The 57,432-nt window shown below is 67.1% G+C and carries 49 protein-coding genes (1 of these 49 only partly in view); 26 read left to right on the top strand and 23 right to left on the bottom strand.

Features of this window, described 5'->3' with window-relative positions; genetic code table 11:
* The 3 genes in view from betI to betA are tightly spaced (at most 32 nt apart) and all read left to right on the top strand, a layout consistent with a single transcriptional unit that may run on beyond the window.
* Positions 1–539: the 3' portion of a transcriptional regulator BetI gene (betI, locus tag VL15_RS04200; protein ID WP_048243403.1), read on the top strand. It extends 46 nt beyond the left edge of the window; only the last 539 of its 585 coding nucleotides appear in the window; its start codon lies off the left edge, out of view; the stop codon is at positions 537–539.
* A 32-nt stretch (positions 540–571) separates the two neighbouring features.
* A complete protein-coding gene (gene betB / locus VL15_RS04195) occupies positions 572–2,041 on the top strand; it encodes a betaine-aldehyde dehydrogenase (RefSeq protein WP_048243271.1) in 1,470 nt (489 codons plus the stop codon).
* A 23-nt stretch (positions 2,042–2,064) separates the two neighbouring features.
* Complete coding sequence (gene betA / locus VL15_RS04190) at positions 2,065–3,765, top strand: choline dehydrogenase (protein WP_048243270.1); 1,701 nt, start codon at positions 2,065–2,067, stop codon at positions 3,763–3,765.
* Between the two features lie 79 nt (positions 3,766–3,844).
* Here betA and VL15_RS04185 read toward each other — a convergent pair whose 3' ends face one another.
* The 9 genes from VL15_RS04185 to VL15_RS04145 form a co-directional block, all read right to left on the bottom strand.
* Positions 3,845–4,444, bottom strand: coding sequence for a dual specificity protein phosphatase family protein (locus tag VL15_RS04185; protein ID WP_053077580.1), 600 nt, complete (start codon positions 4,442–4,444; stop codon positions 3,845–3,847).
* Positions 4,445–4,457: 13 nt separating this feature from the next.
* Positions 4,458–4,955, bottom strand: a complete 498-nt coding sequence (locus VL15_RS04180) for a hypothetical protein (RefSeq protein WP_048243269.1) — start codon at positions 4,953–4,955, stop codon at positions 4,458–4,460.
* The gene (locus tag VL15_RS04175) at positions 4,952–6,094 is read right to left on the bottom strand and encodes an MGDG synthase family glycosyltransferase (protein ID WP_048243268.1); all 1,143 of its coding nucleotides are present in this window, start codon (positions 6,092–6,094) and stop codon (positions 4,952–4,954) included. Before VL15_RS04175 ends, VL15_RS04180 begins: the two co-directional genes overlap by 4 nt.
* A gap of 346 nt (positions 6,095–6,440) precedes the next feature.
* Positions 6,441–7,562: a hypothetical protein gene (locus VL15_RS04170; RefSeq protein WP_048243267.1), complete on the bottom strand. Its 1,122-nt coding sequence runs from the start codon at positions 7,560–7,562 to the stop codon at positions 6,441–6,443.
* Positions 7,563–7,794: 232 nt separating this feature from the next.
* Complete coding sequence (locus VL15_RS04165; RefSeq protein WP_048243266.1) at positions 7,795–8,298, bottom strand: hypothetical protein; 504 nt, start codon at positions 8,296–8,298, stop codon at positions 7,795–7,797.
* A gap of 121 nt (positions 8,299–8,419) precedes the next feature.
* A complete protein-coding gene (locus VL15_RS04160) occupies positions 8,420–9,244 on the bottom strand; it encodes an OmpW/AlkL family protein (RefSeq protein ID WP_048243265.1) in 825 nt (274 codons plus the stop codon).
* A 73-nt stretch (positions 9,245–9,317) separates the two neighbouring features.
* On the bottom strand, positions 9,318–10,571 hold the full coding sequence (locus VL15_RS04155; RefSeq protein WP_048243264.1) for a DUF2957 domain-containing protein: 1,254 nt from the start codon (positions 10,569–10,571) through the stop codon (positions 9,318–9,320).
* A 73-nt stretch (positions 10,572–10,644) separates the two neighbouring features.
* On the bottom strand, positions 10,645–12,258 hold the full coding sequence (locus VL15_RS04150; RefSeq protein ID WP_048243263.1) for a DUF2957 domain-containing protein: 1,614 nt from the start codon (positions 12,256–12,258) through the stop codon (positions 10,645–10,647).
* Positions 12,259–12,875: 617 nt separating this feature from the next.
* The gene (locus tag VL15_RS04145) at positions 12,876–13,172 is read right to left on the bottom strand and encodes a cupin domain-containing protein (RefSeq protein ID WP_048243262.1); all 297 of its coding nucleotides are present in this window, start codon (positions 13,170–13,172) and stop codon (positions 12,876–12,878) included.
* 434 nt (positions 13,173–13,606) lie between these two features.
* Between VL15_RS04145 and VL15_RS04140 the strand changes: the two genes are divergently transcribed.
* From VL15_RS04140 to VL15_RS04125, 4 genes are all read left to right on the top strand, one after another.
* The gene (locus VL15_RS04140) at positions 13,607–14,551 is read left to right on the top strand and encodes an ABC transporter ATP-binding protein (protein ID WP_048243261.1); all 945 of its coding nucleotides are present in this window, start codon (positions 13,607–13,609) and stop codon (positions 14,549–14,551) included.
* Positions 14,552–14,556: 5 nt separating this feature from the next.
* Positions 14,557–15,318 carry an ABC transporter permease gene (locus VL15_RS04135; protein WP_048243260.1) on the top strand — a complete coding sequence of 254 codons (762 nt, stop codon included), beginning with the start codon at positions 14,557–14,559 and terminating at the stop codon, positions 15,316–15,318.
* Between the two features lie 150 nt (positions 15,319–15,468).
* Positions 15,469–16,893, top strand: coding sequence for an MFS transporter (locus tag VL15_RS04130; RefSeq protein WP_048243259.1), 1,425 nt, complete (start codon positions 15,469–15,471; stop codon positions 16,891–16,893).
* A gap of 201 nt (positions 16,894–17,094) precedes the next feature.
* On the top strand, positions 17,095–17,796 hold the full coding sequence (locus VL15_RS04125; protein WP_048243258.1) for an MBL fold hydrolase: 702 nt from the start codon (positions 17,095–17,097) through the stop codon (positions 17,794–17,796).
* Positions 17,797–17,839: 43 nt separating this feature from the next.
* Here VL15_RS04125 and VL15_RS04120 read toward each other — a convergent pair whose 3' ends face one another.
* Positions 17,840–18,070, bottom strand: a complete 231-nt coding sequence (locus VL15_RS04120) for a hypothetical protein (protein ID WP_048243257.1) — start codon at positions 18,068–18,070, stop codon at positions 17,840–17,842.
* Between the two features lie 205 nt (positions 18,071–18,275).
* Between VL15_RS04120 and VL15_RS04115 the strand changes: the two genes are divergently transcribed.
* Together VL15_RS04115 and VL15_RS04110 are read left to right on the top strand one after the other, a co-directional pair.
* Positions 18,276–18,722: a YciI family protein gene (locus VL15_RS04115; RefSeq protein ID WP_048243256.1), complete on the top strand. Its 447-nt coding sequence runs from the start codon at positions 18,276–18,278 to the stop codon at positions 18,720–18,722.
* Positions 18,723–18,938: 216 nt separating this feature from the next.
* Positions 18,939–19,370 (top strand): YciI family protein, encoded by a 432-nt coding sequence (locus VL15_RS04110; protein WP_048243255.1) that lies wholly within the window; start codon positions 18,939–18,941, stop codon positions 19,368–19,370.
* Between the two features lie 63 nt (positions 19,371–19,433).
* On the opposite strand, the gene VL15_RS04105 is transcribed toward VL15_RS04110, so the two are convergent.
* The 3 genes from VL15_RS04105 to VL15_RS04095 all read right to left on the bottom strand — a co-directional run bounded on the left by VL15_RS04105 (position 19,434) and on the right by VL15_RS04095 (position 22,880).
* Positions 19,434–20,816, bottom strand: a complete 1,383-nt coding sequence (locus VL15_RS04105; protein WP_048243254.1) for an MFS transporter — start codon at positions 20,814–20,816, stop codon at positions 19,434–19,436.
* Between the two features lie 4 nt (positions 20,817–20,820).
* Positions 20,821–21,573 carry a hydrolase gene (locus VL15_RS04100; protein ID WP_080970714.1) on the bottom strand — a complete coding sequence of 251 codons (753 nt, stop codon included), beginning with the start codon at positions 21,571–21,573 and terminating at the stop codon, positions 20,821–20,823.
* Positions 21,574–21,740: 167 nt separating this feature from the next.
* Positions 21,741–22,880, bottom strand: coding sequence for a C45 family autoproteolytic acyltransferase/hydolase (locus VL15_RS04095; RefSeq protein WP_048243252.1), 1,140 nt, complete (start codon positions 22,878–22,880; stop codon positions 21,741–21,743).
* Between the two features lie 183 nt (positions 22,881–23,063).
* Here VL15_RS04095 and VL15_RS04090 point away from each other — a divergent pair, with 183 nt between their 5' ends.
* The 7 genes from VL15_RS04090 to VL15_RS04060 all read left to right on the top strand — a co-directional run bounded on the left by VL15_RS04090 (position 23,064) and on the right by VL15_RS04060 (position 29,036).
* Entirely contained in the window at positions 23,064–23,942 is an 879-nt protein-coding gene (locus VL15_RS04090) for a LysR substrate-binding domain-containing protein (RefSeq protein WP_048243251.1), read from the top strand.
* A 90-nt stretch (positions 23,943–24,032) separates the two neighbouring features.
* Positions 24,033–24,839, top strand: coding sequence for a DinB family protein (locus tag VL15_RS04085; RefSeq protein ID WP_048243250.1), 807 nt, complete (start codon positions 24,033–24,035; stop codon positions 24,837–24,839).
* The gene (locus VL15_RS04080; protein ID WP_048243249.1) at positions 24,836–25,564 is read left to right on the top strand and encodes an alpha/beta fold hydrolase; all 729 of its coding nucleotides are present in this window, start codon (positions 24,836–24,838) and stop codon (positions 25,562–25,564) included. Before VL15_RS04085 ends, VL15_RS04080 begins: the two co-directional genes overlap by 4 nt.
* Before the next feature lie 122 nt (positions 25,565–25,686).
* Positions 25,687–26,565, top strand: a complete 879-nt coding sequence (locus VL15_RS04075) for an alpha/beta hydrolase (protein WP_196319540.1) — start codon at positions 25,687–25,689, stop codon at positions 26,563–26,565.
* A 76-nt stretch (positions 26,566–26,641) separates the two neighbouring features.
* The gene (locus VL15_RS04070) at positions 26,642–27,535 is read left to right on the top strand and encodes a LysR family transcriptional regulator (RefSeq protein WP_048243247.1); all 894 of its coding nucleotides are present in this window, start codon (positions 26,642–26,644) and stop codon (positions 27,533–27,535) included.
* A 121-nt stretch (positions 27,536–27,656) separates the two neighbouring features.
* A complete protein-coding gene (locus tag VL15_RS04065) occupies positions 27,657–27,983 on the top strand; it encodes a carboxymuconolactone decarboxylase family protein (RefSeq protein ID WP_048243246.1) in 327 nt (108 codons plus the stop codon).
* Positions 27,984–28,028: 45 nt separating this feature from the next.
* Entirely contained in the window at positions 28,029–29,036 is a 1,008-nt protein-coding gene (locus tag VL15_RS04060) for an aldo/keto reductase (RefSeq protein ID WP_048243245.1), read from the top strand.
* A 97-nt stretch (positions 29,037–29,133) separates the two neighbouring features.
* Here VL15_RS04060 and VL15_RS04055 read toward each other — a convergent pair whose 3' ends face one another.
* Positions 29,134–29,364: a hypothetical protein gene (locus tag VL15_RS04055; protein ID WP_048243244.1), complete on the bottom strand. Its 231-nt coding sequence runs from the start codon at positions 29,362–29,364 to the stop codon at positions 29,134–29,136.
* A gap of 207 nt (positions 29,365–29,571) precedes the next feature.
* The gene (locus VL15_RS04050; protein WP_048243243.1) at positions 29,572–30,471 is read right to left on the bottom strand and encodes a hypothetical protein; all 900 of its coding nucleotides are present in this window, start codon (positions 30,469–30,471) and stop codon (positions 29,572–29,574) included.
* Positions 30,472–30,549: 78 nt separating this feature from the next.
* Here VL15_RS04050 and VL15_RS04045 point away from each other — a divergent pair, with 78 nt between their 5' ends.
* On the top strand, positions 30,550–30,888 hold the full coding sequence (locus VL15_RS04045; protein ID WP_011547066.1) for a helix-turn-helix domain-containing protein: 339 nt from the start codon (positions 30,550–30,552) through the stop codon (positions 30,886–30,888).
* Positions 30,889–31,929: 1,041 nt separating this feature from the next.
* On the top strand, positions 31,930–33,858 hold the full coding sequence (locus tag VL15_RS04040; RefSeq protein WP_048243242.1) for a S53 family peptidase: 1,929 nt from the start codon (positions 31,930–31,932) through the stop codon (positions 33,856–33,858).
* Between the two features lie 51 nt (positions 33,859–33,909).
* Here VL15_RS04040 and pbpC read toward each other — a convergent pair whose 3' ends face one another.
* Complete coding sequence (gene pbpC / locus VL15_RS04035) at positions 33,910–36,321, bottom strand: penicillin-binding protein 1C (RefSeq protein ID WP_053077579.1); 2,412 nt, start codon at positions 36,319–36,321, stop codon at positions 33,910–33,912.
* Between the two features lie 45 nt (positions 36,322–36,366).
* Positions 36,367–42,372, bottom strand: coding sequence for an alpha-2-macroglobulin family protein (locus tag VL15_RS04030; RefSeq protein WP_048243241.1), 6,006 nt, complete (start codon positions 42,370–42,372; stop codon positions 36,367–36,369).
* Positions 42,373–42,663: 291 nt separating this feature from the next.
* Here VL15_RS04030 and VL15_RS04025 point away from each other — a divergent pair, with 291 nt between their 5' ends.
* A complete protein-coding gene (locus VL15_RS04025; RefSeq protein WP_080970707.1) occupies positions 42,664–43,932 on the top strand; it encodes a lipoprotein-releasing ABC transporter permease subunit in 1,269 nt (422 codons plus the stop codon).
* A gap of 20 nt (positions 43,933–43,952) precedes the next feature.
* Here the strand turns inward: VL15_RS04025 and VL15_RS04020 are convergent, their stop codons facing one another.
* Both VL15_RS04020 and VL15_RS41705 read right to left on the bottom strand, forming a co-directional pair.
* The gene (locus tag VL15_RS04020; protein ID WP_048243239.1) at positions 43,953–44,762 is read right to left on the bottom strand and encodes a hypothetical protein; all 810 of its coding nucleotides are present in this window, start codon (positions 44,760–44,762) and stop codon (positions 43,953–43,955) included.
* Positions 44,763–45,104: 342 nt separating this feature from the next.
* On the bottom strand, positions 45,105–45,377 hold the full coding sequence (locus VL15_RS41705; protein WP_155420111.1) for a hypothetical protein: 273 nt from the start codon (positions 45,375–45,377) through the stop codon (positions 45,105–45,107).
* Here VL15_RS41705 and VL15_RS04015 point away from each other — a divergent pair.
* Positions 45,370–47,334, top strand: coding sequence for a Xaa-Pro dipeptidyl-peptidase (locus VL15_RS04015; protein WP_048243238.1), 1,965 nt, complete (start codon positions 45,370–45,372; stop codon positions 47,332–47,334). The two genes, VL15_RS41705 and VL15_RS04015, sit on opposite strands and share 8 nt — an antisense overlap.
* 100 nt (positions 47,335–47,434) lie before the next feature.
* Here VL15_RS04015 and VL15_RS04010 read toward each other — a convergent pair whose 3' ends face one another.
* Complete coding sequence (locus VL15_RS04010; protein WP_048243237.1) at positions 47,435–48,364, bottom strand: 2-hydroxyacid dehydrogenase; 930 nt, start codon at positions 48,362–48,364, stop codon at positions 47,435–47,437.
* Between the two features lie 164 nt (positions 48,365–48,528).
* Between VL15_RS04010 and VL15_RS04005 the strand changes: the two genes are divergently transcribed.
* The 5 genes from VL15_RS04005 to VL15_RS03985 all read left to right on the top strand — a co-directional run bounded on the left by VL15_RS04005 (position 48,529) and on the right by VL15_RS03985 (position 53,220).
* The gene (locus tag VL15_RS04005) at positions 48,529–49,452 is read left to right on the top strand and encodes an ABC transporter substrate-binding protein (protein WP_048243236.1); all 924 of its coding nucleotides are present in this window, start codon (positions 48,529–48,531) and stop codon (positions 49,450–49,452) included.
* A complete protein-coding gene (locus VL15_RS04000) occupies positions 49,449–50,627 on the top strand; it encodes an ABC transporter permease (protein WP_048243235.1) in 1,179 nt (392 codons plus the stop codon). The genes VL15_RS04005 and VL15_RS04000 overlap by 4 nt, the downstream gene beginning before the upstream one ends.
* A complete protein-coding gene (locus VL15_RS03995; protein WP_048243234.1) occupies positions 50,624–51,571 on the top strand; it encodes an ABC transporter ATP-binding protein in 948 nt (315 codons plus the stop codon). Before VL15_RS04000 ends, VL15_RS03995 begins: the two co-directional genes overlap by 4 nt.
* A complete protein-coding gene (locus VL15_RS03990; RefSeq protein WP_048243233.1) occupies positions 51,568–52,332 on the top strand; it encodes an ABC transporter permease in 765 nt (254 codons plus the stop codon). Before VL15_RS03995 ends, VL15_RS03990 begins: the two co-directional genes overlap by 4 nt.
* A gap of 219 nt (positions 52,333–52,551) precedes the next feature.
* Entirely contained in the window at positions 52,552–53,220 is a 669-nt protein-coding gene (locus VL15_RS03985; RefSeq protein ID WP_048243232.1) for a lytic transglycosylase domain-containing protein, read from the top strand.
* 24 nt (positions 53,221–53,244) lie between these two features.
* Here VL15_RS03985 and VL15_RS03980 read toward each other — a convergent pair whose 3' ends face one another.
* Positions 53,245–54,120: a LysR family transcriptional regulator gene (locus VL15_RS03980; protein WP_048243231.1), complete on the bottom strand. Its 876-nt coding sequence runs from the start codon at positions 54,118–54,120 to the stop codon at positions 53,245–53,247.
* 169 nt (positions 54,121–54,289) lie between these two features.
* Here VL15_RS03980 and VL15_RS03975 point away from each other — a divergent pair, with 169 nt between their 5' ends.
* A complete protein-coding gene (locus VL15_RS03975) occupies positions 54,290–55,363 on the top strand; it encodes an alkene reductase (protein ID WP_048243230.1) in 1,074 nt (357 codons plus the stop codon).
* 72 nt (positions 55,364–55,435) lie between these two features.
* Here the strand turns inward: VL15_RS03975 and VL15_RS03970 are convergent, their stop codons facing one another.
* Positions 55,436–56,788: a HipA domain-containing protein gene (locus VL15_RS03970; RefSeq protein ID WP_048243229.1), complete on the bottom strand. Its 1,353-nt coding sequence runs from the start codon at positions 56,786–56,788 to the stop codon at positions 55,436–55,438.
* Complete coding sequence (locus VL15_RS03965; protein WP_080970706.1) at positions 56,788–57,114, bottom strand: helix-turn-helix domain-containing protein; 327 nt, start codon at positions 57,112–57,114, stop codon at positions 56,788–56,790. The genes VL15_RS03970 and VL15_RS03965 overlap by 1 nt, the downstream gene beginning before the upstream one ends.
* Between the last annotated feature and the right edge of the window lie 318 nt (positions 57,115–57,432).

Raw genomic sequence — 57,432 nt, 5'->3', positions numbered from 1 at the left:
ACGCCACGCTGCGCTCGATCGACGAAGCGGGTCTGCCCGGCACGACGCTCGCATCGGTCGCGCAACGCGCGAACATCTCGACGGGCATCGTCAGCCACTACTTCGGCGACAAGGACGGCCTGCTCGAAGCGACGATGCGGCACGTGCTGCGCGACCTGTGGTCGGCCACCACGGCCCGTCGCGTGGCCGCGCGCAAGGACCCGCGCGCCCGGCTGCGCGCGATCGTCGCCGCGAACTTCGACGACACGCAGGTCAGCGCGCCCGTGATGAAGACGTGGCTCGCGTTCTGGTCGCAGAGCATGCACGACCCGATGCTCAAGCGCCTGCAGCACGTCAACACGCGGCGCCTCCATTCGAACCTGTGCGCCGAATTCGCGAAGGCCTTGCCGCGCACGAAAGCGCGGGAAGCCGCCAGCGGCCTCGCCGCGCTGATCGACGGCCTGTGGCTGCGCGGTGCGCTCGCCGGCGGCCCGATCGACACCCGGGCGGCGCTGAAGCTCGCCCACGATTACATCGACCTGCTGCTCGCGTCCGACTGACGCGGCACGCAATCGCCCTCCAGGAGATCCTCATGTCCGTATTCGGTTTGCAGCGCCTCTACATCGGCGGCGGTTACGTCGACGCCACGAGCGGCAAGACTTTCGACACCTTCGATCCCGCCACCGGCGAACTGCTCGCGCAGGTGCAGCAGGCGAGCGCGGCCGACGTCGACCGCGCGGTCGCGTCTGCCCGGGAAGGCCAGCGCGAATGGGCCGCGATGACCGCGATGCAGCGCTCGCGCATCCTGCGCCGCGCGGTCGACCTGCTGCGCGAGCGCAACGACGAACTCGCGGCGCTGGAAACGCGCGACACCGGCAAGCCGATCGGCGAGACGCTCGCGGTCGACATCGTCACCGGCGCGGACGTGATCGAGTACTACGCAGGCCTCGCGACCGCGATCGAAGGGCTGCAGGTGCCGCTGCGCGCCGATTCGTTCGTCTACACGCGCCGCGAACCGCTCGGCGTGTGCGCGGGCATCGGCGCATGGAACTACCCGATCCAGATCGCGTGCTGGAAGACGGCGCCCGCGCTCGCGGCCGGCAACGCGATGGTGTTCAAGCCGAGCGAAGTCACGCCGCTGACCGCGCTGAAACTCGCGGAAATCTATACGGAAGCCGGCGTGCCGGCCGGCGTGTTCAACGTCGTGCAGGGCGACGGCTCGGTCGGCGCGCTGCTCACCGGCCACCCGGACATCGCGAAGGTGTCGTTTACGGGCGGCGTCGAGACGGGCAAGAAGGTGATGTCGCTGGCCGGCGCGTCGTCGCTGAAGGAAGTGACGATGGAACTCGGCGGCAAGTCGCCGCTGATCGTGTTCGACGATGCGGACCTCGACCGCGCGGCCGACATCGCGGTGACCGCCAACTTCTTCAGCTCGGGCCAGGTCTGCACGAACGGCACGCGCGTGTTCGTGCACCGCTCGATCAAGGACGCGTTCACGCAGCGCGTGCTCGAACGCGTGAAGCGCATCCGCGTCGGCAAGCCGACCGATGCCGATACCAACTTCGGCCCGCTCGTGTCGGCCGCGCAGCTCGACAAGGTGCTCGGCTTCATCGAAAGCGGCAAGGCCGAAGGCGCAAAGCTGCTGGCCGGCGGCACGCGCCTGACCGATGGTCACTTCGGCAGCGGCCAGTACGTCGCGCCGACCGTGTTCGGCAACTGCCGCGACGACATGAAAATCGTCCGCGAGGAAATCTTCGGGCCGGTGATGAGCATCCTCGATTTCGAATCGGAGGACGAAGTGATTGCCCGCGCGAACGACACACACTACGGGCTCGCGGCCGGCGTCGTGACCGAGAACCTGTCGCGCGCGCACCGCACGATCCATCGCCTCGAAGCCGGCATCTGCTGGATCAACACGTGGGGCGAATCGCCGGCCGAGATGCCGGTTGGCGGATACAAGCAATCCGGTGTCGGACGCGAGAACGGCATCACGACGCTTGAGCACTACACTCGAATCAAGTCGGTGCAGGTCGAGCTCGGCCGCTACAACCCGGTGTTTTGAGTCTTAAGGGAGGAGAACCCGTCATGACGACACGCGAATACGACTACATCATCTGCGGCGCCGGTTCCGCGGGCAACGTGCTCGCAACGCGCCTGACGGAAGATCCGGACGTGACGGTGCTGCTGCTCGAAGCGGGCGGCCCCGACTACCGCTTCGACTTCCGCACGCAGATGCCGGCGGCGCTGGCCTATCCGCTGCAAGGCCGCCGCTACAACTGGGCGTACGAGACCGACCCCGAGCCGCACATGGACAACCGCCGGATGGAATGCGGCCGCGGCAAGGGGCTCGGCGGCTCGTCGCTGATCAACGGGATGTGCTACATCCGCGGCAACGCGCTCGACTACGACAACTGGTCGACGCACAAGGGCCTCGAGAACTGGACGTATCTCGACTGCCTGCCGTACTTCAAGAAAGCCGAGACGCGCGACGTCGGCCCGAACGATTACCACGGCGGCAACGGCCCCGTGTCGGTCACGACCAGCAAGCCGGGCGTGAACCCGCTGTTCGAGGCGATGGTCGACGCGGGCGTGCAGGCAGGCTACCCGCGCACCGACGACCTGAACGGTTATCAGCAGGAAGGCTTCGGCCCGATGGACCGCACCGTCACGCCGCGCGGCCGCCGCGCGAGCACCGCGCGCGGCTACCTCGACCAGGCGCGTGCACGGCCGAACCTCGAGATCGTCACGCACGCGCTCGCCGACCGCATCCTGTTCGACGGCAAGCGCGCATCGGGCGTCACGTACCTGCGCGGCAGCGAGCGCGCAACCGCGCATGCGCGCCGCGAAGTGCTCGTCTGCAGCGGCGCGATCGCATCGCCGCAACTGCTGCAGCGCTCGGGCGTCGGCCCCGGCGCGTGGCTGAAGGAATTCGACATTCCCGTCGTGCTCGACCTGCCCGGTGTCGGCCAGAACCTGCAGGACCACCTGGAGATGTACATCCAGTACGAGTGCAAGGAGCCCGTATCGCTGTACCCGGCGCTCAAGTGGTGGAACCAGCCGAAGATCGGCCTCGAATGGATGCTGAACGGCACGGGCCTCGGCGCGAGCAATCACTTCGAGGCGGGCGGTTTCATCCGCACGCGCGACGACGATCCGTGGCCGAACATCCAGTATCACTTCCTGCCGGTTGCCATCAACTACAACGGCTCGAACGCGATCGAGATGCACGGCTTCCAGGCGCACGTCGGCTCGATGCGCTCGCCGAGCCGCGGCCACGTGAAGCTGCGTTCGCGCGACCCGAACCAGCATCCGAGCATCCTGTTCAACTACATGGCCGAAGCGCTCGACTGGCGCGAGTTCCGCGATGCGATCCGCGCAACGCGCGAGATCATGCGGCAGCCCGCACTCGACCGCTATCGCGGCCGCGAGCTGAACCCGGGCGCCGACTGCAAGACCGACAAGGAGCTCGACGCGTTCGTGCGGGCCCGCGCGGAGACCGCGTTCCATCCGTCGTGCTCGTGCAAGATGGGTTACGACGACATGGCCGTGGTCGACGAAGAGGGTCGCGTGCACGGGCTGGAAGGGCTGCGTGTCGTCGATGCGTCGATCATGCCGATCATCACGACCGGCAACCTGAACGCGCCGACGATCATGATCGCCGAGAAGATCGCCGACAAGATTCGCGGCCGCAAACCGCTCGCGCGTGTCGACGTGCCGTACTTCGTCGCGAACGGCGCGCTGGCGCGCAATGTCGCGAAGGCCGTGCGACAGCCGGAAACGGTCTGACGACGGCGGGCGCGCTGCCCGCGCACCCAACGAAAACGCCGCTGACGATTCCCGTCAGCGGCGTTTTTTCATTCCCGGCTCAACCGTTGTTGACCTCTCGCCGCAAACGCTCGACGTCGACGTGCTCCAGGTAATTCGTGATGTTCTGCCAGATCGGATGGAACCCGTAACCGCCGTGCTGCAGCTCGTCGAGCGCCTGTTCGCGCGTCCAGCCCTGGTACACCATCCGGTACAGCGCGGAGACGAGGCCCGTGCGATCGGCGCCGTGCTGGCAGTGGATCAGCACCGGACCGTCCTGGTCGGCGGTTCGCAGTGCCTTCAGCGCGGCGACCATGTCGTCGTCGCGGATGTCCCACGTGTTGATCCGGATGCGCTGCATCTTGATCTGCGTGCCGGCCAGGATGCTGTCGTCCGCGTGAAACGAGCGGAAGCTGATGACCTTGCGGATGCCGAGCTTCTGCAGCTCCGGCACGTCCGCCCGCGACAGCTGCGCGCTGCGGTACAGCGTCGGCGTGATCCGATGCAGGTTGTTCACGCGCGCATCGGCAATGCTTTGCGCCCATTGGATTGGTCGGGCCGCGATCGGTCGGGCCGCAACGCCGGACGCCGGGTCCGCATGGGCCGGCTGCACGAGCGCGGCGAGCGTGACGGCGAGCGCGGCAAGGAAAGCGGTTTTCATGTCGGTTCAGCGTTCAATAAAATGCGCGCTTGCTGCGCTCGCGCGACAGGATGAACAGCACGATCGCGGCGGCGCTCATGGTCCAGTAGTCGGTTGGCGCGACGCCCAGCCAGTGGATATGCCACGGCACGTTGGCCGGGTTGAAGCGGGCCAGACCGTAGGCCGGATTCAGCACGAACCACAGAAAATCCTCGGTCAACCAGAACACCATGATGCACGCGATGATGCGGGCTTCGATGCGCCACGACCACCGCGCGTTGAAGATGGGCGGCAGGTGGAAGAACAGCGCGACGAACGGGAACACCCACGCGTGGTAGCCGGTCATCGGGCGCCCGCCCCAGAAGAGGTCGAGCAGCCAGTGATGCTCGATGCGCCAGGTCGGCAGGTTGGCGGCCCAGCCCGCGCTGCCCTCGATCTGGATCTCGACGTTCGCGAAAAAGAACGCGAGCAACATGACCCATGCGACGACGAACAGCGTATGACGCGTCGGCACAAAACGCGCGACGCTCATGCGGCAGGCTCCAGGCCCAGTACGCGGTCGAGCACGAAGCGTCCGGCCAGCGGCCGCCCGAGCGGAGCCAGACGGCGGCGCATGTCGGCCAGGCGCTCAGGCGTCTGCAGCAGCGCGCGGATCCGGTAGACGAGCGCATCGTCGTCGATGGCCTTGAGCGCCACGCCCTGTTCGAGCAGGAAATCGGCGTTGCGCTCTTCCTGGCCCGGAATCGGCGAATTGACGATCATCGGCAGCTTCATCGCGAGACATTCGGATGTCGTCAGGCCGCCCGGCTTCGTGATGACGAGGTCGGCGCAGGCCATCAGGCGTTCGACCTGTTGCGTGAAGCCCTGCGGAAAGAGCCGGCCGGGATGCCGCGCGGCGAGCGCCTGCAGCGACGCCAGCATCGCCTGGTTCTTGCCGGCCAGCGCGATCAGCTGGAAATCGGCGTCCATCTCCAGCAGCCGCGTCGCCAGCACGTCGAGCCCGCCGAGGCCGGCACCGCCCGACATCATCAGGAACGTCGGCCGCGCGGGATCGAGGCCGAACTCGGCCGCGCACGCTGCGCGATCGAGCGGCTGGCCGAACGCCGGCATGATCGGAATACCGCTGACGTGCACCGTTTCGGGCGCCATGCCGCGCGCGTGCATGCGCCACGCGATCTCGTCGTTGGCCGCGAAGTAGCCGCGCATGTTCGGCACGACCCACATGCTGTGCAGGTCGAAATCGGTGACCTGCACCCATACCGGCGTGTCGACGCGCCCCTTGCGGATCTCGCGCGACAGCAGTTCGGCCGGCAGGAAGTGTGTGCAGATGATCGCGTCCGGGCGCTGCCGTTCGATCTCCGCGAGCAACTGCCGGCAATTGAGCCGTTCGATCGCGCGCCGGATCTTCTGCGACGGCGCGGCGGGATCGACCTCGTCGGTCTTCTGGTACAGGTAGCCCCACAGCGCCGGCTGGCTGCTGACGAGCTTGATGTAGAGATCGGTGTACAGCTTGCGGAAGCCGGTGGAAACGAAGTCCATCACGTCCAGGTGCGTGGCTTCGATGCCTGCGGGATGGTGGTCCGCAAAGGCGCGGATCGCTTCGGCCGCACGGGTATGACCGGCGCCGGCGCTGACGCTCAGGAGAAGGATTTTCTTGTGTTGCTTTGACATCTGACTGACCGTTTCGATGAATGTGATCCGGACGCGGGTTCGGCAGCGGCGATCTCGCGCGACGGCTGTTGGCGTCCGGCTTTCAACTGGCTTGACGGACCTTCGGCGGTGCGGGCGGTCGGGTACTGCGGATCGAGCGATCGCCGGCATCGTCTGCGGAATCATACTGCGTCCGGTCGATGCGGCTCGGATCCGCGGGTGTCGCGCGATCGGTCAGGTCGGTGTGGCGGCACGGCGTGCCGCAGCTTGGCGCCCCACTCGCGCATGCGAATGGGGCGCCGTATTTCGGCGCGAACGGGGTGTTCGCGCGCGGGTCGTTTCGTGTCGTTCCGGCAAAGGCCGTGCGTCAGTCAGCCTTGTTCGCGTCGTCACCGGACCGGGCTGCCGCCACGGCGTGCGTCCGCATCCGCTTCGCGCGGACGATCGGATTCCATCGCGACGTCAGGCTCATCGCATTGCGCAAGCGGTCGAACGCGGCATCCTCCGTCGGCCCGAAGCGATTGACCGCCGGCCACGCGAGCACGTGATCGAGCCATGTCTGCCATGTGTCGCCATGAAAGCGCCGGCCGATTTCCCGCACCGCGTCCGGCGCCGCGATCACGATGCCGGCCAGCAGGTAGTGCGCCCAGAAGCTGCCCGCGCCGACGAGTCGATCGAGCCTGCACACGGATAGCGCCGCAAGCAACGCATCCGTCGACGCGAGGTCGGCGCGATGCGTGCGGATCGCCTGCGCGACGAGGTTGTGCTGACCGCCATACGCCGCAACGGAAACCCCGTTGCCGGCGGCGAGTTCGGCCGAGAACATCGCGAGCGCGGCCATCTCGTCGATGCGCGATGCATCGTCGCGCGGGCCGCATGCGCGCAACACGATCGCGTCGATGATGGCGCCGGGCCGAGCCGATGTTTCCGCACTCGTCGCCGCGACGACGGCCAGTTTTTCTCTCAGGTTCTTCGCAACGGGTATCTCGCCCTGCCCGTCGTTTTCATGTGCGGTGCGCCAGCCAACATTAGCGTCGTTGCATTCGACACCGCCCGCAATCCGTTCGAGTGCAGCCCACCCGACGTCGGGATCGTCGAATGCGCACGCATCGATCACGCCGTGCGCCGCCTCGAACACGGCGCGCGAGCCGGGGCAACAGCGTTCGGCTTCGGCGAGCTGCTGCGCGGAAGGCACATGCGAGCACGCGCCGAGCAGGTCGGTCGGGTCGCATGCGCAACCGCCGCTGTCCGTTGCGATCCACGGTACCAGCCGCTGAAGGGCCGCCGTCGCGTCGCGAGACAGGCTCTCGCCGGCCCGCACACGTATCGCATGCGATGCGACGACGGTCGTGTCGCCGGCATCGCCCGCCGCCATCGCGCAGGCGGCCGCGTCGAGATGTTCGATCAGGTACTGCAACCACGCGGCCGTGCGCAGCCGGTCAGGCGTCGCGCCGCGGGCATCACCATACTTCGCTGGGTCGGTGAGCATGGGTCGTCCGGGATAGTTCTGGCCAATCGGAATGATGTTGTTTCAGTCGAACGGGTGGCGCGGTATGCCGCGCCGACCCTCCAAGGCCACCCGCATCGGATCGCGACACGTGCGGCCAACCGGCCGTCGCGCCGATACGCGCGACGATATGAATGCATCGAGGTAACCGAAACCCGCCACGCTTGCCGCACGGCCCTCGCGCGCGACGGGCTTCCGGTTCGTTCCGCGACGCTTACTGCACGTGGAACTTCGGCGACGTCGTGACCGTGCCGGACACCGTGCAATTCGGCGTCAGGACGGAGTTATTGAACGTCAGCGACGAGTTCGGATCGCTCCATGCCGTGACCACCTTGCTCGGGCCGCACGCGCCGAGCAGCGCGACGTTCACCTGCACGTTGTTGATCGACAGCTGCGTCGTGCTGTCTGCCTGGCCCGTCCACGGCGACGTGCTGCTCGCCGTGCCGCTGATCAGGCCGCAGGTGGCACCGCCCGAGAACGTCGTCGACGTGATGTTGACGATACCGGTCGACGTGATCGTCCCGTTGAACGTCGCCGTGCAGGTCGCGCTGATCGCCCCCTTGCTGAGGCTCGTGAGCCCCGACACGGAGAACGGCTCGCCGTTCGGATTCATCGGCTGGCCATCGGCGCGCGTAACGGTGACGGCGAAAGCAGGCGCGGCCGAAACCGCGGTGAAAGCCACTGCAGCAACAAGCGACACGATTTTGCGAATGCTCATTTGAACTGCCCCCTCTCTTCACAAATGGCGGCACGCCGCCAGGAACGCAACCTTCCGGCCGGATGAATCCGGCCAGCCGGTCGCAGGAAACCGCCGGCGCGCGTCATGCGCGCCGGTCGGTTCAGAACTTGTAGGAAATCCCGACGAACGTGATCAGCGGATCGGCCTTCAGCCGCGTGCGCGTGGTCGCGAGCGTCGAACCGTCCGCCGCCTTGATCACGAGCGACGAGTAGGTCTTCAGCGGCATGTACGTCAGCGTCGCGGTGAGCCCCCAGTGCTTGTCGATCGCATAGCTCGCGCCGACGTTGTAGACCGGCGTGAACGACGACGACGCCTTGCCCTCCACCGACGTCGGCCCCGGCTTGCCGGCGCCGGCCGCGAGCACGCTGCCGAGGTTCTGGTTGATGTCCTTCGCGAAGTTGCCGTTCAGTTCGATGTTGCTGAACCAGCTGTAGGCCACGCCGATCCCGACGAACGGCCGGAACCGCGCGGTCGACGAGTTGAAGTAGTACTGCAGAATGATCGTCGGGCTCCACTGCCGCGCGTTCTTCACGGCCGGCTGGTTCGCCGGATCGTCCATGTTGACGCTGCCGAGCGCGCCGGCCGGGCCGGGCGGCTTGATCGTGCCGTGGCCGGTCAGCGTGAACTCGGGCGGCACGCCGAGCACCGACGTCACCGCGATGTGATCGGTGAAGAAGTGCGTGAGCGTGAGGCCGACCGTATCGGCGTTGTTGACCGTCAGGCTCGTGCCCGGCGACGTGAACGAACCGGGCAGGCGCAGCGGCCCGTTGATCGGCATGCTCGCGAGATTCGTCGTCAGACCGTTGGTCGAATCCTGCGGCATGATGTGCAACCACCCGAGCGTCGCGACGTTGTCGCCCGCCTGCTGGGCCGATGCGAGCGTCGACATGCCTGCGACGACACCCGCGACAATCAGCTTCTTCATCAAGTCTCCCCCTCATTCTGTCCGGGCGCCGCGCATCCGCGCGCGACGCCGCCGTGTCTCCGTCCGGGTGCGGTCACTGCACGAACGCGCCGACCGTGAAGTACGGATTGCTCGTATCGGCCATGTCGAGGAACCCGAACACACCGCCCGTGAACACGAACTTGCCGGTCGCCGGGCCCGACGCCGCATCCGCGTGCACGGTCGTCACGACGCCCGGCACTTTCTGCGTGTAGTCGAGGTTCAGCGCGCGCGTAAGTGCGGCCTGCGACGCGTTGAACGGATCGAGCAGCGTGGCCTGCGCGCCGACGAGCGCGGTCGCGCGGTAGTTGAACGCGCTGTCGACACCCGTGTACTCGCCGTTCTGCGAGCCCAGCGCGATCGCCGTCTGCGGGCTCAGGATCGAGATGCCCGATTCGTCGTCCGCGCTCGGCGGGCCCTGCGTGAGATCCGCGTTCGCCGCGCCGGTGCGAATGAAGATCGGCACGAGCTGGTTGCGCAGCTTGCCGACGATCAGGATCCCCTTGCCGGCCTTCGCCGGATCGAGCGCGGCGAGCGTCGGCGGAATCTGCGGCTGGTAGTTGAGCGACTGGAACGCCGGCGAATCCGGGCGCAGCGTGAACGGCTGGTTCACGGTCGCGCTCGACGCGAGCGGCTGCCCGCCGTTCTTCTTGCCGAAGTTGTCGGTCTCGACGTAGCTGCCGTCCGCGTTGATCGTCACCTTCTGATCGAGCGCCACCGGCTGGAAGCTCTGCGACGGCACCTGGTGATAGCCGAGCTGGTTGTAGGTTCCAGCGATCTTCGTGAGATCGGTTTCCAGCGACGAGAAGCTGATGAACGGGTAGTACGGGAACGTCGTCTGCGGAATCTTGCCGACGCCGATCACGCCGTTGAACTGGATCGTCGCGCCCGGGATCGCGCCGCCCAGCACGCCTTCGCCGAGGAACAGCCGCGCGGGCCGGCTCGGGTCGAGGCTCGCGTTCTGCATCCGGAACGTGCACTGGTTCAGCTTCACCGTCGGCAGCCCCGTTTCGTCGGCCAGCGTGCCGTCGACCACGTTCGCGGGCGCCGTATCGCGGGTCGGTTGCACGGTGCCCGTGGTGGTCGGCACCGGCGATGCGAGGTAGGTCATCCGGTACGTCATCTTCGTCGTGTCGAGCTGCACTTTCACGAGCTCGCCCGACCCCGACCCGCCGATGAACACCGTGTTGTAGTCGATCGTCTGCGGGCACAGCCGCACCACCGGCGCGGGCGGCGGGTCGCCGTCGCCGCCGCACGCAGCCAGCACGGGTGCAAGCGAGGCCGCGGCCATCCAATGTTTCAAATTCATAGGAATCCTCTTGAAATTCGATTCGCCGGCGGCGACGCATGCGCCGCCGGTGTTACGTGTTCAGTACGCCGGGTTACTGGACGAACGCGCCGACCGTGAAGAACGGGTTGACCTGGCTGTTGTTGACGACCATCGCGTAGACGTTGCCGGCCGTCACGATCCAGCCCGTGTCGCCCTTCTTGAAGATCGCGACGTTGCCGCTTGCACCCTTCGCGTTGAAGTCCTGCGTGGCCGTGACCTTGATCTTGCCGGGCGTGGCCTGCGTGTAGTCCAGCGCGAACTGCGAGGTCACCGACGACGTCTGCGGGTCGATGAACGCCGCGGTTTTGCCCTGGAACAGCGTGGACGTATAGTTCGCGGCGATCGTCGATACCGCGGTGCCGTCGTTGCAGCTGCCCGCCTGCGCCAGGAAGAAGGTGCCGTTGAAACTGCCGGGCAGATCCGGGTGCGGCACGTTGTTGTTGAAGCTCGGGCCCGAATTCGCGACCGCGAACGTCGCGGTGCTGGGCGCCACGACACCGCATGCGGACGCGCTCGTTGCGCCGATGAAGCCGCCCTTCAGCGAGTTTGCCGCGATGGCGGTGGTCGACGAGAGCATCGAGATCCCCACTTCGGCATCGGCGACCGACGCCAGCGCATTGCTCGAATCGACATGCGTGTAACCGACTCGAATCACGACCGGCACCCGCACACCGTTCAGCTTGCCGACGATCATGATCCCCTTCGCCTGGCTCGGCGTCGAGATCACGATGCCCGGCGCCTGACCCGCCACCGGATACGAGACCGCACCGAACTGGTTCGCCACCGCGTTGCTCACGAACACGTTGTCGGCCGATCCGTCGGCGTTCTTGCGCAATGCCCACGGCGATCCGGTGGTCTGGCACGAGTAGTCGCTATTCGGGGTGATCGTGCACGAACCGTCCGCATTGAGCGTCTGGTTCCAGTTGACCACGTCCGGCTCCCAGCCGACCGCCCCGGCACTGCTCTGGGCGCTGCCGCCGACGGGCGACAGGTGGATACCCACTTCGTTGTAGTTGCCCGCGACCTTCGTGAAATCGGTTTCGGTTTGGGTAAAGCCGATGAACGGATAAAAATCGAACGTGCGCGACGGCACGACACCCAGCACGAAGCCGGGGAACGGTTCGATCCCGGTGAACGCGATCGTCGCCCCGGGAATCCCGCCGCCCACCACACCATTGCCGACGAACAGCATCGGCGGATCCACGCGGTTGATCGTCACCGCATACGCGCCGTCGCTCGTCGCGCCATTGTCGAGCACGAACGCACAGCGGTTCTGCTCGGCGGTCGGGAGATTGGTCGGATGATGGAATGCGCCGCTGATCGTCAGGCCCGCACGCGTGTTGTTGACCTGCCCTGCCGACGTCGGCACCGACGATTCGATGAACTGCATCTGATAGGTGAGCTTCGTCGTGTCGAACTTCACCTTCACGTACTCGCCGCTGCCGGCGCCGCCCGTATAGGTCGTCGTGTAATCGAGCGCGTCCGGACACAGCTTCGTCACGACGGGCGGCGTCGTTTCGGCGCCGCTCGGCCCGCATGCGCTGCCCGAGCACTGCGGCACGTTGATCGGCCCCGGATCGTCGCCGCCGCCGCAACCGGCGACGAACGGCAGCGCCAGCACGGCGCACGACAGGATCGCCTTCCGCCATTCAGGAATGCAAAGCATCAACCCCTCCTTTTCAGGTACGACAAGTCTCGTCCGGCCGGGCTGCATGGCCCGCCGGTTGGTATCGCGCCGCCGCACGAATGCGCGGCGCATGACGGTGCGCGCAAGGCAACCGCTCCGCGGCTCACGCAAATGCGATGAAAACCGCGGCGGCAGACAAGCGTTCTCCCGCGGCGCCGTCATCCGGCACGGCGCCGTCGGAACAATCGAAACGGAAAGTGGTTCGCCGCTACACGGCGATGCGATAACGCAGGCAGGCGACCTGCGTCGCGCCTGCATTCAGCGAAAAACTGGGAAACGGCAGTCCGATTGGCCCCGCGGATACGCGCTTCATGAATTGGTCTCCGTACGTACGCTTGATTGGTTATCGTGATGCGTCGTTTGTCGAGACTATGAGCGGACCATTCAAACAAGTAAATGGATGCAGAGTTCCAAACGATGCAAGCCGCGCGACCCTAGCGTTTACACGGTATTTGACACATTTTCAAACAGCCTTCATTTTATTTGCTCAGACAAATACCGGAGCGGTATAACACGCGTTTGAACGAAGGCGGCCAACCCGCGCCCAGCCAAGCGGGCAGGCCCGCGACGGCCCGCCTGCATGCTGCGGCGCAACCTTACACGTCGATGATCGCGAGCGTGCCGTGGCTGCCGGGCAGCACCGCATGGCGCGTGCCGGCGAGCGCGAGATACATCTGCCCGGCCTCGACCACGACCGTTTCCGTGTCGACTTCGAGCATCAGCTTGCCGTCGAGCACCAGCAGCCCCTCGTTGTAGTCGTGCACTTCCGCTTCGTAAGGCTGCGCGTCCATCCGCAGCACCTTGATCCTGGCCGGCCCGACTTCGCCGACGATCGTGGATTTCCACGCGACGGCCTGCCCGGCCGCCACCGATTTGAAATCGATCAAAGACATTCGCCCCGCTCCGAGAACCGTGAAAGGAACGCATTATCGCGAGCGCGGCACACGCCGTCCCGGTACGGCGCGGCGCTGTTCGGGCGGCACAGTCGGCCGGCCGGCCGCCGCGCTGCCGCGTCGGAACGCGCTCGCCGCCCGATTCACGGAAAACGGCATGCATTGTTCGCTCACTTCAAATAAACAGGCGCTTTATTGAGCGACGCACGTGCATTTCACGCAAATCCGGCGCCGATCATGCGCGGCCTTTCCATCAGAATGCATTTCCATCTATCGATTGCTAATATGGCGGTCCCGCGATCCCGCATCACAGCGCCGTTCGACATGACGCCCGTCCGCCATGCCGTCCCCGGTCCCGGCCGCTTCGCAGCGGCGGCGACGCCGGGCACGCGCGGCGCACGCCGCCGCGCCGGCCGGCCGTGCCATCCGTGAGCATGCAACCGATCCTTTCCGTCTCCGACCTCTCCAAGACTTACGCGTCCGGCTTCCAGGCGCTGAAGCACGTGACCCTCGACATCCGCCCCGGCGAGATCTTCGCGCTGCTCGGGCCGAACGGTGCCGGCAAGACGACGCTGATCGGCTCGATCTGCGGCATCGTCACGCCGACCGCAGGCCGCGTGACGGTCGGCGGCCACGACATCCGCGATCAATACCGCGCGGCCCGCGAAATGATCGGCCTCGTGCCGCAGGAGCTGACGACCGACGCGTTCGAAACCGTCTGGGCGACCGTGTCGTTCAGCCGTGGCCTGTTCGGCAAGGCACCCGATCCCGCGCATATCGAGAAGACGCTGAAGGCGCTGTCGCTGTGGGACAAGCGCGACAACAAGCTGATGACGCTGTCGGGCGGCATGAAGCGCCGCGTGATGATCGCGAAGGCGCTGTCGCACGAGCCGCGCATCCTGTTCCTCGACGAACCGACGGCCGGCGTCGACGTCGAGCTGCGCCGCGACATGTGGAAGCTCGTCGATTCGCTGCGCGAAAGCGGCGTGACGATCCTGCTGACCACGCACTACATCGAGGAAGCTGAGGAGATGGCCGACCGGATCGGCATCATCCTCGGCGGCGAGCTCGTGCTCGTCGAGGAAAAGCGCGAGCTGATGCGCAAGCTCGGCAAGAAGCAGTTGACCGTGCAGCTCGAGCACCCGCTCACGGACGTGCCGCCGACGCTCGCGCCGTTCGGGCTCGAACGCGCGGACGACGGCGCCGCGCTCGTCTACACGTACGACTCGCAGCGCGACGACGCGAGCATCGCGAAACTGATCAACGCGCTCGGCTCCGCCGGCATCGGCTTCCGCGACCTGCACACGACGCAGAGTTCGCTCGAGGATATTTTCGTCAGCCTGATCGACAATCGCCGCAACGGCGTACAAGGAGCCTGACGCCCATGAACCTGCAAGGAATCCGCGCGATCTACCGCGCAGAAATGGCCCGCACGCGCCGCACGCTGATGCAGAGCATCATCGCGCCGGTGATCTCGACGTCGCTGTATTTCGTCGTGTTCGGCTCCGCGATCGGCTCGCGCATCAGCGACGTGAACGGCATCGGCTACGGGTCGTTCATCGTGCCGGGCCTCGTGATGCTGTCGTTGCTGTCGCAAAGCATCTCGAACGCGTCGTTCGGCATCTACTTCCCGCGCTTCACGGGCACGATCTACGAGATCCTGTCCGCGCCCGTGTCGTACTGGGAGATCGTGATCGCCTACGTGGGAGCGGCCGCATCGAAGTCGCTGCTGCTCGGCGTCATCATCCTCGCCACGGCCGGCCTGTTCGTGCCGCTGCACATCCTGCATCCGTTCTGGATGGTGCTGTTCCTCGTGCTGACGGCGATCACGTTCAGCCTGTTCGGCTTCGTGATCGGCATCTGGGCCGACAGCTTCGAGAAGCTGCAGCTCGTGCCGCTCCTGATCATCACGCCGCTCACGTTCCTCGGCGGCAGCTTCTATTCGGTCGACATGCTGCCGCCCGCGTGGCGCATCATCACGCTGTTCAACCCGATCGTCTACCTGATCAGCGGCTTCCGCTGGTCGTTCTACGGGATCGCGGACGTGCACGTGTGGATCAGCCTCGCCGCCACCGGGCTGTTCCTCGTGATCCTGCTCGCGATCGTCGCGTGGATGTTCCGCACCGGATACAAGCTGAAGAATTGACGCGGCACGCGCCGCCGCCGATGACGCATTTGAGCAAGCAGGCGGCGCTTTTCCTCTGATGCGGCATTTTGTGGTCGCGTCTACTGAATACCGAAGCATCGGGGCCCTGGAGCATGCGCTGCAAGGCCCCTTTTCATTTCAGAGGACGCCATGCCCGCCGCCACCGCTCCCGCTTCCGCCGCCGCCCGGCTCGAACGCCTGCCGTTCTCCGGCTATCACAAGCGGATCTTCTTCATCATCGCAATCGCGTTCTTCTTCGATTCGGTCGACCTCGGCACGATGACGTTCGTGCTCGGCTCGATCCGCAAGGAGTTCGGGCTGTCGACCGCGGCCGCCGGCCTCGTTGCGAGCGCAAGCTTCTTCGGGATGGTGCTCGGCGCGGCCGTCGCCGGCCTGCTCGCCGACCGCTTCGGCCGCCGGCCCGTGTTCCAGTGGAGCATGGTGCTGTGGGGCGCCGCGTCGTACCTGTGTTCGACCGCGCAGAGCGTCGACGCGCTGATCGTCTACCGCGTGCTGCTCGGGATCGGGATGGGCATGGAATTCCCGGTCGCGCAGACGCTGCTGTCCGAATTCGTGCCGACCGAGAAACGCGGCCGCCTGATCGCGCTGATGGACGGCTTCTGGCCGCTCGGCTTCATCACGGCCGGCATCGTCGCGTACTTCGTGCTGCCGCAGTTCGGCTGGCGCACGGTGTTCGCGCTGCTCGCGATTCCCGCGGTGTTCGTGCTCGTCGTGCGCCGCATCGTGCCCGAATCGCCGCGCTGGCTCGAACATGCGGGCCGGCACGCGGAAGCCGACACGGTGATGCATGTGATCGAGGCGAAGGTGATGCGCTCGGCCGGCGTCACGACGCTGCCGCCGCCGTCGCGGCTCGCCGAACCGGTGGCCGCGCGTGGCGGCAGCGCACTGCGCGAGATCTGGAGCGGCGTGTACCGCCGCCGCACCGTGATGGTGTGGCTGCTGTGGTTCTTCGCACTGCTCGGCTTCTACGGCCTCACGTCGTGGCTCGGCGCGCTGCTGCAGCAGGCCGGCTTCGAGGTCACGAAATCGGTGTTCTACACGGTGCTGATCTCGCTCGGCGGCGTGCCGGGCTTCCTGTGCGCCGCGTGGCTCGTCGAACGCTGGGGGCGCAAGCCGACCTGCATCGCGTCGCTGATCGGCGGCGGCGCGATGGCGTACGCGTACGGCCAGAGCGCGCTGTACGGCGGCAGCATGACGCTGCTGATCGGCACCGGCCTCGCGATGCAGTTCTTCCTGTTCGGGATGTGGGCCGCGCTGTACACGTACACGCCCGAGCTGTACGGCACCGGCGCGCGCGCGACGGGCTCGGGCTTCGCGTCGGCGATCGGGCGCGTCGGCTCGCTGATCGGGCCTTACGTGGTCGGCGTCGTGCTGCCCGTGTTCGGCCAGGGCGGCGTGTTCACGCTCGGCGCGCTGTCGTTCATCGCGGCCGCGATCGCCGTGTGGACGCTCGGGATCGAGACGAAGGGCCTCGCGCTGGAACAACTGGCGGCGGGCGACGAAGCCGGCGGCAACGGCCGGTATGCGGCGGCAGCGGCGGACAAGGTGTCCTGATCCGCGGATCGGAGGGGGTGTGCTTGCAGGCCGGGAAGGTACTCAGCGCCGTTCCCGGCCGCTGCATGAACCGACAGGCGTCGGGTCCGGAGCAACGCTGCTAGACTGCGTCGAGGCACCGGGTCGTGCGGCCGTTGATGCGTCGCGGCAATCGCGCGACGGTGCGGCCCCGCCCCCACTCCCCGCGCGAGGATCGAATCGATGGACAGCTCACGTATCGAAGAAATCCGCAGCGGCCTGTTTCGCGCGACGACCTACATCGACAAGCTGAAACTCGGCTTCAGCCAGTTCTTCGTCCGTTCGCCGGGCGGCGAAATCGTCTGCATCGAAACGGGCACCCGCTCCAACTTCCCGCAACTGAGCGCGAGCCTCGCGACCGTCGGCATCACGCCATCGATGGTGAGTAGCGTGATCGTTCCGCATTTCGAGGTCGACGAGATGGGCGCGCTGCCCGACTTCCTCGCGGCCAATCCGGCACTCGTCGCGTACGGCCATCCGATGTGCACGCACGGGCTGGCCGATATCTTCGGCGTGCGTGCGACACCGCTGAAGGACGGCGTGCCGACGACGATCTCCGGTATCGATATCGTGCCGATCTTCACAAAGCACGTCCATCAATGGGATGCGCTGGTCGTGTACCTGCCGGCCTATAAGGCGCTGCTGTCGTCGGACATCCTGATGCGCTTCGGCGACGACGCCACCGACGACCCGCTGCCGGCGATCATCGACTCGATCACCCGCTCGGACTACCTGCCGTCGCTCGCGCACATGGCGAGCGCGCTGCGCCGCATCCAGGCGCTCGATCTCGACATCATCCTGCCGATGCACGGCCCGGCCATCACGCACGACATCCCGCGCGTGCTGGCCGGTGCGATCGCGCATTGCGAAGCCGCCGCCGCGTAAGTCACGCAGGCGGCGAAACCAGCCGTGGTATGACGGATCCCGGTCAGGCGCCGGAGACGACGAACTCTTCGGCCGCCTTGCGCTGGACCGCGGCCATCACCGCCAGTTCGCGCTTGCTGCGCGCATCGCCGGACACGACGCCCGTCGCATGCTTCGCCTTCGCGCCCAGCGGGAAAAATACGAACGACGCGCCGTCCGGGGCCGCCGGTTCGGCACGCAAGCGTTTGTTCAGGATTTTCAGGTATTTCTTCTTCGAGACTTCTTTAGCAGCCATGGCACCCTCCGCGTAAACGTGGTGAGGATCAGCATACCAGTTTTGGTGAAGCGGTCGGCCAGCGCGCCCGCCGCCCGCGCAACGGCGCTTTTTCGTGCCGATGTCGATTTCGCCGCGCGCCGCCCGTCGTACCATCGCAAGAACGGGTCGGCTGTCCCGCAAGGCCGACGCCCCCTGCCACTTTCCCAACCCAGGAGAAACAATCATGCGCGTCATGGTCATCGTCAAGGCGACCGCCGATTCCGAAGCCGGCAAGATGCCCGACACCGAACTGCTGGCCGCGATGGGCCAGTACAACGAAGCGCTCGTGAAAGCGGGCGTGATGCTCGCCGGCGAAGGGCTGCACCCGAGCGCCCGCGGCAAGCGCGTACGCTTCGCCGGCAAGGACCGGTCCGTGACCGACGGCCCGTTCGCCGAAACCAAGGAACTCATCGCCGGGTTCTGGCTGTGGCAGGTGAGCTCGATGGACGAAGCCGTCGAATGGGTGAAGCGCTGCCCGAACCCGATGCTCGGCGAATCGGAGATCGAGATCCGGCAGGTGTTCTCGCCCGAGGATTTCGGCGCCGAATTCACACCCGAGCTGCAGGAGCAGGAAGCGAAACTGCGCGCGCAACTCGGCGACGGCCACCAGGCCCCGCCTGCCGGGAACTGACCGAACGCTTGAACCGGGCCGCGCAGCGCGGCGGCCCGCCCCCCGCAACACCGCATTTCGATCGACCGCCGGCAACGCGCCGCTGTTGCCGCACCGCCGTACGAAATCTTTTTCGTGTCCGCCGTCGATTTCCCCGATCGTCGTCCGTCGTAGTGTCGTAAGCCACGTTGACCTGTCGGTCAACGAACACTCCCCCCAACTCAAGGAGATACGACAATGCGCGTCATGGTAATCGTCAAGGCCACTGCCGATTCCGAGTCCGGCCGGATGCCCGACACCCGGATCATGGCCGAGATGGGTCGCTTCAACGAAGAACTGGTGAAAGCCGGCATCCTGCTCGCCGCCGACGGGCTGCACCCGAGCAGCCGCGGCAAGCGCGTGCACTTTTCCGGCAAGAACCGCACCGTCATCGACGGCCCGTTCGCCGAAACGAAGGAGCTCGTCGCGGGCTACTGGCTGTGGCAGGTGAGCTCGATGGAAGAAGCCATCGAATGGGTGAAGCGCTGCCCGAATCCGATGCCTGTGGACTCCGACATCGAGATCCGCCCGCTGTTCGAAGCCGAGGATTTCGGCGCCGCATTCACGGACGAGTTGCGTGAGCAGGAAGCGCGGATGCGCACGGAAATCGACGCGCGGCAGAAATCCTGACCGACGGGCGCGAGCGAAGCCCGCGCGCGCCCTCGCCGGCAACGTCGCCTGCGCCCGGTGACGTCACGGCCGCGCCTGTGTCTGCTCGGACGCGGAGACGGAAACGGCCTGCGCGGCACCCGTGAAATCGCTGTCCCGCCCGCGCGCCGAGCCGTCGTTCCGTATCGAGCGCCGCCCGGTGCGCGTGGCGAGCACCAGCGCGATCGCCAGCAGGCTCGTGCCGAACAGATAACTCGGCGGGATGAACCGTGCATCGGTCAAATGCGCGACCACCGAGATGTAGAACGGCGCGAGCCCGCCGAACAGCGTCACCGACGAGTTGTATGCGATCGCCACGCCGGTCGAGCGCCCCTCGACCGTGAAGATCTGCACGAGCATCCCCGGATGCGCGGCGCCCTGCAGCGTCAGGAACAGCATGCCGATCAGGTGCACGATCATCAGCCGGCTCGCCGTCGGCGCATCGAGCAGATACCAGAACAGCGGGAACACGCACACGAGCCAGCCCGCGATGAAACCGCAGAACAGCCGGTACGGCCCGACCCGGTCGGCCAGCTTGCCGAACACCGGCGACAGCACGCACGACATGATGCTGGTGACGAACACGGCCTGCAGCGACGAGCTGAGCGGCAGATGGAGCTGCGATTGCGCGTAGTTCGGCAGGTACGCATTCCATACGTAGTTCAGCGACGTGCCGGCGATCATCACGCCGATCGCGCAGACGAGCGCATCGCCGTTCTCGCGGATGAACGCCCGTGCGCGCGTGCCGGCCGGCGCACGGGCGGCCGGCCGCGCGCGCATCCGCTGGAACGCCGCCGATTCGTCGACGTGATGCCGGATGTAGAAACCGAGCGGACCGACCAGCGCGCCGACCAGGAACGGCACGCGCCAGCCCCACTCGGCCATCGCGGCATGCGACAGGTACCGCGACAGCAGGTAGCTGCCGCCCGACGAAAACATCGCCGCAAGCCCGAGCGACAGCATGTTGAAGCTGCCGTAGAACATCTTCTTGCCCGGCGGCGCGACCTCGTAGATCGACACCGACGACAGCGCGAACTGCGCGCCGACCGCGAACCCCTGCACGAGCCGGCCGACCACGACGAGCGCCGGCGCGGCGATGCCCCAGGTCGCGAAGCCCGGCGTGAGGCCGAGCAGCAGCGACCCCACCGACATCGCGACCATGATCCACGACAGCGCCTTCATGCGCCCCGCGCGATCCGCGTACATCCCCATCACGACGCCGCCGACCGGTCTGACGAGGAACCCGACGGCGAACGTCGCGAACGTCAGCAGCATCGATTCGCCGCGCCCGACGCCGGAAAAGAACGTCCGCGCGATCAGGCTCGAGAAGTAGCCGTACACCATGAAATCGAACCACTCGAACGTGCCGCCGATCACGGTCGACACGATGACCTTGCGGGCTTGCCTTGCGTCGTCGCCGATTTCCATGGATCTAGCCCCCGGCGCGCATCGCGCGCAGCGTCTGCACAAAGAAGTCCTGCACCGTCTCGACGGTCTGCATGCCGTTGTGCGCGACGTTGGGCAGTTCGTCGAAGCGCACGCGCACACCGGCCGCGTCGAACGATGCCGCGAGCGCACGAAGCCGCTCGGGCCGCGTCGCGCCCGCATCGTTGATGCCGGGCACGTACATCGCGCTGTCTTCGCGCACCGTGATTTCCCACGTCTCGAGATCGGCGCGGCCGACCACCATCTGGACCGGCACCTGCCCCAGCGCCGCCGCGTCGAACGGCTTGCCGAACTGCCGCTCGAAGCCGCCTATACCGAGCCACCACGCCTTGTGCGGGTCGAGCAGCGTGACGTTGCCCGGCGCGCCGATCGACACGGCCCACAACCGCTCGGGATGCACATACGCGAACCGATGCGCGAACTGCCCGCCGCCCGAATAACCGGATAGTGCGAACCGGTCGAACCGCTTGCCGTAGCGCTCGCCGACTTCGCTCACCATGTCGAGCAGCACGCGGTCGTAGCGGATGTCGCCTTCGGCAAGACGCTTGAAGCCGTTGCGATCGCCGTCGCCGCTCACGCCGACCGGAAACAGCGGACACAGCACGACGCAGCGGTTCCAGCGTCCGAATGGCGCGAACGCGTCGCGGTACTGCGTGAACTGGCGCCCCGTGCCATGCATCACGACGACCAGCTCGACGTCGTTGTCCGGCAAGCGGATTTCGTCGGGCACGTACAGCACGTACGGAAAACGCGGATCGTGCCGGCTCGCGTAGACGGTCGTCGAGCCGAGGTCGTACAGCGCCTCGGCCCTGGCTTCACCGGGACCGGCCGGCGTCGTGGTGGTATCGAACATCTGTCTCGCTCCTGGATGAGTATCTTGTGTCGCGCAGGCGTGGCGGCTGCCGTTCAGGCGGCTTCGCGCAACGGCTCGCGCGTCAGGCTGTAACGCGTGAACTCGCGGTTGAGCGCGGGCATCGGCGCGACGTCCATTTCGCCGTCGCCCGGCTGCATGACGATCATCGCGACCGTCGCCGACAGCGTGTGGCGCGTGCCCGGGCGCGGCGGCCGGCACACCGAGTACGGCGCGCCGAAGTCGTCGAACAGCGCCGCCTTGACCGCGCTGCGATCGATCTTCGGCAGCGCGTCGAGCAGCCGGCGCACGCGCCAGTCGCGGTAATAGCTGTCGGGCGAGTTCTCGCAGCCCGTGTCGCGCAGCTTGGTGCGCGCGATCGGGCTGACCCAGTGGTTCGCGTGGACGATCAGGTCGTCGTCGCCGGGATAGATCGGGAACGCCTCGTCCGGCGCGCATTCGAAATCGATGCCGAAGCCGTCGGCCATGCCGAGCATGATGTTGTTCGAGCACGACTTCGGCGTCGTCGCGATCACGCGCAACGCGTTCGCGAACACGGGCTCCTCCAGCACGCGCCGGCGCAGCAGCGACAGCGGCACGCCGGCATGCATGAAATCGCGATCCGATTCGAGGTAGTTCGCGGTGATCGACACGCCGCTCGCGTTCAGCCCGCTGCGCGCGAGCCCGCCCGCCTCGACGAACGTCAGGAAGTCGGGGCCGTCGTCGTTGTGCACGCGCAGCACGATGCCGGTATCGATGCAGTCGGCCTTCCAGTCCCAGTTCTGCGCGTGGATCAGCTTGCCCGTCGCCGAGCGCGACGGGAGCACGAGCACGCCGGTGCAGCCGTCCTCGTCCTCAGCGTTGGCATCGGCCGGCAACGCGTGTTCGGCGCGCGCTTTCGCAAGCACTTCGGTGCGCGCATTGACGAGCACGATGTCGTCGAACGCCACATCGGCCCCGGCGGCGATGCCGCGCATCTCGTCGAGATAGGCCGGCTGGAACGCGCCGATCGCCTGTTCGAGCGAGCGGATGAACGCCGCCTGCGCCGCCTCGCCGTAGCCGAGATTGTGCAGCGTCTGCCCGTAGCGCGATGCGCTCAGGCGCACGCGCGCCGCCGCGGCGCGGCCGTACTGCAAGCCGCGCTCGTACGGCTTGCCGGACACGCTGACGAAGGGAAAGGGCTGGATGGACGACATCGGAAAACTCCTTGCGCTGGATCGGACGAAACGATTCTCGGGCGCGATAAACAAAATAAAAAGCGTTATTTTCTTTCCATAAACGAAAGATTTTTTTTAGTATCGTGCGATCATCCGGCGCATCGCCATAGCGGCGGGACGTGCCGCACGCGCACGTTGCCGGGCTGTTTTCAGGAGAAGGGGATGAGCGAGATTCGAATGCTGCGGACGTTTCTGGCCATCGAGAAACACGGCACGATGGCCGCCGCGGCCGACCGCATGGCGCTCACGCACGCGGCGGTCGGCGCGCAGATGCGCACGCTGGAACGCGTGTGCCAGCGGCAACTGTTCGACCGCAGCGGGCGGAGCGTGCAGTTGAACGACGCCGGCCGTTCGATCCTCGAGCAGGCGCGCTCGGTGGTCGCCGCGTACGACTCGCTGGTGCGCGGCGTCAGCGGGCAGCACAGCATCGAAGGCTCGATCACGATCGGCGCGACGGTGTCGTCGATGGGTTTTCTCGCGGCCAACGTGATTCGGCTGAAGGTGCAGTATCCAGGCCTGAACGTGCGGCTCACGCACGGCGGCAGCCCGGAACTGGAACGCCAGGTGCGGGCCGGCGAGATCGATGCGGCGGTGCTGATCGGCGAGCCGCGCACGACCACGCTGCCCGAATCGTGGGAATACCTGTACGACGAGCCGCTCGTGCTGCTGGCCAACCCGGCGATCGCGCCCGCCGATGCGTCGGTGGCGTCGCTGCTCAAGCGCTTTCCGTTCATCGGCTTCGAAGCCGCCTCGCCGACCGGGCGTCACGTCACGAGCCTGCTGCGCCGCCTGCACGTCGAAGTGAATCCGGTGCTCGAAATGAACTCGATCGCCGCGATCGCCGATCTCGTGAGGCAGAACATCGGCGTCACGATCGTGCCGCGCCTGCGGCATGCCGCATGGAGCGACGATCCGCTGCTGTTCGTGAAGCCGATTCCCGGCGCGACGTGGCGGCGTCACATCGGGTGGTACGAATTCGGCCGTCAGCCGCTGGCCACCGCGATCGTGCGGAACCAGCTGCTCACGGCGCTCGCCGGCTAGCATCGCGTCGGCGCGTCGCGCCGACCGGTTGACGCCTCCCTGTCGAGTAACGTATCGTTTTGACACGTTACTCGACAGGGCCTGTTCGTCATGCATTCCCGTTTCGACCGTTTCCGCACCACCGCGCTCGGCGCCCAGCTCGAGGCGCTGATCGCGCAACCCGAGCGTTATCTCGAGTTCGCGGCGCTGTCGCGCGTGGGCGTCGCCGCGATCGGCGCGATCCAGCACGAGATCGCGCGCAAATTCCCCGAAATCGAGGCCGACACGACGGCCCGCCAGTTCTGCGGCGCGATGGTCGCGGAAGTCATGCGCCGCCACAGCCATGAGCTCGTGCAGGCACGCGGGCGGCTCAGTGGCACGCTGTTCAGCTATGGCACGGTGTTCAGCCCGTATCCGCAACGGCTGCCATTCGACAACGTCGTCGTCGCGCTCGCGCGCCTACCAGGCCGGCTCGCCGCGTATGCGGCGCACGTGCCGGCCGCGCTGTGGACGCGCCGCCCGGCCGGCACCGGCTTCTCGCTCGTCGAACATGCGTGCCACCTGCGCGATCTCGACGCGGTGTTCGCCGAACGCATCGATGCCGTACGCACGGCCGAGCTGCCCGTGATCGCGTCGGTCGACGGCACCGCGCTCGCGGCGCAACGCGACTATCTCGCGCAGCCGCTGGACCGCGCGGTCGCGGCCTTCCGCACGGGGCGCGCCACACTGTGCGCGACGGCCGCCACGCTGCAGCCGCCGCAGCTCGAACGCTGCGGGCTGCGCGACGGCATCCGCCGCATGTCGCTCGACGAACTCGTGCGCGAACTGCTCGACCACGACCGCACGCACGTGCTCGAACTCGACGAACTGCTCGCCGAACTCGACTTGCCGCCCCTTCCTTCCGAGCCCGCCGCATGACCCAACCCGTTCCCGTCGTCTTCATTCACGGCTTCATCGGCACGTTCGACGTGCACGGATGGCACGGCCCGCATCTCGCCCCCGACCTGCTCGGTTATGGCGCGCATCGCGCGGCGCCGATCGATGCGATCACGCTCGCCGCGCAGGTCGAGCATGTCCGGCACACCGTGGACACGCACTTCGGCGCGCAGCCGGTCGATGTCGTCGGTCACTCGGTCGGCGGCGCGATCGCGATGCTGTTCGCGCATGCGCACCCCGAGCGCGTGCGGCGGATCGTCAACGTCGAAGGCAACTTCACGCTCGACGACGCGTTCTGGTCGGCGTCGGTCGGCCGCATGACGCCGGCCGAAGCCGACGCGATGCTCGACGGCCTGCGTGCCGATCCGCTCGCGTGGCTGCGCGGCGCGATCGACGAACCGTCGCCGCGTTTGCTCGACGACGCACGCCGCTGGCTCGCGCATCAGCCGGCATCGACGCTGCGCGCGATGGGCCGCTCGGTCGTCGCGACGACGGGCGTTCCCGACTACCTGCGGGCGCTCGCGCAGGTGTTCGAGCACCACCCGGTCTGGCTGGTCGCCGGCGAACGCTCGCGCGCGGGCTGGCACGTGCCGGACTGGGCGCTCGCGCGCTGCGCCGGCTCCGACACGATCGAGCGCTGCGGGCACCTGCTGCCGGCCGAACGGCCCGATGCGTTTCGCGCGGCGGTCGAGCGCTGCCTGCGCTGACGCGCGCCTGACAATGCGTAGGGTTCGTCGAAATATGGTTGAAAGGCGCGGTTGCTAGAGTCGTCCGAACAGGGTTTCCCCGGCGCCCGGCCGCCGGACAGGGTCGACACATGCAAGGATCGATGCACCTCGCACGCGCCTTCTGGCTGCTTCTGCTGCTCGCCATCACGAGCCCTGCGTTCGCGTTTCATGCGCGGGTCGTCGCGATTCCCAGCGCCGCGATGAGCGAGACGCTCAAGGCGACCGTCGTGCTGCCCGACGACTACGCACGCGGCAACCGCGACGGCGAACGCTATCCGGTCGTCTATCTGCTGCACGGCTCGGGCGGCGACCATACCGACTGGACGTCGAACACGCATATCGCCGCGCTGGCCGACCGCTACCACGTGATTCTCGTGATGCCCGACGGCGGGCACGAAAGCTGGTACATCGACAGCCCGTTCGATTCGGGCAGCCGCTACGAAACCTTCATCGGCGACGAAGTCGTGTCTTACGTCGACACGCACTTCCGCACGATCGCGACACAGCGCGCCCGCGCGATCACCGGGCTCAGCATGGGCGGTTTCGGCGCACTGCGCATCGCGCTCGACCGGCCCGACACGTTCGGCGCGGTCGGCAGCATCAGCGGCGCGGTCGATCCGCGCTGCTGCGAGGACGAGCCGGGCATCGACCACGTGTTCGGCGACCCCGGCCGCCATCCGTCGTTCTGGAATCGCAACGTGATCGTCGAAAACGCGCGTGCATTCGTGCGTGCGCATCTCGACCTGACGATCGATTGCGGCCGCGACGACGCGTTCGTCGGCTCGAACCGCACGCTGCACGAACGGCTCGTCGCGCTCGGCGTGCCGCACGACTACGCGGAGCGGCCGGGCGGCCATACCTGGGATTACTGGGCGAACGCGATTCGCTACCAGATGCGCTTCTTCGCGGCATCGTTCCAGCATCGCGGCTACGCGTACCATCCGGCGAACTCCGCACCGGGCATGACACGCGCGGGCTGACGCACGTACCGCGTCGCCTCGCGGCCCGGCGACCCCGGTGGTACGATGCGCTGGCATCGACCACCCGACTTCCTCCATGCCGCGCGACACCTTTGCGGACCTGCTCGCCTTCATCGCCGTCGCGCGCGAGCGCAGCTTCACGCGTGCGGCCGCCCAGCTCGGCGTGTCGCAATCCGCGCTCAGCCATACGATCCGTTCACTCGAAACGCGCCTCGGCGTGCGGCTGCTCACGCGCACGACGCGCAGCGTCGCGCCGACCGAAGCCGGCGAGCGCCTGCTGCGCAACCTCGCGCCGCGCTTCGACGAAATCGAGGCCGAGCTGTCGACGCTCGCGGAACTGCGCGACAAGCCGGCCGGCACCGTGCGCATCAACGCGACCGACTACGCGATCCGCACACTGCTGTGGCCGAAGCTCGCCCCGATGCTGCGCGACTATCGCGACCTGAAGGTCGAGTTCGTGACCGACTACGGGCTGTCCGACATCGTCGCGGAGCGCTTCGACATCGGCGTGCGGCTCGGCGACCAGGTCGCGAAGGACATGATCGCCGTGCGCATTTCACCCGACCTGAAAATGGCGATCGTCGGCGCGCCCGCGTATTTCGCTGAGCGCGCGCGCCCCGCGTCGCCGCGGGATCTCGTCGCGCACGACTGCATCAACCTGCGCCTGCCGACGCACGGTGCGCTGTACGCGTGGGAACTGGCGCGCGGCGACGACACGCTGCAGGTACGCGTCGACGGGCAGGTCACGTTCAACGGCACGTATGAAATGCTCGACGCGGCACTTGCGGGCTACGGGCTCGCGTACGTGCCGGCCGAACTCGCCGCGCCGCATGTCGCCGCCGGCCGCCTCGACAGCGTGCTCGACGACTGGTGCCCGACGTTTCCCGGCCATCACCTGTACTACGCAAGCCGGCGGCAATCGTCGCGTGCGCTCGCGGTGATCGTCGACGCGCTGCGCTACCGCGCATGAGCCGCCGGCGCGCCGCGATTCATGAATCCGTTCGATAAGTGCATGCGCGCGAGCGGGGCTTATCGATAAGCGTTTCGGTGGCTACCATCGTCGATGTCCGCAACGTTCCCCGGAGCCCTCGATGTCCGAACCGACGTCCGCCGCGCGCAAAGCGTTCGGCGCCATCGCACCCGCCCTCGCCGACTACACCGACAACGTGCTGTTCGGCGACGTGTGGCAACGCGCCGGCCTGTCGCCGCGCGATCGCAGCCTGATCACGGTCGCGAGCCTCGTGTCGCTGTATCGTGTGAACGAGCTGCCGTTCCACCTGAAGAAGGCGCTCGACAACGGCCTCACGCGCGACGAGCTGATCGAAGCGATCACGCACCTCGCGTTCTACTCGGGCTGGCCGACCGCGAGTTCGGCGCTGCCGATCGCGCAACGCGTCTTCGACGAAGCCGGCGTATAACCTGTCATTCAACCGCCGGGCACCTGCCCGCATGGAGCCTCACACATGGATTACCGCTATCTCGGGCGCAGTGCGCTGAAGGTGTCGCCGCTGTGTCTCGGTGCAATGATGTTCGGCGGCGAGACCGACGAAGCAACGTCGGCGCGCATCATCGACAAGGCGTTCGACCAGGGCGTCAATTTCATCGACACGGCCGACGTCTATCACGCCGGTCGTTCGGAAACGGTCGTCGGCCGCGCGATCGTGCCGCGTCGCGACAGCTGGGTCGTCGCGACGAAGTTCGGCTATCCGGCCGGACCGGACGCGGGGCCGAACCGGCAAGGCCAGTCGCGCAAATGGATCTTCGAATCGGTCGACGCGAGCCTGAAGCGGCTCGGTACCGATTACATCGACATCCTCTATTTCCATCGCGCGCTGACCGACGCGCCGCTCGACGAAGGCATGCGTGCAGTGGCCGACCTGATCCGGCAAGGCAAGGTGCGCTACTTCGGGCTGTCGAACTTCAAGGGTTGGCGCATTGCCGAGATCGTGCGGCTCGCGGACCAGCTCGGCATCGATCGTCCTGTCGCAAGCGAACCGCTGTACAACCTCGTCGATCGCACGGCCGAGGTCGAACAGCTCCCGGCCGCCGCGCACTACGGAATCGGCGTCGTGCCGTACAGCCCGCTCGCGCGCGGCGTGCTGACCGGCAAATACGCAGTGGATGCGCAGCCGCCCGCCGATTCGCGCGCGGGCCGCGGCGACCGGCGCATCCAGCAAACGGAATGGCGGCCCGAATCGTTGCACATCGCGCAGCAGGTCGCCGCGCATGCGGCCGCGCGCGGCACGACGTCGGTCGCGTTCGCGCTCGCGTGGGTGATGAAGAATCGCATCGTCAGTTCGACGATCGCGGGGCCGCGCACCGAAGCGCACTGGGACAGCTACATCGATGCGCTGACGCTCGAACTCGGCCCCGACGACGAACGGTTCGTCGATTCGCTCGTGCCGCCCGGGCACGCGTCGACGCACGGCTATACCGATCCCGGTTATCCGGTCGAAGGCCGCAAGGTCTGAAGTTCGGGTGGGATGAAGGACTGACATGCCGGGTCGCATGCCCGGCATGAAGATGAACGCGCGTCGCCCGACGCGCGCAAACACGGCAGCGGCGGAATCAGTTGCCGCTTGCCGCGTCGGCGCCGACCACGCGATCGAAGCATTCCTGCGCACGCGCCAGCTCGTCGAGCGCGCGATCGAGACGCGACATCGCGCGTGCGTATTCGGCCGACGAGACGTCGTCGTCGCTTTCGCCGCGCACCGCGCGAAACGCCTGATCGACGTTGCGCGTCGCTTCAACGAAGCGTTGCGCGGCCCGGGCTTCCTGCGAACAGATGTGGGTCGACATCGACACTTCTCCTACAGGGTTGCAGTGTGAAGCAAGCCGACGCTCGGTGTGCGTGGTACGCATGTCGGCGGCGTGAACCACGGCGCATCGATTGTCGATGCATCGGCCGCCGCGCAGCGCGCTTCGTGCCGATTGTCCCTCCGCACTCGCCGCTCCGCTATGGCGAGATTGCAACAAATTCTTGCGCGACCTTCTCCGCGCTTGCCGTCACGCGCGCCCGATGCGCGGGTGTGCAAGGCCGCCGAACGCAGTGGGCTCGCCCGGCGACAGGTCGAACAGGTCGCCCGTGAGATCGCGCGGATGCTCGACCGCCGGCCGATGGCGCAATCGCGCCACGTGCGTGGGTGCGACATACGCAGCCGCAGTTTCGAGCGGCGGCACGTCGAACAGATCCCGCGTGACGCCGCGCACGGCGTCCGTCGGCGAACGGCCGCGCAACCGCGCGACGAGTTCGACAAAACGATCGAAATCGCCCGCGCGCGTCGCCTTGTTCACTTCGGCGAGATCGCGCGCCTTCAGCACGCACGGCTGCGCGAGCCGCACGAAATACGGTGCTTCGAGCTCGACCGACAGCGCGAGCGGATAGCTCTTGCCCGTCTGCTCCTTCGCCCGCCCGACGCAATCGACCACGGCCGCGCCCTGTGCGGCACCCAGCGGCTTGCCCGTGCTCACGCTGCGCAGGTGGTCGGGATACACGCGCAGTTGCGTGCCGACCGTCAGCGCGGTGGATGACGCGCACACGAGCGCGTAGTGCTGTTCGCGACGCCGGCCCGACGGCAGCGTCGAGCGGCTCGCGATGAACGTGTGTGGCGGAAGCGGCCGCACCTGCCCGTTCGCATCGACCCATGCATTCCACAACAGCGCGTCCTTGCGCTCGCCCGCGCGCGGGCGCGACGCGACCGGCGAGAACAGCGCGAGCAGCGAGCCCGTGCGATGCGCGGCAACTTGCGCGCTGCTGCCGAGCGGCTGGTTGATGCCCCACAGAAAACGCCCGCCCCCGAGCCGGCGCTCCCATTCCTTGCGGAGCACGACGGTCGGCAGTTCCTCGCCGGACTCGGTACCGATCTTGGTCCAGCAGAACGTGGGTGGGAGGTGTTTCAGTGTCATCAACTTTCTCGGGATACAGCCTCGCTGGTGACAGCAAGTCCATTCAACAGCTGTAACTGTATAGGTATAATGCATCGCATGGAAGCCCCGGACCAAGATTTTCCCGTTCAAGACCTGTTGCGCCGCCTGATGGCAGATACACGCTCGTCCAGCGAAATCGCGCGACTTTCCGGGGTCAGCCAGCCAACCGTGTCGCGGCTGCGGCTGTCGAACGGGCATCGGCTGCGCCGCAGCGCTCCATTCAATAAGCTATGCAGTTTCTATGGTGTCGATACGGAGCCGTCGCGTCGTCGTTATAACGACCTGCTGCGCGACGCGATTGTCGACGCATGGGACGGCTCCGACGAGCACGGGCGCGCGTTGCTGGTCGTGATTCAGGGGCTGAAGGATCTGCAGGCGAAAGCGGACGACGGGTGACGGCCTGGAAGTGACGCATGACGCGCGGCGTGCGACCCGTGCACCGCCGCGGCAAAAACGCGAAGACCGACAAGAAATAAAAGTAGAAGTCGCGCCCATCCACACGATCAACCGGGGCCGCCCGATTTCGATCGGCGAGCATCTGCCGTTGCGCCGGATGCATGCTCTCCCGCTACACGCACGCAAGGAAACATCGAGAACCGGTTTTCCGTCGTCGCTGCGGAATGACCGTTACGGCAGCATTTTTTTGCAGCACCTGCGCTTCGCCAACGCCCCGTCATGCAGCGTTCGTCAAGGATGACGAATGACTTACATCATCGTTTCCCGCTCATTAAAAATACCCGTCGAAGCGATTATCTAAACTTTTTAGACCTAATCAAAAAAAGTTTGACGCGCCGTTTTCTTTCTTGCTATCTTTCCCCGCAAGAAAACCCGCCGCGCAATCGAATCCGCATCAAGAAATCAACGGCCCGACAAACAGCTTCCGTTTTAATTACGTTGCACGAGGACAGTAGCTGATTCGTAATCCGTATCATCTGCTCGCGACACACAGTCCCCGCTTCACCGGTCATCCCGTTCCGCCGCAGGCGGAAGAGACCGATATCGACATCTCCCCCGGCTGACCGGGATATTCGATCTCGCTCCCGGCACCTCACACGGAACACGCGCACCTCGCTTTCGAACGACAATGCAGCACCCGCTTATCCGGATTTTATACATTGGATTCCTAATTAAGTGATAAGGCATTGAAGCAGCCGTCGCAGCAGATTGAAGAGAACGAGATGGTCGAGCCGCGACGCCGTGGATGCGTTACGGGCCGACACGATAGAGGGCCGTGCGCGGGATCGACGCTCGCAATGGGCGAGTCCGATGCCCCGACCGGCCTCCGGTCTTGATGGTGGGAGGGGGAGGAAAAATTATGTCGCCATGAATCTTGCTGGTCGGTCTGGTCTTGCGTCAGGTTGCATCCGCCGCCCCATCGCTACCCGCGATCCGGGCCGCGCGCTGCACCGGTTCTTCGTCGAAATCCCGGAGCTCACAATGCAGAGAACTCAGCACATCAAACGCACACTCTCGCAACGCTTTGCCCTCGCCGCGCTGCCGCTCGCGGTAGCCGCCACACTGGCGCCGCTGCCCGCCCAGGCAGCGACCAACTGGGTCCCGACCCGCACCACCGCTTTCCTGCTGTCGAATGCACCCGCCGCGGCGGCTTCGACTGCCTCGCAGGCACAGCCCGCGTACTCGCTCAACAGCGTCGGCACGCCGGCGCTCGCCGACACGCACGTGACGCCGCTCGAACTGAGCCAGCCGCTGCATGTCACCGTGGTGCTGAAGCACCGCAATACCGACCAGCTCGACGCGTTCCTGCACGACGTCAACCAGCCGGGCAGCGCGAGTTATCACAAGTACCTCACGCCGGCCCAGTTCAAGGCACGCTTCGCGCCGACCGACGCGCAGGTCGCGGCCGTGGTGGCGCACCTGAAGGCGAACGGTTTCAGCAACATCTCGGCGTCGGCGAACAACACGCTGGTCTCCGCCGACGGCAACGCGGGCAATGCACAAAACGGCTTCCAGGCCAGCATCAAGCGCTTCAACTATCGCGGCAAGCCGGTCTTCGCGAACGATTCGGCCGCGCTGATCCCGGCGTCGCTCGGCTCGATCGTCGATTCGGTGCTCGGCCTGCAGAACGCCGCCGTGCCGCACCGCCTGCTTCACCGCTTCGCGCCGGCCGCCGCGATCGAACCGAACAAGATCTCGAAGAACGCGACCGCCGCTTCGCAGCAAGTCGGCCACCAGCCGACCGATTTCGCGAAGATCTATGACGCAAGCGGCCTGCCCGCCGCGACCAACACCACGGTGGGCATCATCACCTGGGGCGACATGACCCAGACCATTGCCGACCTGAACACCTTCACGCAGAACGCCGGCCTGGCGACCGTCAACACGGCGGTGGTCGCCGGCGGGTCCGGCACGCTGGCCGACGACGGCGATCCGGGCGAATGGGATCTCGACAGCCAGGACATCATCGGCACCTCCGGCGGCGTCAAGCAGCTGATCTTCTATTCCGCCGTGAACGGCGACAGCAGCGACAGCGGCCTGACCGACGCGACGCTGACGGATGCCTACAACAAGGCTGTGACCGACAACAAGGCGACCGTCATCAACGTGTCGCTCGGCCTCGACGAAACCGCCGCCAATTCCGACGGCTCGCTCGCCGCCGACGACGCGGTGTTCAAGCAGGCCGTCGCGCAGGGCCAGGTCTTCTCGGTCTCGGCCGGCGACGCGGGCGTCTATCAATGGTCGACGTCGCCGCAAGGCGCACCCGGCTACATCGGCACGTACAACGGCACCTCGGTCAGGACGACGATCAACCTGTCCAAGTACAGCGTGTCGTCGCCCGCCAGCTCGCCGTACGTCGTCGCAGTCGGCGGCACGACGCTGTCGACCACCGGCACCACGACGTGGGCCGGCGAAACCGTGTGGAACGAAGGCGTCGCGTATGCGGATCTCGACAGCAACGGCAACCCGGTCGACAACGCGGTGCGGATCTGGGCGACGGGCGGCGGCGTGAGTGCGTTCGAAGCCGCGCCGAGCTGGCAGACCGCCGCGCTCGGCAGCACGGTGACGAAGCGCGTGGTGCCGGACGTCGCGTTCGACGCCGCGCAGTCGACGGGCGCGTACATCGTCATCAACGGGCAGACCAATCAGCTCGTCGGCGGTACGAGCCTCGCGTCGCCGATCTTCGTCGGCGGCTGGGCGCGGGTCGAATCGGCGAACAACAACAGCCTCGGCCTGCCGACGTCGGCGTTCTATCAGAACTTCCCGACCAATACGTCGCTGCTCCACGACGTGACATCGGGCAACAACGGGTATAGCAGCCACGGCTATACCGCGAAGGCCGGCTGGGACGACGATACGGGCTTCGGCAGCCTGGACTTCGCGAAGGTCAGCGCGAGTTCGGCCAAGTAAGACCCCGGCGCGATGCGGCGCGGCGAAGCTGCCGCATCGCGTCGCGCGCCCCTACTGCTCCAGCCCCACCGCCAGCGGCCGCTGATCGCTGCGGCCATGATCGTCGACCACCCGCACCGTATAACTGCCGGCTGTCCCCGGCTGCCAGAACAGCGCTTCACCCGGCGTGCTGCGGCCGACATACGCGTCGTTGACGAACCAGTACAGCGCATGCGCGCTCGCGTCGACCGTCGCGTTGAACGCGATGCGCGTCTCGTCCGCGCTTTTCACGCGCATCGCATACGTGCTGCCGCGCAACGGCGACGTGATGCGCGGCGGGTCGCCGTCGACCTGCCCCGCATCGCGGCAGTCCGCGTTCTGCGGCGGCCGCCGGCGCGGAATGCCGGCCTGCGCGAACACCTGCTGCAAATCCGATGGCCAGAACTCGAAGATCTCCGTATGCGTGCGCTTGCCGTCGTACGGCGGGCATGCCGCCTTCCCCGTCGTGTCGTCGATCACGACGGGCCGGTGCACGGTGCTCACGCGAATCGGCGACGTGCCCGGAATGAACCACGTCCAGCCCTGCTGCGGGCACCACTCGTTCGGCAGGTCGCCGCTCGCGAGGCAGATGCGCACGCGCTTCAGGTGTGGCGGCACCGCGCGCGGCGGCTCGACGAGCGTGCACTCGGCGTTCAGCGCATCGACGATCTGGAAGAACAGCGGCGCGGCCGCGTCGACGCCGACGAACGCCGTATTGGTCGAATTGTCGAAGTTGCCGACCCACACGACCAGCACATACGGGCCGAACACGCCGGCCGTCCACGCATCGCGGAACGACCATGACGTGCCGGTCTTCCAGTAGACGGGCACGCTCGACGGCTGCGCGCCGCTCGTCTCGTCGGGGCGCAGATGCTGGCGCAGCATGTCCATCGTCATGTAGCTCGCCTCCGCGCTCAGCAGGCGCCGGCCGGGTGCGGCCGGCTCGTCCGCGCGCAGCCGCAGCGGCCTGAACTCGCCGCGATTCGCGAGCATCGCGTAGAGCGCCGCGAGATCCTGCATCGTCACTTCGCCGCCGCCGAGCACCAGCGCGAGCCCGTAGTGCTGCGCGCTCGCGAGCCGGCGCACGCCGGCTTCCTGCAGGAAGCGGTACAGATCGGGGGACTTGAGCTGCGACGCGACCCACACGGCCGGCACGTTGCGGCTGCGGTTCAGCGCGTCGGTCGCGGTGATCGGCCCGAGGAAATGGCCGTCGAAATTCTCCGGCGCATACGGACCGAACGCGGTCGGTACGTCGCGCAACACGGTCTGCGGATGCAGCACGCCCTGGTCGAAGCCGAGCGCGTAGATGAACGGCTTGAGCGTCGAGCCCGGCGAGCGCCGCGCGAGCGTGCCGTTCACCTGCCCGTCGATCGTGCGATCGAAGAAGTTCGCGGAACCGACGAGCGCCTTCACACCCATGTCGCGCGTATCGACGAGCAGCGCGGCCGCGTTGCGCACGCCGCGCGTGTCGTTGCGCGCAACGTAGCGCGCGATCTGCCGTTCGAGCGTCCGCTGCAGATCGAGATCGAGCGTCGTCACGAGCCGCGCGCCGGCGTCGTTCGCGTCATCGGCAGCGCCCGATGTCGTGCGCCACGCGCTGCGCGCGGCGAGCGCCTGGTCGACCGCGTGCGGCGCGTCGAACGGCAGCGCGGACAGCGGCCGCATTGCGAGCGGCAACGCGAACAACGGCTTGAGCGACGCATCCCCCGGATGCTGCGTCAGCCAGCGCGCGTACAACCGGTTGCGCGACGCGGCCAGCGCGCGGTTGATCGCATCCTGCCCGCCGCGCACGCGCCGCGCCGGGTCCTGCGGAATCACCGCGAGCGCAAGCGCCTCGGGCAGCGTCAGCGCGTCGGGCATCCGGTCGAAATAGACGACGCTCGCGGTGCCCGCGCCTTCGACGTTGCGGCCGTACGGCGCGTCGTTCAGATACGCCTCGAGAATCTGCCGCTTCGAGTAGAAGAGTTCGAGCTGCACCGCGCGTGCGACCTGCTCGAGCTTGCCGGCCGGCGTGCGCGTGTTCAGCCGCCACAGCGAACGCGCGAGCTGCATCGTCAGCGTCGAGCCGCCCTGCGGATTGCCGCCGCGCACGTACGTGATCCACGCGCCGCGCGCGAGCCCGTACGGATTGAAGCCCGGATGCCACCGGAACCAGCGGTCCTCGTGCAGCATCACAGCCTCGACGAGCTGCGGCGACATCCGGTCGAGCGGCACCCACAGCCGGTAGCGGTCGTCCTTCGCGAGCGTCAGGCGCAGCAGCCGACCCTGCGCATCGACCACCGCGACCGACGTCGGTTTCCAGTCGCGCAGCGGTGGATGCGGCCACAACCGGCACGCGGCCAGCACGCCGAACACGAGCAGCGCGCCGGCGATCCAGTTCTGCGAGCGATGCAGCCAGCGCCCGGCGCCGTGCAGTGCGCGCCGGAGCCCGGATACGTCAGCCATGCGCGGGTGCTCCGGCTGCCCGGTACGGCCCGTGCCTTCGCACCGTCATCGCACGCGCTCCACCGTCAGCGCCGCGCCGCCCGGCGCCTGCGCCTGCACGCGGCGGTCGTACATCGACTCGCCGTACGCGGGCGGTGCGACAAAGCGGCCCGCGTTGCTCGCCTTGATCCGGTAGACGAACTCGCGCACGTCGGTCGTCGCGGTGCCGTAGATCACCACACGGTCCTCACGCACGTCCGCGAACTGCGGCTGCCACGTCGACCCAGTCACGCCGATCGGCGAACGCCACGGCGCATCGGCCACCGGCGCCGACGCACCGCCGTCCCCGCTGTCGCCTTCCTGCGCGTCAGTCGCGGGAGGCGGTGCGATCACCGGATCGAAGCCGCCGGGCAGCAGGTCGACGATCGCGATGTTGCCGACGTTTGCCGAGCCGGTCGCACGGATCTTCAGGTGCACGTCGATCTCCTGGCCGAGCGTGATCTTGTCGAGCGGCTTGCCGTTCGTGTCGGTGTAGTCGCGCACGATCTCCAGCCCGTTCTTGATCGCCTTCGTCGACGTGCCGCGGTCGTAGCCCGACTGGCTCGCGACCCACCACGCGGGCAGCGCGCTGCCGTTCACGAAGTCGACGCGCGACGCGCCGGCCGTCCACGTGCCCGAGCGCACGAGGTTCGCCTGGATCGACGACACGTCCTTAGCCGCAGCACCCGCGCGCACCTCGTCGATCGCGAGCTGGTCGAGCTGCCCCGCGTTCGACGCCGCATACGCATCGAGCGCGAGGATCGTCATCGCCGACGACAGCGTGTTGTAGCGGTTGTCGACCAACGGCGCGGCGATGTTGTCCATCGCGCGCGGCGACAGCTTGCGCACGCGCTCGGGGAAGTGCTTCGCGAGCAGGTACAGCACGCTCGCATCGCGCGTCAGCGGATCGATGTAGTAGCCCGTCACGTAATCGCCTTCGGACGCGCGCTTGCGTTCGAGCAACGCCTGCGGCCCGGCGATCAGCGTGGCAGCCTCCTTGTCCTGCTTCAGCAGCTGGTACGACGCGGCGAGCCACGCGGCCGCGAGATCGTTCTTCCAGTCGTTCGGATACGCATCCTGCAGGCGCTTCTGCACGGCCGCGAGGCTGTTGGTCGTCACGTTGCCCTGGCGCGTCAACAGGTACACCGCGTACGCGCGCTGCCGCAGCAGGTCGAGCGAGCCGAGCGAATCGTTCGCCGCGAGCTTCTGCAGATACGCGTTGCCCGCGTCGAGCATGTCCTTCGGCACGGCCATCCCGCGCTCGCGCGCATCGAGCAGCACGTGCATCGCATACGCGGACACGAACGGATCGGCATCGGGCGTCGCGCTCCACAATCCGAAGCCGCCCTGCGCGTTCTGCCGGCCGCGCAGCACGCCGAGGAACTGCGTGATCGCGCTCGCGTTCGCCGCGTCGGCGCCGGCTTCGGGCGCATGCATCGCGCTCGTCAGCGCGCGCACCGACAGCCACTTCGACGCGAACACGCGCGGCACGACCGCGCTCACCATCTGCTCGCTGCAGTAGTGGTCGAAGTTGACGAGATACGACGACAGCCCCTCCGACAACACGAGCGGCGCGGTCGAAATGCTCGCATCGCGCGACGCGTACGCGTCGTACATCGGCCGCAGGTTCGGCACGCTCGCCTTCTTGCCCGGGTCGAGCCGCGCGATGTCGAGCTGCGTGCGGAACGCGGCGGCCGGCCGCACCGACACGTCGACGCGCTGCTGCGCGCCCTTCGTGCCGTAGCGCGCGCCGAACGACAGCGCGCCCGAGCCGAGCGTGTCGGTCGCCTTCACGCGGAACAGCGCGACGCCCTCGTGTTGCGGCGCAAGCGCGACGTTCTGCGTCGCCGGCCCGATCACCTGCAACTGCGGGCCCGTCTTCAGCGTGACCGCGACCGGCACCGGCTGGTTGCCGACGCCCGTCAGGTTGTTCGCGACGCCGACGCTGACGTCGGCCTCGTCGCCCGGCGCGAGTGTCGTCGGCACGTTCGGCGACAGCACGAAATCGCCGCGCACCGTCGTCGCGCCTTCGAACGTGCCGACCAGGTCCGGCGACACCGACACGGCCATCACGCGCAGCTTGCCGTTGAAGTAGTCGGGCACCGTGTAGCTCAGGCGCGTGTCGCCGTTCACGTCGACGATCCCCGACCAGTAGACGACCGGCTTGTCGCGCTTGCGCTTGAACGGGTTCAACTGGCGGCCGATCGCATCGTCGGCGTCGCCGCCGGGCGCGGCCATCGCCATCAGCTTCTCGAAGTCCGGCAGGATCAGGTCGAGGATCTGCGACGTACCGACTTCGAGCATCCGCTTGCGGAAGAAGAACTTCAGCGGATCGCCGAGCTTGTAGCGCGCGACCTGCAGGATGCCTTCGTCGACCGCGAACACGACGACCTTCGCGGGCTTCGCCGAATGCACGGTGAAGGTGGCCGTATCGCCCGGCTTCACGAGTGCGGGCGCGTCGACCGTCAGTGCGTTGCGGCGTGCGTCGAGGTTCACCGAGAACGGTACGACGCCGTAGCTCAGCGGGCTCATGAAGATCTCGTCCGACGACGGATCGCGGATGTATTGCACGTTGATGTAGCCGTTGCCTTCGAAGCCGGCCGGCACCGTGATGTGCTGGATCGAGCTCGTCGTGTCCGCATGGAACCATGCGTGCGCATACACCTTGTCGCGCTCGATCGTGATCAGGCCGCTGCCCGCGTAAGGCGCGCGGATCGCGATCTCGACCTGCTCGCCCGGTTTGTAGTCGTGCTTCGCGAGGCTCACCTGCAGCTCGGCGTTGCGGTCGAGCGAGCGCGTGACGTTCGCGTCGCCCGTGACCGAATACTCGATCCGGTTCACCGCGGTGCCGTCCGCTCCGCGGATCACGAGCGCATAGCTGCCCGGCTTGTCGGTGCGCAGCGTGAAGTCGAGCCCGGCCGCCGGAATCGTCAGCGGCTTCTCGTCGACCGACACTTCCTTCAGCCGCGAGTCGTATTTGTACGCGCCGGAATCCTGCTTGGTCAGCACCGACACGTAACGCTCCTCGACGAGCTGCGCACGCAGGTCCTTCACGTCGATCGCCTTCGCGCCCGGATCGATCGCGACGAGCCGCACCGTGCGCGGGCTGCCGCGCTTCACGTAGCCGAGATCGTCGGCCGACTTGTAGCCGACGAGCCAGTCGTTGTTCGACACGAGCGCTTGCGCGTTCGCGGCGACGTTGCGCCCGCCTTCCGCTTCATACGCCTTCGCCTGGAAGTAGACCTGGTAGGTCGCGTCCGCGTACTTGTCGAGATCGAGGTCGAACTCGGCATGGCCCTTGTCGTCGGTCGTGCCGTCCTGCAGCGTCGTCGTATAGCCTTCCTTCGCGCGCCGCGCGTCGAAGAAATGGTAGCCCTGCCAGCTGCGGAACGACGGCCACACGGGGCGCAGCGTCAGCGTCGCCGCGACGCGGCGCTTCTCGGCCGGCGTACCGAACAGGTTCTGCGCATCGACGATGCCCTTCAGCCCCTTCGGCTTCACCCACCCTTCGACGACCTGCTGCGACAGCTTCGCGTCGACCTTCATCCGGTCGGGCAGGAACTCCTTCACCTGCACCGTCGTGCTGCCGATCGGCTCGGCGCCGGGCTGGCCGTCCTTGACGATGTACAGGTTGACCGTCCAGGTGCCGGTCGGCGCCGTTTCGGCCGTCGTATAACCGATCTCCGTGAAGCCCGTCGCGTCGACGGATACCGGCTTGCGCTCGACGGTGATCCCGCGCGGGTCGACGATCTCCGCCTGCAGCGGCACGCCGGCTGGGCTGCGCGCCCAGCTCGCCGCGCGCACGATCAGGCCGATGTGGAACGGATCGCCGGGCCGGTACAGGCCGCGGTCCGAGAACAGGTACGCGGACAGCTGCCCCTGGCCCGTCGCGTTGCGTTCGCCGTCGACGTCGAAGCGCGAGAAGTCGAGCTGGCGGTCGCGGCCGGCCACCGGCAGGAACGACAGGTCGGTGTCCTTCTTCACGACATACAGTTGCGGACGCTTCTCGCGGTCGAGCCCCTTGAACGCGGGGAAATGCACGACGCCGTCGGCGCCGGTGGTCTGCGTGAACAGCGCCTGGCCGTTCACCGCGAGCACCGACACGGTTGCGCCCGCAACCGGGCGGCCGTTGCGGATCGACTGGATGAACACGTCCTGGCTGCCATCCAGCGCGCGCTTGACCAGCATCCCGAGATCGGTCACGACGATCAGGCGCGTGTCGCCGAGCGCGTTGTCGCTGTCGTCGCCGTTGCCGTTGCTGTTGCTATCGCCCGCATCGGCGTTGTCGGACTGATCCTGGCTGCTGTCGCCGGACGACGCATCGCTGTCCTTCGCATCGTCGGCTTTCTTCTTCTCGGCGGCTGGGTCGTACTTCGACAGGTGCAGCAGGAACACGCCGCGCTTGCCGCCCTTCAGGTACTGGCCGAGATCGACGCCTTCGTAATGCGCCTTGCCGGGGTCGCCGGCCGGGAACGCCCGCGTCTGCACGAAGCGCTCGACGATGTGATCCTCGCTGAACGAATACGACAGCTCGGGCCGCGCGTACGTGCCGTTGTTGAAGCTCACGAGATGCTGGAGCTGGTCGGGCAGCACGCGGCCGATCTCGACCTTCATCCCCGGCAGGTTGCGCGACACGACCGACAGCCGCTTGCTGCCGCTCATCGACAGCAGCGAACCGTCGGCCATGAAACGCAGCAGCTTCGGATAGTCGGGCACCGTGAACGCGGTCGTCACCGGCGCGCCGAGCAGGTAACCGCCCGCCGACTTCAGGTCGCCCTCGAAACGCACGACGATGCGGTCGCCCGGCGTCGCGTGATACTTGAAGCTCTGCAGCGTCGCGAAGTCGTTCTCGGTCGGCACCGCTTCGAGCGGCAGCGGCTTCGACTGCTTCAGCACCGCATCGCTGATGTCGGCCACGTTCCATTCGTACGGCGGATCGTCATCCGACTGATCGACGCCCGGCTTGCGCTTCGGCAGCACCCACGCTTTCGCGCGCGCGGCGAGATCGGCGCTGCGCACGCCGTCGGAGGTTTCCGCGACGAGCACCTGTTCGGGTTCGTAACGCTCGTTGTCGACGAGCGTCGGCGCGACGTTGGCGATCGACAGGCTGTAGAGCCCCGGCACGCCGACCGTCGCATGCAGCACGGCCGGCGTGCCGTCGCCGCCGCGCGCGCTCTTCACGCCCTTGTCGACGTCGAGCCGCACTGTCAGCGGATCGCGCGGAATCTCGAGCGGCTGCGAGTAGACCCACGCGCTCGTCTTCATCTTGTCGTAGTTGACCGTGTAGCGCAGCGGCGTCGCGGTCTTGCCGTCGCGGGCAAGCAGCACGAGGCCGATGCGCTTCTCGAGCTCGGCCGGATCGACCGGATAGTTGAAGCGCAGCTGCAGCAGCGCCTGCTTCTCCGCCGGATTGTCGGGGTTCTGGTAGAACTGGTTGTCGCCCGACGTCGCGGTGAACGCCGGCAGGTCGAACGCAAAATGGTCGTCGCGCATCACCACCTGCGGCGCGAACACCTGATGCACCGCGAAGCGCACCTCGACGTGCGCGCCGACCGGCCAGTCGGCCGCCGGCGTAAAGCGCAGCGTCTTGTCGTCGGCCCATTCCCACGCGCCCTTGAGCGCGGGCGTCATCTCGATGCCCTGCCCGGCCGGCTTGCCGACGAGTTCGATCGGCGCGGCCGATTGCGCGAACGCCACTTCGAGCGGATGCACGGTGATCTTCGGCTTGCCGCTGTCGTCCGCTTCGTAGGTCGTGATCGCCGGCGCCTTCACGGTGAAGCCGACAGTCTGGGGCTCAGGGGGCTTCGGCCGATGCTTGAACCAATATGCGCCGTACCCGAGCGCGGCCGCGAGCAGCACGATGCCGCCGGCATGCCACGGGCGGCGGCGCACGGCCGCGGCGGTCACGCCGGGCCACGCGGGCGCCGTCCACGACACGTCGCCGACCAGCGGCCGCAGCACGCGGCCGAGCAGGCGCCGGACGAACCCGGCCGCGCGAATCGGCAGGAGCAGCAGGAAGCGCAGCAAATCCATTTTGTTATTTCCTTGTCAAGGACGTGCTGCCGGCTGCGGCGACGTACCCCGAGATTTATTGGTCTGTGGCGGCGCGGCCCTGGTTGCGCCGTGAATGCTTGGAATGTTTTGTTCGACTGGATGCTGGCCGTCATTATGGGTCAGCGCCGAAACGATGGAAATATCGGTGTGCCGGCGCGCAACGCCGGCCGATGACCGGCCGGTCGGGCGGCATTTCATCCGCCTCCCGGCCTCCGCACGCGGCCGCGCCGCGTTCGCTAGAATGCGCGGCTCGACACGGCTCGAATCGAAATGAAAGGAAACCGCTTGAAACTCCCGTTCGAATGGCAGATCGGGCTGCGCTACGCGCGCGGCGGCCGGCGCTCGGCCGGCGACGGCTTCGTGTCGTTCATCGCCGGCGCCGCGATGGCCGGCATCGCGCTCGGCGTCGCCGCGCTGATCGTCGTGCTGTCGGTGATGAACGGTTTTCGTACCGAGGTACGCGACCGGATGCTGTCGGTGCTCGCGCATGTGGAAATCTTCTCGCCGTCCGGCGCGATGCCCGACTGGCGGCTCACCGCGCACGAATCGCTGCGGAACCCCGCCGTGCGCGCCGTCGCGCCCTATGTCGACGCGCAGGCGCTGCTGACGAATGCGGGCAGCGTGACGGGCGTCGCGCTGCGCGGTATCGATCCGGTGCTCGAGCCGCGCGTGTCCGAGATCGCGCGCAAGCTGAAGACCGGGCGCCTCGACGCGCTCGTGCCGGGCGAGATGGGCATCGTGCTCGGCGCGGCGCTGGCCGATGCGCTGCACGTGAAGATCGGCGACCGCATCACGTTCTTCGCGCCCGGCAACAGCGCGCGCATCGGCGACGCGCTGCCGCGGTTCCGCCAGTTCAACGTGGTCGGCACGTTCGAGTCGGGCCACTATCAATACGACAGCGCACTCGCGTACATCCACATCCGCGACGCACAGACGCTGTTCAACGCGCCCGCGCCGACCGGCATCCGGCTGCGTCTCGACGATCTCCAGCGCGCGCCGGACATCGCGCTGGCGCTGTCGCGCACGCTGTCGGGCGATCTCTATATCCGCGACTGGACGCGGCAGAACCGCACGTGGTTCGAAGCCGAGCGGCTGCAGAAGCGCATGCTGTCGCTGATCCTGATGCTGATCGTCGCGGTCGCCGCGTTCAACCTGGTGTCGTCGCTCGTGATGACCGTCACGCAGAAGCAGGGCGACATCGCAATCCTGCGCACGCTCGGCGCGCCGCCCGGGTCGATCACGAAGATCTTCGCGATCCAGGGGATGACGATCGGTTTCGCCGGTACGCTGGCGGGCGTCGCGCTCGGCTGCGCGATCGCGGTGAGCATCCCGTGGGTACTGCCGGCGATCGAGCAGTTGCTCGGCATCCGCTTCCTGACGCCGTCCGTGTATTTCCTCAGCTCGCTGCCATCGAAGCTCGCGGCGATCGACGTGATCGAGATCGCCGCAGCCGCGTTCCTGATGTCGTGCGTCGCGACGCTCTACCCGAGCTGGCGCGCCGCGCGGTTGCGGCCGGCCGAAGCGCTGCGCGACGAATAGGCGCGACGGCCGGTGCGGCGTTACGCGATCTCGTGGAAACCGACGCTGTTGCTGCCGTTCAGGATGTCTTCGAACGCGCCGCCCAGGCCGACGTCGATCAGGTTCGCGCGCCTGCCGTACGTCTTCCGACCTGCATCGTCGACGAAAACCGCCGCGCCCGACGACAACTGACGATCGGTATCCAGCAACGCGAGCGTGCCGCGCGCGCTGCCGGCCGACTGCTCGAACTTCAGCCGCGTGCCATCCTGCGTGGTGAAATGCCCGCCGATCTCTTCAAACTTCTGGTTGCGCGCGACGGAGGCGTTGATCTCGCTCATGAAGTGGAAGTCCGCATCGGCGCGCTGGCTGGCCACCTTGCGATCGTCGTCCGTGAACGTGTCGCCCACCGCGGCAGCGCCCTGCTCGGCGAAGTCGACGGCCTGCTCGTGAAAATCGCGTGTTGCGAGCACGAGGCCCGCGTTCGCGTTCAGCGTCGACTCCACCCACGCGCGATCGCTTTCCGTCATCGTCTTCGACACGACCTTGATCCGGCCGCTGTCGGTCATGAAATCGAACTGCGCGTCGGCCAGATCCGGACGCTTCGCGATGATCTCGTGCATGCTCGTCGCGAGCTGGCTGGTGATGCCGCGCAGCTTCCTCGTCAGGTCGCCCAGGATCGACATCTGCTTCATGCGCGCCGCCTGCATCGCTTCCTGATCGAGTGCTCGGATCACAAGCGGCGGGTCCTCCGGTTTCCCGGACGCCGTGTCCGCCTGCTGGCGCCCATCGAGCGCCGTCTGCGCCATCTGCGCGAGCGAAAGGCCGCCCGCCGCCGTGACCGAAATCGTCATTGCCCTCTCTCTCCTTTCAGACTGTTTTTTATTGTTTACGGATCGATTTCGGCGAAATTGAGACCGATGCCGCCCGGATTGGCTGCGACGTGCGATACGCGATTAGAAACTTTGTTTGATACAAACTAAAAAAGTTTGACACCAAGATTTCACTGAGATAAGTTTGCGCAAGCTTCCGGAAAGAAATCCGGCCAGCCGTGCCGACATGTGTCGCGCTTTCCTGCCGTTGCAGCACCGCTGTTCGCAACATCCCCGCCTCATCGCATCGTGCCGTTCCGTTTCATCTGAAACCTGAAGGAAGGTCGGGCATGCCCGCATTTGATTCGCACTCCTGCATTCGAGTCATGCCATCGGCATGGCTTCGACCGCGCGGCCCGAACCCGCTGCCGCGCTGACGCTTTCCGGTCGGGGCGATGCGATTGCCCCGACGCTCGCCGGGTTGCGCGCCGCACGACGCGCGTCGACACCGGCCGTGACACCCGGGCATGTCGTCCGGCGCTTTCGAAGGTGCAGTTCCGCTTCATCCGACGCAGCACCCGGCCAGGCCGCAGGGGGCATATCGCGAGCCGGCCGGTTCACGACAATCACGAACAAGAACGAGGTCGAAATGAACATTCATCGAACCGGATTGCGGCGCGCGTGGCTTCCCGCGCTCGTTGCGGCCGCAACGCTCGCCGCCTGCGGCGGCGACGACGGCGGCAGCGTGGCGGGCGCCTCCGCGCTCGCGCAGGGCCAACAGGATGGGGCCGCCGCATCGGCGGCCGACACGCGGTCGCTGGCGTCACGAGTTTCGCCGTCCGGCGTCCCGTACGCCAACCCGGCCAGCGGCGGGCGCTACCGGCCCGTGATTACGAACGGCCAGGTGCAGCCGTCGCTGTCGGGCGGCACGATCGAGGAAAACGCGTGGGTCGACACACCGGTCGATTCCGACGGCGACGGCACGCGCGACCGCATCCACGTGCGCATCGTGCGTCCGGCCGAAACCGCGAACGGCGCACGCACGCCCGTCATCGTGCTCGCGAGCCCGTACTACGCCGGGCTTGCCGACAGCCCCGACCACAACGTCGATGTCGAACTCGACGGCACGCCACATCCGGCCGCGAACGCATCCGCGTCGGTATCCGCATCGGCGTCCGCGCGCATCATGGCCGCCGCACCGCAGGTGCGGATGCTGCAACAGGTCGAAGCGGCCGCCGCCGGGCGCTCGTGGATCGAAAGCTACTTCGTGCCGCGCGGCTTCACGATCGTCTATGCGGATTCGCTCGGCACCGCCGGCTCGGATGGCTGCCCGACGATCCTGACGCGCGACGAATCGGTCGCGATGGCGTCGGTGATCCGCTGGCTCGGCCGCGATGCGACCGCGAAGGACGCGAGCGGCAAGACGGTCGTCGCGAACTGGTCGACGGGCCACGTCGGCATGTACGGCGTGTCGTACGACGGCACGCTGCCGAAGATGGTCGCGAGCCTGCGCACGCGCGGGCTCGACGCGATCGTGCCGGTCGCCGGGTTGACGAACATGTACGGCTACTACCGCTCGGGCGGGCTCGTGCGTGCGCCGGAAGGCTATCAAGGCGAGGACGTCGACGTCTATATCAAGGCGTTGCTGACGAACGCGCACCCGGAGCGCTGCACGCACCTGATCGACGAAGCGTTGCAGCAGGAAGACCGCAAGACCGGCGACTATTCGCCGTTCTGGGCCGCGCGCGACATCCCGACCGCGTTCGCAGTCGCGCCGGCGCTCGTCGCGCAGGGGCTGACCGACGACAACGTGCGCGTCGACCAGTCGACCTCATGGTATCTCGCGATGCGGCGCCAGGGCGTGCCGACGCAGCTGTGGCTGCACCGCCTGAAGCACACCGATCCGTCACGCGTGCCGGCGATGGCCGACGCGTGGACCGCGGAGGTGAACCGGTGGTTTACGCGCTACCTGATCGGTTTTGACAACGGCGTCGAGCACGATCCGCGCGCGGTGATCGAACAGGCCGACGGCAAGCTGCTGAAGGAATCGGACTGGGCCGCACGTCATGCCACGCCGGTCACGTATTTCGCGGGCGGCGACGGCACGGGCACCGGCACGCTGCTGCGGATGCCGACTGGCGGCCCGCTCGCACGCTTCACCGACGATGCGCGCATTACCGCGCTCACGCTGGCGAACGCGCCGACCGGCGAAAACCGCAGCCGCTTCGAGACCGCGCCGCTCACGGCCGCGACGCGCCTGTCCGGCGCCGCGACCGCACGCGTCAGGCTGACCTTCACAGGTGTGGCCAACGTGACGGCGTTGCTCGTCGACCGCGCGCCGGACGGCACGGCCACGATCGTCACGCGCGCATGGACCGACCCGCGCAACCGCTTGTCCGATTGGCTGTCGGAACCCGTGCTGCCCGGGATGCCGTACGACCTGAAGCTGACGTTCATGCCGCGCGACTACAAGGTGGAAGCCGGCCACCGGCTGAGCCTCGTCGTCCTCTCGAGCGACAACGAGGCGACGCTGCGGCCGACGCCGGGCACGGGCCTGACGCTCGATCCGGCCGGCACGTCGGTCACGGTGCCACTCGCGTCGGTTTCGTCCTGAGCGAGCTCGCGTGACTCAACGCGGACGGCGACCGGCGTCTCCTCGACGTCGGTTGCCGTCCGCATCGCTTGATCGCAACTAGACTTGATTCGAACGATACTTAAACGGGCGTCAGCACCGGCTGCCCCGCGAAATGCCGCGCCGCGTTGTCGAGAAACTGCTGCACCGAACGATCGAGTGCCTCGGGCGACCAGCCGCCCATGTGCGGCGTCAGCACGACGTTGTCGAGATCCGTCAGCGCGCGCGGCGGCTCGGGTTCACCTTCATACACGTCGAGCCCGGCACCCGCGATGCGCCCTTCGCGCAGCGCATCCGCCAAAGCTGCGGTATCGACGACGCTGCCACGCGACACGTTGACGAGAAAACCGCCGGGGCCAAGCGCATCGAGCACCGCGCGATCGATCAGGTGCCGCGTGTCCGCGCCGCCCGGCGTCGCGACGATCAGGAAATCGGCCCACTGCGCGAGCGCATCGATCCGGTCGAAATAACGGTAAGGAACGGGCTTCGCCGAGCGGTTGTGATAACCGATCTCGATGTCGAAGCCGGCCGCACGGCGCGCGCACTTCTCGCCGATCTTGCCGAGCCCGACGATGCCGAGCTTCTTGCCCGACACGTTCGGCGGCATCGGCAACCCCTCACGCCACACGCCCGCGCGGGTTTTCGCATCGAGCCGCACGACGCCGCGCACCGCCGCGAGCAGCAGCGCGAACGCGTGATCGGCGACGCAATCGTCGTTGGTGCCCGCGCCCGTGACCACGGTAATGCCGCGCGCCTTCGCATGCACGACGTCGATGTGCTCGTAGCCCGCGCCGAGCGCGCTGACGAACGTCAGTTGCGGGAGCCGATCGATCTCGGCAGCGGCCAGGCCCGTGCTGCCGTTGGTCAGCACCGCGCGAATCGTGCCGCCGGATTCGGCGATCGCGCGTTCGCGCTCCTCGGGGGTCGGGGCATAACGCACGTCGAACGACGCGGCGATCTCGCGATGCGCGTCGCCGCGCAATGCGATGAGGACCAGCAGCTCGGGCTTCATGTCAGCAAGTGTCCGCAGGCGGGAATGGATTTCAGTGTAACAAGCCCGCGTGACGGATGCGGGTTATCCCCACACGGGCTGTGGGCGCGCCGCCGCACGCGGTTTGCCAAAGCCCGTTCAGTCAAGTAACTTTCGGCCTACGCCCCCGTCCTGGAGATTGGCCAATGAAGCTCGCCCTGCCCGCCCGGATCCTGGGCCTCGCGCTCGCCGCCGCCATCGTCGCGCCCGGCGCGCACGCCGACACGCCCGTCGTGGTGTCGTCGAAGATCGACACCGAAGGCAACCTGCTCGGCAACATCATCGCGCAGGTGCTGAAGGCCCACGGCATCCCCGTCACCGAAAAGATCGCGCTCGGCGCGACGCCGATCGTGCGCAAGGCGCTCACGAGCGGCGAGATCGACATCTACCCCGAATACACGGGCAACGCCGCGTTCTTCTTCAACAAGGCAGACGATCCCGTGTGGAAGGACGCCGCGAAAAGCTACGATACCGCGAAGCAGCTCGACTACGCGGCGAACCATCTCGTCTGGCTCGCGCCGGCGCCCGCGAACAACACGTGGGGCGTCGCCGTGCTCGCGCCCGTCGCGCAATCGCAGCATCTGAAGACCTTCTCCGATTTCGGCAAGTGGGTCGCGGGCGGCGGCAAGGTGAAACTCGCCGCGTCGGCCGAATTCGTGAACAGCGCGTCCGCGCTGCCGTCGTTCGAGAAGGCTTACGGCTTCAAGCTGAAGCCCGAGCAGCTCGTCGTGCTGTCCGGCGGCGACACGGCCGCGACGATCAAGGCCGCCGCGAACCAGACCGACGGCGTGAACGCCGCGATGGTCTACGGCACCGACGGCGGCATCGCGTCGAGCGGCCTCGCGGTGCTCGACGACGACAAGCACGTGCAGCCCGTCTATGCGCCGACGCCCGTGATCCGCGAAGCCGTGCTGAAAGCGCATCCGCAAATTGCCGACTACCTGAAGCCGGTGTTCGCGAGCCTCGACCTGAAGACGCTGCAGTCGCTGAACGCGCGCATCCAGATCAACGGCGAGCCGGCGGCCGGCGTCGCGAAAAGCTATCTGAAATCGAAGGGCTTCGTTAAATGACCGATCGCGCGGCGGCGTCCGCGCGGCGCGTGACACTCGACAAGGTCGGCATCCTGATCGGTGTCCTGACGATCGTCGCCGTGCTCGGCCTGCCGTTCGCGGTGCTGCGGCCGAACCGGATCGCGGCCGGCACCGACCTGTCGCTGTTCGCCGCGCTGCCCACGATGCAGGGTGCCGCGCTCGCCGCGCTATGGATCGTCGGCGCGCTGTGGACGATGACGGCAAACCGCCCCGCGTGGCGGCTCGCGGCCGGCTGCACGTGGCTCGCGACGCTCGCTTATGCGGTCGGTGCGATCGCGACGCACGTCGTCGCGCCCGACGACATGCTTGCGCGCGTGTCGCCCGCCGCCGGGGTCTGGCTGCTGCTGTTCGCCTGGGCCGTGCTCGTCGCCGACGCGCTCGCGCGGCTCTCGTTCGGTCCGTGGCGGCGGCTCGTCGCGCTCGTCGTCGCGATTGCGGCGATATCCGCACCGCTTGCGAGCGGCTGGTGGGACGGCCTCTCCGTGATGCGCGAATACGCGGTGCGCAGCGACGATTTCTGGAACGAGGCAATCCGGCACGTGTCGCTCGCGGGCGGCTCCGTCGCGGCCGCACTCGTCGCGGGCGTGCCGCTCGGCATCGCATGCGCGCGCGTCGCGGCGGTGCGGACCGTCGCAATGCCCGTGCTCAATGTCGTGCAAACGATCCCCAGCATCGCGATGTACGGGCTGATGATGGCGCCGCTCGGCGTGCTCGCCGCGCACGTGCCGCTCGCGGCCGCGCTCGGCATCCGCGGCATCGGCGTCGCGCCGGCCGTGCTCGCGCTGTTCCTGTATTCGCTGCTGCCGATCGCCTCGAGCGTCGTGGTCGGGCTCGAGCAGGTGCCGCCGCACGTGACCGAAGCGGCGCGCGCGATGGGCATGACGCGCGCGCAGCGGCTGCTGCGTGTCGATCTCGTGCTCGCGCTGCCGGTGATCCTGAGCGGCGTGCGCATCGTGCTCGTGCAGAACATCGGTTTGACCGCGGTCGCCGCGCTGATCGGCGGCGGCGGGTTCGGCACCTTCATTTTCCAGGGGATCGGGCAATCGGCCGCCGATCTCGTGCTGCTCGGCGCGATCCCGACGATCGCACTCGCACTGGCGGCGGCCGTCGTATTCGAAGCCGCGACGTCGCTCGCGAAGGGACGTGCAGGATGATCGAGATCGAACGTGCGGGCAAACGCTTCGGCGACGTCGTCGCCGTCGACGACGTCTCGCTGACGATCAAACGCGGCACGATCACCGCGCTCGTCGGCGCATCGGGCAGCGGCAAGTCGACGCTGCTGCGCATGATCAACCGGCTGATCGCACCCACCAGCGGCACGATCCGCATCGACGGCGTCGATACGGCGACCGTCGCGCCCGAGCAGCTGCGGCGCGGCATCGGCTATGCGATCCAGGGCCACGGGCTGTTTCCGCACTGGAGCGTCGCGCGCAACATCGCGACCGTGCCGCGCCTGCTCGGCTGGCCGTCGGATCGCATCGGCGCGCGCGTGAACGAGCTGCTCGAACTGTTCCATCTCGCGCCGGCCGAATTCGCGGACAAGCTGCCGCACGAACTGTCGGGCGGCCAGCAGCAGCGCGTCGGCGTCGCGCGCGCGCTCGCGGCCGAGCCCGCGATGCTGCTGATGGACGAACCGTTCGGCGCGCTCGATCCGATCATTCGCGGCAAGGCGCAGGACGACCTGTTCGCGTTGCAGCGCCGCCTCGGCATCACGGTCGTGATCGTCACGCACGATATCGAGGAAGCGCTGAAGCTCGGCGACACGATCGCGGTGATGGACGGCGGACGGCTGCTGCAGGTCGCGTCGCCGGCCGAGATTCTCGGCAAGCCGGCGGCCGGCGTCGTCGAGCAGCTCGTCGCGGGCGTCGACCGGCCGCTGCGCCTGCTTGCACTGACGCCGATCGACGCGGTCGCCGAACCCGGCCACGCCGACGGTGAACCGATCGCCGCGACGCGCACGCTGCGCGATGCGGTGTCCGAACTGTTGTGGCGCGGCGTCGACGCGCTGCCGGTCGACGATGGCGACGGCCGCAACGAACCCGGCGCGCGCCGCATCACGCTCGATGCGATCCGCGCACGCGCGCGGAAGCCCGCATGACGGCGCGCGGCGTGCGGCCGACGCGCTCGGCGTTTCCCGCCTACGCGGCCCGCGCGGCCGCGCTCGCGCTGCTGCTCGTGCTGCTGCTGCGCCCCGCATGGCTGCAGGGGCTGTTCGCACCGTTCGCGGACAACGGCGCACCGGTCATCTACGATCGCGCGAGCCTGCTCGATCTCACGCTCGCGCATCTCGGCACGGTCGCGATGTCGAGCGTGATCGGCACGCTGGTCGCCGTCGCGGCCGGCATCGCGGTCACGCGGCCGTCCGGCGCGGATTTCCTGCCGGTCGCGCGCAGCGTCGTCGATATCGGCCAGACCTTCCCGCCGGTCGCGGTGCTCGCGCTCGCGGTGCCGGCCGTCGGTTTCGGATTGAAGCCCGTGCTGATCGCGCTCGTGCTGTACGGACTCCTGCCCGTTTTCGAAAGCACGATCGCCGGGCTCGAAGACGTGCCGCGCGACGTCGTCGACGCCGCGCGCGGAATGGGGATGAGCGGCTGGCAGCAATTGGTGTCCGTCGAGCTGCCGCTCGCGTTTCCGGTGATCGTCAACGGGATTCGGCTCGCGGTCGTGATCAATCTCGGCACCGCGACGATCGGCTCGACGGTCGCCGCGCGCGGGCTCGGCGACGTGATCATCGCGGGCCTGCAGACCTCGAACACTGCGTTCGTGCTGCAGGGCGGCCTGATCGTCGGGCTGCTCGCGGTGCTGGTCAGCGATGCGATCGGCGCGATTGCGCGGGTGGCGACCGCGCGGCGCGCGTAAGGTTTGCGGTGCAGCACACTTTAAGCGTGTGTTAAAAAACGTCAGCGCGCGATCGCGCGGCGTTTATCCGGACTACGATGCGTGTCCGCGCAACGATCGCCCCATCGAATCGTTGTGCACCGAAACAAGCCTACATGTCGCTTTCATTCGAGCCGGCGCTCGACAACCCGTGGCCATTGGCCGATATACTATGCGCCTCCCATTTCCCCGCACTTCACCATGCGACGGTTTCTCTCGCTAATCGTGCTTTCGTTCAGCATCGCGCAACAGGCATCGGCGCAACAAGCGCCCGCGCTGCCTGCGTCCGCGCCCGAAGCGATTGCATCGGCACCGGCCGTCGCATCCGCGCCGCTCGCCAACGCCAACGATCAGCCGAACGAAGCAAACCGCCGCATCACGTCCTACCTGACGAAGAAATTCGGTGTCGCGAAGGAACGGGCCGCGAAGCTCGCCGATATCGTGAGCGTCACCGCGACGAAATATTCGCTGCCGCCGGCACTCGTTTACGCCATCATCTCGATCGAATCGCGCTTCCAGGAAAAGGCACGCGGCCAGCATGGCGCGACGGGGCTGATGCAGGTCGTGCTGGCCGCGCACCGCGGCCTGCTGCGCAACGTGAAGGATCTGACGGAGCCGAACGCGAACGTCGAAGCCGGGTCCGCGATCCTGTCGGGCTACGTAAGGGCGGCCGGCGGCAACGTGCAGGCCGGGCTGAAGAGTTATGGCGGTTCGAACGCGTATGCGGCGAAGGTGATGCAGCGAGTCGATTCGTTCCGGTTCGTGCTCGAACCCGACGATGCGAAAACCGCGACCGACACGAAGGCGCGGATGGTGCCGGTCAGCGAATCGTCGACGTCGCCCTCAGCCGCGAATCGCAGCACCCGATAAGCGCAATCCGCGCGGCACTCCCCTTCATTCGTGCGCGAAATGCTCGCGCAGAAACTCGATGAAAATCTGCGTCTTCGCAGGCAACAAGCGCGTTTCCGTCATCGCGTAGACAGGAACGGCCGCGCCTTCCCATGCGGGCAGCACGCGACGCAGCCGTCCGGCGGCCACATCGTCGGCCACCACTTCCTCCGGCATCTGGATGATCCCCGCATCGAGCACGGCCAGTTGCCGGATCATGCCGACGCTGTTCACGATGAACCGCCCGCCCACCGGCACCTCGACCTCCCGCGCGCTGTCATGCAGCGCCCACGTATCGACGCGCTGCACGCTCAGGCACTGATGCTGCCGCAGATCGTCCGGTTCGCGCGGCTCGCCCACGCGTTCGAGATAACGCGGCGACGCATACAGTTGATTGCGGAACGTCGCGAGCCGCCGCGCGACGAGCTGCGAATCCGCGGATTCGCCGATGCGGATCGCGACGTCGAACGGCTCGCTCACCAGGTCGACGCGCCGTGACGTCAACTCGAAATCAAAGGTCAGCTTCGGGTGACGGTTCGCGAATTCGACGATCAGCGGCGTCAGGTAGATCACCGCGAAATCGACCGGAAACGACGCGCGCAGCACGCCCGCGGGTTCGGCCAGCAGTTCGCCGAGCTGCTCGTGCGCGAGCCGCGCCTCGTCGACGATGCGCTTGCAGCGCTCGAAATACAGCTGCCCGGCCTCCGTGAGCTCGATGCGGCGCGTCGTGCGATGCAGCAGCCGCAATCCGATCGCCTTTTCCAGCGCGCCGATCCGCCGCGACAGCGTCGAATTCGGCATCCCCAACGCGTCGGCCGCACTGCGAAAGCCCTTCGCCTTCACGACCTCCACGAACAACGCCATGTCGTTCAGCAGTTCCACGCCCACTGCTCCATCAATGGATCAATGTTATCCAAACTACCATATTTATCTCGAAAAAGAAGCAATGGATGATGTGTCCATGGCAGCGAGGCTCGCGCAACGATGCGCGGCCGGCGCCCGATACGGCATCGCCCCGGTGCCGTGACCCGACCCTAGAGGAGCACGCATCATGGACGCACTGTTCACCCCGGCCCGTGTCGGCCGTTACACGCTGCAAAACCGCCTCGTCATGGCGCCGATGACGCGCAGCCGCGCGGCATTCGACGGCACGCCCGGCGAACTGGCTGCCGAGTACTACGCGCAGCGCGCGGGCCTCGGCCTGATCGTCACCGAGGGCACGCAGCCGTCGGACGACGGCCAGGGCTACCTGATGACGCCCGGCATCTATACCGATGCGCACGTCGCCGGCTGGAAGGCCGTCAGCGATCGCGTGCATGCGCACGGCGGCCGTCTGTTCATTCAGCTGATGCATGCGGGACGCATGTCGCATCCCGACAATACGCCGCATCATCGCCAGGGCGTCGCACCGTCGGCGATCGCGCCGGGCGTGCCGATGTTCACGGCGACGGGGATGCAGGACATTCCCGCGCCGCGCGCGCTGACGACGGACGAAGTGCGCGACACCGTGAATGATTTCCGCTTCGCCGCGCGCCGCGCGATCGAAGCCGGCGCCGACGGCGTCGAGATCCATGGCGCGAACGGGTATCTGATCCAGCAGTTCTTCGCGCCGAGCGCCAATACGCGCAGCGACGCCTACGGCGGTTCGATCGAGAATCGCGCCAGCTTCGCGATCGAGGTCGCAACCGCGATCGCCGACGAAATCGGCGCGGACCGCACGGCGATTCGCCTGTCGCCGGGCAACACGATGTGGGGCATTGACGAAGGCGCGGAAGGGCCGGATCTGTACCGCTATCTCGCGACGCAACTCGACCCGCTCGGCCTCGCTTACGTGCACGTGATGCATCACGGCGACGATGCGCTGCTGGCCGACCTGCGCGAGCGCTGGAGCGGCACGTTGATCCTGAACCGGCCGGGCCGCGCGCGCGACGCGATCGGGACGGATGTCGCAGCAGGTATTGCCGATCTCGAAGCCTACGGGCAGATGGTGCTCGCCAATCCGGATTTCGTGACGCGGCTGAAGACGGGCGCACCGATGAATGATGCGCAACACGCGACGTACTTCGGCGGCGATGCGCGCGGGTATGTCGACTATCCGGTGCTGAGCGGCGCGGCTGCGGCGTAACGCATCCGCATAGGGCGGTCGCTGCGACACGCTGAATCGGGTGTCGCAGCGTCGCCCGTTAATCGCCCGATATCAAAGAAGGTCGACGTTTACCTTGGAAATCATGGGAGCAATGCGCAACGTACGGTCGGCCTGAGCACAGACGTACGCCGAAATATTGCGCACCCACGCACGCTCCTCGCCCGCATACTCCGCGGACTCCGCCAACTCGGGAGCCAGCTTCCTCGCCAACGTCGCCATCTTTGTCAATTCACGTGCGACGAACGACGGCCGGATTTGCGCACGATGCGCAAAATCCGCCAGGGCAAAAGCGGTCAGCTCCTCCATTCGGAAAACATCCCCGAAAGCCATCGCCATATCCTGGACATACGCGTCACCGTACACGTTGACGCAAACGAGATCGTAGAGCGGCGCCGGATCCAGACCGCCGCTGCTGACGAAAAACGAAATATTCTTGCCGTGCGCGTCGCTGTTGCCGATCAGCAATTGCAGCAGCGCCCAGCGAAGCATCGCTGTGCGGGCAACCGCTGGAGTCTCGAGACTCGTCGTCAACGAAAACAGCTTCTCGAAGCTCACGCCTTCGCGAATATTACGCACGTCCGCATTGTTGCCGAGGTTGCGTTCGTACTTGAGCGTCGCCGGCAAATCCAGCGCCTGGCATCCGTCGATGATATGGAGACGCCGCACCGCGCGGACGCGTTGCGGATCGTCCGGTTCGGTCGTCACGATTCGGTCGAATCGTTCGATGAGCAAAATGGGTTCCGGGATGCGCCGAATCTCGACATGTGCCACCGGCAATCCCATTCGGGCGGCCAGTGTCATGCAGAAATGCTCGTTCGCAACCATGAACGGAGCATGCGGGTTTTGGGACTCGGGCTTGAGAATATGCGTGCTGCTGAGCGCCCCCTCGACGAGCGCGAATTGCTCGCCCTCGACCAGTACCTGCAGCTTGTCCTGGTGGCCTGCAATCGACAGCCGGACCTGATCGTCCCAGACGGGAAACGGAATCGCATCACGCTTGCGAATGCGATCGGTCAACTCTTCCGCGGATATCACGCGCCGCACGGATTCGAGGGCCTCCGGCGCCTGCGCATCGGCATCGTCGTTCGGGAAGAAACTCAACGCACCGACAGGCTCCTTCCCGAGCATTCGGATCAAACCGAACACATTGTCCTTCGATATCTGATACATCGCCGCGGCCACTTCGAGCGCGCGGCCCTCGGGCAGCAGGTTGCCGATGAAGCGCTGAACCGCGCCGGCAGGTAGCGGGCCACCGTCGAGCGGAATGCACGGCGACAATGCAAACGCGTCGGCGCGCGCCTGCCACGCCGGATCGTACGAAAAGCCGTAATCGTCCTGGCGGGCATCGTAAGTCAACTGACCGACAGGCGAGGCGTTGGTCGAAATGCCCAGGCGATGAACCATCAGGCGCCCTCCTGCGACTCCGCCGACACGGCCTGCGCCGCCATGTGCTCGTGCAACGCCTTGCGGGCCACCGGCACTTCGCGTTTCGGCACGACGAGCAGATTGAGACCGAAGCCGTCGAGCACCTTGAACAATTTGTCGAGGCTCACTGCGCGGCCGTTTTCCAGCCGAGACAGCACGTCCTTGGAGACACCGAGCATATCGGCCGCGTCGTCGATGCGCATTCGGCTCTGCGCCCGCCGATTGCGGACGAGCGCCCCCAGCGTTGCCAGATCCAGTGCAAGCGGGTCAGGGGTCGCGATCGGATGCGGTAAGGTGCGGGCCATAATTCCGGGATATCAGGAACAAAGTGCTGTCAGCCAGGCTCAACAGCATAGTTACGAGAATATCGGAATTATACTTACACAAACACGAAATGGCGAATTATTCCGATATTTCAGGAATAATAACGGGTGTGATCGCCACTGACACATTGTTCTTATATTTCAGGAATTAATTCGAGCGGCAAGCTACACCGCCCGATTGCAACCGACCGACATCCTTCCACCGTTTCCGTCGATCGATTCTCCGAACCGCCCCGTTCAAATCTGCCCCGCCGCCCCCGTCCACCGCAAATAATCCCCGCGCGTCCAGTCGAGCGACAC

The organism is Burkholderia cepacia (assembly GCF_001039005.1).
Classification (GTDB): domain Bacteria; phylum Pseudomonadota; class Gammaproteobacteria; order Burkholderiales; family Burkholderiaceae; genus Burkholderia; species Burkholderia theae.
The sequence above is the reverse complement of the archived record's forward strand: the minus strand, read 5'-3'. Positions and strand labels throughout refer to the sequence as shown.

Excerpts from the sequence above, each read along its gene's own strand:
- betB (WP_048243271.1), top strand. The coding sequence starts at position 572 with ATGTCCGTATTCGGTTTGCAGCGCCTCTACATCGGCGGCGGTTACGTC.
- betA (WP_048243270.1), top strand. The coding sequence starts at position 2,065 with ATGACGACACGCGAATACGACTACATCATCTGCGGCGCCGGTTCCGCG.
- VL15_RS04185 (WP_053077580.1), bottom strand. The coding sequence starts at position 4,444 with ATGAAAACCGCTTTCCTTGCCGCGCTCGCCGTCACGCTCGCCGCGCTC.
- VL15_RS04180 (WP_048243269.1), bottom strand. The coding sequence starts at position 4,955 with ATGAGCGTCGCGCGTTTTGTGCCGACGCGTCATACGCTGTTCGTCGTC.
- VL15_RS04175 (WP_048243268.1), bottom strand. The coding sequence starts at position 6,094 with ATGTCAAAGCAACACAAGAAAATCCTTCTCCTGAGCGTCAGCGCCGGC.
- VL15_RS04170 (WP_048243267.1), bottom strand. The coding sequence starts at position 7,562 with ATGCTCACCGACCCAGCGAAGTATGGTGATGCCCGCGGCGCGACGCCT.
- VL15_RS04165 (WP_048243266.1), bottom strand. The coding sequence starts at position 8,298 with ATGAGCATTCGCAAAATCGTGTCGCTTGTTGCTGCAGTGGCTTTCACC.
- VL15_RS04160 (WP_048243265.1), bottom strand. The coding sequence starts at position 9,244 with ATGAAGAAGCTGATTGTCGCGGGTGTCGTCGCAGGCATGTCGACGCTC.
- VL15_RS04155 (WP_048243264.1), bottom strand. The coding sequence starts at position 10,571 with ATGAATTTGAAACATTGGATGGCCGCGGCCTCGCTTGCACCCGTGCTG.
- VL15_RS04150 (WP_048243263.1), bottom strand. The coding sequence starts at position 12,258 with ATGCTTTGCATTCCTGAATGGCGGAAGGCGATCCTGTCGTGCGCCGTG.
- VL15_RS04145 (WP_048243262.1), bottom strand. The coding sequence starts at position 13,172 with ATGTCTTTGATCGATTTCAAATCGGTGGCGGCCGGGCAGGCCGTCGCG.
- VL15_RS04140 (WP_048243261.1), top strand. The coding sequence starts at position 13,607 with ATGCAACCGATCCTTTCCGTCTCCGACCTCTCCAAGACTTACGCGTCC.
- VL15_RS04135 (WP_048243260.1), top strand. The coding sequence starts at position 14,557 with ATGAACCTGCAAGGAATCCGCGCGATCTACCGCGCAGAAATGGCCCGC.
- VL15_RS04130 (WP_048243259.1), top strand. The coding sequence starts at position 15,469 with ATGCCCGCCGCCACCGCTCCCGCTTCCGCCGCCGCCCGGCTCGAACGC.
- VL15_RS04125 (WP_048243258.1), top strand. The coding sequence starts at position 17,095 with ATGGACAGCTCACGTATCGAAGAAATCCGCAGCGGCCTGTTTCGCGCG.
- VL15_RS04120 (WP_048243257.1), bottom strand. The coding sequence starts at position 18,070 with ATGGCTGCTAAAGAAGTCTCGAAGAAGAAATACCTGAAAATCCTGAAC.
- VL15_RS04115 (WP_048243256.1), top strand. The coding sequence starts at position 18,276 with ATGCGCGTCATGGTCATCGTCAAGGCGACCGCCGATTCCGAAGCCGGC.
- VL15_RS04110 (WP_048243255.1), top strand. The coding sequence starts at position 18,939 with ATGCGCGTCATGGTAATCGTCAAGGCCACTGCCGATTCCGAGTCCGGC.
- VL15_RS04105 (WP_048243254.1), bottom strand. The coding sequence starts at position 20,816 with ATGGAAATCGGCGACGACGCAAGGCAAGCCCGCAAGGTCATCGTGTCG.
- VL15_RS04095 (WP_048243252.1), bottom strand. The coding sequence starts at position 22,880 with ATGTCGTCCATCCAGCCCTTTCCCTTCGTCAGCGTGTCCGGCAAGCCG.
- VL15_RS04090 (WP_048243251.1), top strand. The coding sequence starts at position 23,064 with ATGAGCGAGATTCGAATGCTGCGGACGTTTCTGGCCATCGAGAAACAC.
- VL15_RS04085 (WP_048243250.1), top strand. The coding sequence starts at position 24,033 with ATGCATTCCCGTTTCGACCGTTTCCGCACCACCGCGCTCGGCGCCCAG.
- VL15_RS04080 (WP_048243249.1), top strand. The coding sequence starts at position 24,836 with ATGACCCAACCCGTTCCCGTCGTCTTCATTCACGGCTTCATCGGCACG.
- VL15_RS04075 (WP_196319540.1), top strand. The coding sequence starts at position 25,687 with ATGCACCTCGCACGCGCCTTCTGGCTGCTTCTGCTGCTCGCCATCACG.
- VL15_RS04070 (WP_048243247.1), top strand. The coding sequence starts at position 26,642 with ATGCCGCGCGACACCTTTGCGGACCTGCTCGCCTTCATCGCCGTCGCG.
- VL15_RS04065 (WP_048243246.1), top strand. The coding sequence starts at position 27,657 with ATGTCCGAACCGACGTCCGCCGCGCGCAAAGCGTTCGGCGCCATCGCA.
- VL15_RS04060 (WP_048243245.1), top strand. The coding sequence starts at position 28,029 with ATGGATTACCGCTATCTCGGGCGCAGTGCGCTGAAGGTGTCGCCGCTG.
- VL15_RS04055 (WP_048243244.1), bottom strand. The coding sequence starts at position 29,364 with ATGTCGACCCACATCTGTTCGCAGGAAGCCCGGGCCGCGCAACGCTTC.
- VL15_RS04050 (WP_048243243.1), bottom strand. The coding sequence starts at position 30,471 with ATGACACTGAAACACCTCCCACCCACGTTCTGCTGGACCAAGATCGGT.
- VL15_RS04045 (WP_011547066.1), top strand. The coding sequence starts at position 30,550 with ATGGAAGCCCCGGACCAAGATTTTCCCGTTCAAGACCTGTTGCGCCGC.
- VL15_RS04040 (WP_048243242.1), top strand. The coding sequence starts at position 31,930 with ATGCAGAGAACTCAGCACATCAAACGCACACTCTCGCAACGCTTTGCC.
- pbpC (WP_053077579.1), bottom strand. The coding sequence starts at position 36,321 with ATGGCTGACGTATCCGGGCTCCGGCGCGCACTGCACGGCGCCGGGCGC.
- VL15_RS04030 (WP_048243241.1), bottom strand. The coding sequence starts at position 42,372 with ATGGATTTGCTGCGCTTCCTGCTGCTCCTGCCGATTCGCGCGGCCGGG.
- VL15_RS04025 (WP_080970707.1), top strand. The coding sequence starts at position 42,664 with ATGAAAGGAAACCGCTTGAAACTCCCGTTCGAATGGCAGATCGGGCTG.
- VL15_RS04020 (WP_048243239.1), bottom strand. The coding sequence starts at position 44,762 with ATGACGATTTCGGTCACGGCGGCGGGCGGCCTTTCGCTCGCGCAGATG.
- VL15_RS04015 (WP_048243238.1), top strand. The coding sequence starts at position 45,370 with ATGAACATTCATCGAACCGGATTGCGGCGCGCGTGGCTTCCCGCGCTC.
- VL15_RS41705 (WP_155420111.1), bottom strand. The coding sequence starts at position 45,377 with ATGTTCATTTCGACCTCGTTCTTGTTCGTGATTGTCGTGAACCGGCCG.
- VL15_RS04010 (WP_048243237.1), bottom strand. The coding sequence starts at position 48,364 with ATGAAGCCCGAGCTGCTGGTCCTCATCGCATTGCGCGGCGACGCGCAT.
- VL15_RS04005 (WP_048243236.1), top strand. The coding sequence starts at position 48,529 with ATGAAGCTCGCCCTGCCCGCCCGGATCCTGGGCCTCGCGCTCGCCGCC.
- VL15_RS04000 (WP_048243235.1), top strand. The coding sequence starts at position 49,449 with ATGACCGATCGCGCGGCGGCGTCCGCGCGGCGCGTGACACTCGACAAG.
- VL15_RS03995 (WP_048243234.1), top strand. The coding sequence starts at position 50,624 with ATGATCGAGATCGAACGTGCGGGCAAACGCTTCGGCGACGTCGTCGCC.
- VL15_RS03990 (WP_048243233.1), top strand. The coding sequence starts at position 51,568 with ATGACGGCGCGCGGCGTGCGGCCGACGCGCTCGGCGTTTCCCGCCTAC.
- VL15_RS03985 (WP_048243232.1), top strand. The coding sequence starts at position 52,552 with ATGCGACGGTTTCTCTCGCTAATCGTGCTTTCGTTCAGCATCGCGCAA.
- VL15_RS03975 (WP_048243230.1), top strand. The coding sequence starts at position 54,290 with ATGGACGCACTGTTCACCCCGGCCCGTGTCGGCCGTTACACGCTGCAA.
- VL15_RS03970 (WP_048243229.1), bottom strand. The coding sequence starts at position 56,788 with ATGGTTCATCGCCTGGGCATTTCGACCAACGCCTCGCCTGTCGGTCAG.
- VL15_RS03965 (WP_080970706.1), bottom strand. The coding sequence starts at position 57,114 with ATGGCCCGCACCTTACCGCATCCGATCGCGACCCCTGACCCGCTTGCA.